37 protein-coding genes (1 of these 37 cut by a window edge) are annotated in these 42,927 nt (G+C 36.3%); 26 read left to right on the top strand and 11 right to left on the bottom strand.

From position 1 onward, the window contains the following. Window positions 1-1,257: 1,257 nt before the first annotated feature. Both AC07UM_RS13390 and AC07UM_RS13385 read right to left on the bottom strand, forming a co-directional pair. Entirely contained in the window at window positions 1,258-2,304 is a 1,047-nt protein-coding gene (locus tag AC07UM_RS13390) for a PA0069 family radical SAM protein (RefSeq protein WP_494683067.1), read from the bottom strand. Between the two features lie 123 nt (window positions 2,305-2,427). Then, window positions 2,428-2,622: a hypothetical protein gene (locus AC07UM_RS13385; protein WP_494683068.1), complete on the bottom strand. Its 195-nt coding sequence runs from the start codon at window positions 2,620-2,622 to the stop codon at window positions 2,428-2,430. A 175-nt stretch (window positions 2,623-2,797) separates the two neighbouring features. Between AC07UM_RS13385 and AC07UM_RS13380 the strand changes: the two genes are divergently transcribed. After that, the gene (locus AC07UM_RS13380; RefSeq protein WP_124533167.1) at window positions 2,798-3,148 is read left to right on the top strand and encodes a hypothetical protein; all 351 of its coding nucleotides are present in this window, start codon (window positions 2,798-2,800) and stop codon (window positions 3,146-3,148) included. A gap of 111 nt (window positions 3,149-3,259) precedes the next feature. Here the strand turns inward: AC07UM_RS13380 and AC07UM_RS13375 are convergent, their stop codons facing one another. Together AC07UM_RS13375 and AC07UM_RS13370 are read right to left on the bottom strand one after the other, a co-directional pair. Then, complete coding sequence (locus AC07UM_RS13375) at window positions 3,260-5,911, bottom strand: hypothetical protein (protein WP_494683069.1); 2,652 nt, start codon at window positions 5,909-5,911, stop codon at window positions 3,260-3,262. A gap of 24 nt (window positions 5,912-5,935) precedes the next feature. After that, a complete protein-coding gene (locus tag AC07UM_RS13370; RefSeq protein WP_494683070.1) occupies window positions 5,936-6,742 on the bottom strand; it encodes a DUF2797 domain-containing protein in 807 nt (268 codons plus the stop codon). A gap of 89 nt (window positions 6,743-6,831) precedes the next feature. Between AC07UM_RS13370 and AC07UM_RS13365 the strand changes: the two genes are divergently transcribed. The 10 genes from AC07UM_RS13365 to msrA all read left to right on the top strand — a co-directional run bounded on the left by AC07UM_RS13365 (window position 6,832) and on the right by msrA (window position 22,604). After that, a complete protein-coding gene (locus AC07UM_RS13365) occupies window positions 6,832-7,860 on the top strand; it encodes a GDP-mannose 4,6-dehydratase (protein WP_494683071.1) in 1,029 nt (342 codons plus the stop codon). A 136-nt stretch (window positions 7,861-7,996) separates the two neighbouring features. Continuing rightward, window positions 7,997-8,218, top strand: coding sequence for a DUF2795 domain-containing protein (locus AC07UM_RS13360; protein ID WP_002662059.1), 222 nt, complete (start codon window positions 7,997-7,999; stop codon window positions 8,216-8,218). Between the two features lie 125 nt (window positions 8,219-8,343). Then, window positions 8,344-11,418 (top strand): preprotein translocase subunit SecA, encoded by a 3,075-nt coding sequence (gene secA, locus AC07UM_RS13355; RefSeq protein WP_494683072.1) that lies wholly within the window; start codon window positions 8,344-8,346, stop codon window positions 11,416-11,418. A 150-nt stretch (window positions 11,419-11,568) separates the two neighbouring features. Beyond that, window positions 11,569-13,776 carry a TonB-dependent siderophore receptor gene (locus AC07UM_RS13350; RefSeq protein ID WP_494683073.1) on the top strand — a complete coding sequence of 736 codons (2,208 nt, stop codon included), beginning with the start codon at window positions 11,569-11,571 and terminating at the stop codon, window positions 13,774-13,776. 32 nt (window positions 13,777-13,808) lie between these two features. Further along, window positions 13,809-15,968, top strand: a complete 2,160-nt coding sequence (locus AC07UM_RS13345) for a TonB-dependent siderophore receptor (protein WP_494683074.1) — start codon at window positions 13,809-13,811, stop codon at window positions 15,966-15,968. 41 nt (window positions 15,969-16,009) lie between these two features. After that, the gene (locus tag AC07UM_RS13340; RefSeq protein WP_494683075.1) at window positions 16,010-17,209 is read left to right on the top strand and encodes a PepSY-associated TM helix domain-containing protein; all 1,200 of its coding nucleotides are present in this window, start codon (window positions 16,010-16,012) and stop codon (window positions 17,207-17,209) included. Further along, window positions 17,209-19,323: a TonB-dependent receptor gene (locus AC07UM_RS13335; RefSeq protein ID WP_494683076.1), complete on the top strand. Its 2,115-nt coding sequence runs from the start codon at window positions 17,209-17,211 to the stop codon at window positions 19,321-19,323. Before AC07UM_RS13340 ends, AC07UM_RS13335 begins: the two co-directional genes overlap by 1 nt. A gap of 51 nt (window positions 19,324-19,374) precedes the next feature. Further along, window positions 19,375-20,583: a PepSY-associated TM helix domain-containing protein gene (locus tag AC07UM_RS13330; protein ID WP_494683077.1), complete on the top strand. Its 1,209-nt coding sequence runs from the start codon at window positions 19,375-19,377 to the stop codon at window positions 20,581-20,583. Window positions 20,584-20,662: 79 nt separating this feature from the next. Beyond that, window positions 20,663-21,631 carry an ROK family protein gene (locus tag AC07UM_RS13325; protein WP_103231942.1) on the top strand — a complete coding sequence of 323 codons (969 nt, stop codon included), beginning with the start codon at window positions 20,663-20,665 and terminating at the stop codon, window positions 21,629-21,631. Window positions 21,632-22,049: 418 nt separating this feature from the next. Further along, window positions 22,050-22,604 carry a peptide-methionine (S)-S-oxide reductase MsrA gene (gene msrA / locus AC07UM_RS13320; protein ID WP_494683078.1) on the top strand — a complete coding sequence of 185 codons (555 nt, stop codon included), beginning with the start codon at window positions 22,050-22,052 and terminating at the stop codon, window positions 22,602-22,604. 151 nt (window positions 22,605-22,755) lie between these two features. On the opposite strand, the gene AC07UM_RS13315 is transcribed toward msrA, so the two are convergent. Next, window positions 22,756-24,516, bottom strand: a complete 1,761-nt coding sequence (locus tag AC07UM_RS13315; RefSeq protein WP_494683079.1) for a RagB/SusD family nutrient uptake outer membrane protein — start codon at window positions 24,514-24,516, stop codon at window positions 22,756-22,758. 18 nt (window positions 24,517-24,534) lie between these two features. Next, a complete protein-coding gene (locus tag AC07UM_RS13310) occupies window positions 24,535-27,579 on the bottom strand; it encodes a SusC/RagA family TonB-linked outer membrane protein (protein WP_494683080.1) in 3,045 nt (1,014 codons plus the stop codon). Between the two features lie 332 nt (window positions 27,580-27,911). Between AC07UM_RS13310 and AC07UM_RS13305 the strand changes: the two genes are divergently transcribed. Next, complete coding sequence (locus AC07UM_RS13305) at window positions 27,912-28,988, top strand: phosphatidylinositol-specific phospholipase C1-like protein (RefSeq protein WP_494683081.1); 1,077 nt, start codon at window positions 27,912-27,914, stop codon at window positions 28,986-28,988. A gap of 129 nt (window positions 28,989-29,117) precedes the next feature. Here the strand turns inward: AC07UM_RS13305 and AC07UM_RS13300 are convergent, their stop codons facing one another. Beyond that, window positions 29,118-30,905, bottom strand: a complete 1,788-nt coding sequence (locus AC07UM_RS13300; protein WP_494683082.1) for a metallophosphoesterase — start codon at window positions 30,903-30,905, stop codon at window positions 29,118-29,120. Between the two features lie 74 nt (window positions 30,906-30,979). Beyond that, on the bottom strand, window positions 30,980-31,831 hold the full coding sequence (locus AC07UM_RS13295; RefSeq protein ID WP_494683083.1) for a hypothetical protein: 852 nt from the start codon (window positions 31,829-31,831) through the stop codon (window positions 30,980-30,982). Window positions 31,832-32,214: 383 nt separating this feature from the next. Here AC07UM_RS13295 and AC07UM_RS13290 point away from each other — a divergent pair, with 383 nt between their 5' ends. The 14 genes from AC07UM_RS13290 to AC07UM_RS13225 all read left to right on the top strand — a co-directional run bounded on the left by AC07UM_RS13290 (window position 32,215) and on the right by AC07UM_RS13225 (window position 41,248). Further along, window positions 32,215-32,403 carry a hypothetical protein gene (locus AC07UM_RS13290; RefSeq protein ID WP_494683084.1) on the top strand — a complete coding sequence of 63 codons (189 nt, stop codon included), beginning with the start codon at window positions 32,215-32,217 and terminating at the stop codon, window positions 32,401-32,403. Between the two features lie 46 nt (window positions 32,404-32,449). Continuing rightward, the gene (locus AC07UM_RS13285; RefSeq protein ID WP_494683085.1) at window positions 32,450-34,096 is read left to right on the top strand and encodes a tetratricopeptide repeat-containing sensor histidine kinase; all 1,647 of its coding nucleotides are present in this window, start codon (window positions 32,450-32,452) and stop codon (window positions 34,094-34,096) included. 12 nt (window positions 34,097-34,108) lie between these two features. After that, complete coding sequence (locus tag AC07UM_RS13280) at window positions 34,109-34,774, top strand: response regulator (protein WP_494683086.1); 666 nt, start codon at window positions 34,109-34,111, stop codon at window positions 34,772-34,774. Between the two features lie 122 nt (window positions 34,775-34,896). Beyond that, window positions 34,897-35,160: a DUF4177 domain-containing protein gene (locus AC07UM_RS13275; RefSeq protein ID WP_494683087.1), complete on the top strand. Its 264-nt coding sequence runs from the start codon at window positions 34,897-34,899 to the stop codon at window positions 35,158-35,160. Next, a complete protein-coding gene (gene yidD / locus AC07UM_RS13270) occupies window positions 35,132-35,419 on the top strand; it encodes a membrane protein insertion efficiency factor YidD (RefSeq protein ID WP_494683088.1) in 288 nt (95 codons plus the stop codon). Before AC07UM_RS13275 ends, yidD begins: the two co-directional genes overlap by 29 nt. Window positions 35,420-35,424: 5 nt before the next feature. Next, window positions 35,425-35,763 (top strand): YegP family protein, encoded by a 339-nt coding sequence (locus tag AC07UM_RS13265; protein ID WP_494683089.1) that lies wholly within the window; start codon window positions 35,425-35,427, stop codon window positions 35,761-35,763. Window positions 35,764-35,767: 4 nt separating this feature from the next. Then, complete coding sequence (locus AC07UM_RS13260) at window positions 35,768-36,838, top strand: type I restriction endonuclease (RefSeq protein WP_494683090.1); 1,071 nt, start codon at window positions 35,768-35,770, stop codon at window positions 36,836-36,838. Between the two features lie 11 nt (window positions 36,839-36,849). Beyond that, window positions 36,850-37,359 carry an SH3 domain-containing protein gene (locus AC07UM_RS13255; RefSeq protein WP_494683091.1) on the top strand — a complete coding sequence of 170 codons (510 nt, stop codon included), beginning with the start codon at window positions 36,850-36,852 and terminating at the stop codon, window positions 37,357-37,359. Further along, window positions 37,359-37,802, top strand: coding sequence for a hypothetical protein (locus AC07UM_RS13250; protein WP_494683092.1), 444 nt, complete (start codon window positions 37,359-37,361; stop codon window positions 37,800-37,802). The genes AC07UM_RS13255 and AC07UM_RS13250 overlap by 1 nt, the downstream gene beginning before the upstream one ends. After that, window positions 37,789-38,187: a hypothetical protein gene (locus tag AC07UM_RS13245; RefSeq protein ID WP_494683093.1), complete on the top strand. Its 399-nt coding sequence runs from the start codon at window positions 37,789-37,791 to the stop codon at window positions 38,185-38,187. The genes AC07UM_RS13250 and AC07UM_RS13245 overlap by 14 nt, the downstream gene beginning before the upstream one ends. Further along, on the top strand, window positions 38,184-38,594 hold the full coding sequence (locus tag AC07UM_RS13240) for a DUF6804 family protein (protein ID WP_494683094.1): 411 nt from the start codon (window positions 38,184-38,186) through the stop codon (window positions 38,592-38,594). Before AC07UM_RS13245 ends, AC07UM_RS13240 begins: the two co-directional genes overlap by 4 nt. A gap of 5 nt (window positions 38,595-38,599) precedes the next feature. Continuing rightward, complete coding sequence (locus tag AC07UM_RS13235) at window positions 38,600-39,007, top strand: hypothetical protein (RefSeq protein WP_494683095.1); 408 nt, start codon at window positions 38,600-38,602, stop codon at window positions 39,005-39,007. A gap of 6 nt (window positions 39,008-39,013) precedes the next feature. Continuing rightward, window positions 39,014-40,354, top strand: coding sequence for a beta-carotene 15,15'-monooxygenase (locus AC07UM_RS13230; protein ID WP_494683096.1), 1,341 nt, complete (start codon window positions 39,014-39,016; stop codon window positions 40,352-40,354). Window positions 40,355-40,363: 9 nt separating this feature from the next. Continuing rightward, window positions 40,364-41,248 (top strand): hypothetical protein, encoded by an 885-nt coding sequence (locus AC07UM_RS13225; protein ID WP_494683097.1) that lies wholly within the window; start codon window positions 40,364-40,366, stop codon window positions 41,246-41,248. Between the two features lie 61 nt (window positions 41,249-41,309). Here AC07UM_RS13225 and AC07UM_RS13220 read toward each other — a convergent pair whose 3' ends face one another. The 3 genes from AC07UM_RS13220 to AC07UM_RS13210 form a co-directional block, all read right to left on the bottom strand. Then, window positions 41,310-41,759, bottom strand: a complete 450-nt coding sequence (locus AC07UM_RS13220; protein WP_152291172.1) for a GNAT family N-acetyltransferase — start codon at window positions 41,757-41,759, stop codon at window positions 41,310-41,312. Beyond that, window positions 41,752-42,375: a ribosome biogenesis GTP-binding protein YihA/YsxC gene (gene yihA, locus AC07UM_RS13215; RefSeq protein WP_089735572.1), complete on the bottom strand. Its 624-nt coding sequence runs from the start codon at window positions 42,373-42,375 to the stop codon at window positions 41,752-41,754. Before yihA ends, AC07UM_RS13220 begins: the two co-directional genes overlap by 8 nt. A 62-nt stretch (window positions 42,376-42,437) precedes the next feature. Then, on the bottom strand, window positions 42,438-42,927 hold the 3' portion of the coding sequence (locus tag AC07UM_RS13210; protein WP_494683098.1) for an alpha/beta fold hydrolase. 272 nt of this gene lie beyond the right edge of the window; only the last 490 of its 762 coding nucleotides appear in the window; its start codon lies off the right edge, out of view; the stop codon is at window positions 42,438-42,440.

Below are 42,927 nucleotides of genomic sequence, written 5' to 3'. Positions count from 1 at the left end.
AGGCCTCCCGCTAGCGTTCATCCTGAGCCAGGATCAAACTCTCCATTGTATGTTTGTCTGACTCACTCAAAGTTTTTAACGCTTTAGTTTTTCCTTACTTGGTTGTTATATTGTATGTCAATGATCTTTATATCTTTCGCTTTGTAACGAAGCACTCTCTTCTGTCAGTGGCGCTCCGTATTTGCGAGTGCAAAAGTAAAACTTTATTTCTAATTGACCAAATGTTTTTGAAGAAAATTTTAAAGTTTTTTAAGTAACCTTAATCCTTCTTCTCATCACCTAATCTTCCACTCCTGCGCTCCCTTAATTGGGACTGCAAAGATACAAACTCTTTTTAATTTCGCAACTCTTTTTGTGAAAAGTTTTAAAGTTTTTTTGTTCGTCTCTTTTTGAAGTTTCTTATTGTTTCTGCTTATCTAAAAGCTCTTCTGCGCTACTGAATGTCTTTCGTTTTTCAGTGGGGCAAAGATAGAAACTTAACCAACACCACGCAACTTTATTTAACATAAATTTTACCTTTTATTAATATTAACCCCTAAAACACTGGAAGGCAGGGAGAAAAATTTTAAACATTTGTTTGGAAGATCGGGAGGGAGTGTGGGTGGGGCCGAGGGTGGGAGGGTTAGAGCGGTTTTTGAGAGGGGTTCAGGATAGGAGTAATGTATAATGTATAATGAAAGGTACACCTATATATAATAGCAGAGGCTTTTTTAAAAACAAATAGTCTTTATTTAAGTTTCGGCTAAAGCCAATAAACTAGTTTTCTTTTTATTAAACGGGTTGAAACCCGTTTCTATTGAATTTTACAATCTTGATGAATATTTGGATAAGGGTATCATGATTATTCGTTGGTAGGATCATCAACCACAGTGAGCACGGATTTACACAGAGGATGATGGATATAATATATAAGAGAGAAAGCTGATGATACAGAATACTCCTATTCATAACCCAAAACCTGGAATTGTAACCAAAACGCGAAACACGAAAACCTAATTCACAACTCATCATTCATCATTCATAATTCATGATTCCCTCCCCTAGCCCTGATAGGAATGGTTACCCCACAGCTTGCGTTGGAGAGTGGGTGGGTTTGAGGGGTTGGAGAGCGCTGGGGCGAGGAGTAGGAATGGATAGCAGGAATAGCTCCTAAGAAATAGGATATACTATATATATCATGTAAGAGTAATAAAAATGGCTGGAAAAGATAAATCCACTTATACTATATTATATAGATAAGATTTTTAAGAAATCATATCAATCGAACAATCTCAATTGTTGATCGCGGGCTCCGGTAAAGTTAGCAGTAGATAGTTTTGGAAATTCTTTACCTTCGAAAAACTTCTTTCTGCCAATCTTAAATGTTGTGTGAATCATTTCTGCGATATTCCCCTCTCCTCTTTGTCTTTCAAAATATCTTTTATCTCCAAGCTTTCCTCCCCGCATAGAGCGGATGAGATTTAATACTTTCTGGGCTCTGTCTGGAAAATGAGTTTCTATCCAATTGACAAAAACGGGTTCAACGGTATCATTTAATCTTACGAGAGTGTATCCAAACCCGGAAGCACCTGCCTCAGAAATTGCTTTTAATATATTCAGAGGTTCATCACTATTGAGTCCGGGAATGATGGGAGCCACCATTACATGTACGGGAATCTTGTTTTCGGAAAGAATTTCTATGGCTTTTAATTTATTTTTTGCAGAGCTGGTCCTTGGCTCCATCTTTCGTCTCAGTTCTTCGTTGATTGTTGGAATACTTAAAGAGACTGAAACAAGATTCTGTTCCGCCATTGGTTTTAGAATATCAAGGTCTCTTAATACGAGCGCATTTTTTGTCAGAACATTGACAGGGTGTCTGTAATCAAGACAAACCTGCAGTATTTTTCTGGTGATTTCAAATTGTCTTTCGGCTGGCTGATAGCAGTCTGTATTTCCGGATAAAAGAATTGGAGCTGCTTTATAACCTCTTTTCTGGAAAAATTTCTCCAATAATTCGGGAGCATTTTTCTTGACCATGATTTTTCTTTCAAAATCTATCCCGGCACTATAGCCCCAGTATTCGTGGGTAGGTCTTGCAAAACAGTAAGAACATCCGTGCTCACATCCCTGGTAGGGGTTCATTGAATATTCCATGGGAAGATCCTCGCTTTTCACCTGATTTACAATGGTTTTGGGAAAAACCTCAGTAAAAGAAGTTTTTACGGTTTCGAAATCTTCATCTTCGGGTTCATAGGTATACCTGTCGAAACGGTTGATTACGTTTCGCTGAGCTCCCTGACCTTTTATGAAATTTTCGTTTTGCATTCCGGTGTAAAATTAGAATGGAATTTTCATAAAATAATGAGTTTTAACACTAAAGTTTTCCACAAAAAAAATCCAACACTTTCAAAAGCGTTGGATTTAAACATAATTAAATATATTTTTTTACTACTTCAGTGCATAAAATTCCACTCCGTGATGTTCATCTTCATTGTACTTTTCTTCAAAGTGTCTGTGATGATCCGAATAAGAATCACTATATTTTTTATCTTTTTTAGTTAATATCTTTTTAATACTTATTAAGCTTAATACTGCCAAAAGACCAACTCCCCCTGCCAGTAAAACTCCAATCTCTTTTTTCATATTTTCTTTGATTTATTATTGATACCATTGCAAAAAGTATACCTATTCTATTTTTCTAAATTATAAATTTTGTTAACATTAAAGTTTATTTTTAGGAAAATTATAATCTGCTATTTTTCTTATATTTAGAAATTGCAATGGTTTAATTATTGTACTTAACAAGAAAAATATTATTATGGAAAATCCAGAAAACATCGACAGAATGACGACCTTAAGTGAAGTCATGAAAACGCTTTCTGAAAGAGGAATACAGAGAGAATTCAGGATGAATGAAAATTGTGAAATGAAGTTTGAAAATTCTGACAAAATTTATCAGCCTACGGAATTGGTTATTTTGAAAACGTACCGCTTTGAAGGAGACAGCAATCCGGATGACAGTGCAGTTCTTTATGTCCTAAAAGACAATAATGGAAATCGTGGAATGATTATAGATTCTTACGGGGCAGACAGCAATTATCCAGGCGAAGCGTTTGATAAGTTCTTAAGGGATATTCCTATTTTAGAAAGTGACGAATTCAATTTTTAACTGAATCTATCTTATATTAAATTTTTAAACCATTAAGGTTGTTTTAATTAAAAAGAACAGTTGTATTTATATATTCAGCACTCAATAATTACATCTTAGTGGTTTAAAGAATTATTCTTCAGATTTCTCCTTTTTCTTGAATATATTGTTCAGGAAGCCCTTCTTTTCTTTTTTCTCTCCTTCCGGCGGGGAAGCTGCTTTTTTATTTTTGATTTCCTGTTTTATTTCTTTTACAGACTGCTTCATTTCTTTCACGGAAGAAACGGCCTCTTTCACTGTTTTTTCTGTTTTTTCCACATTTGCACCTATCAGTGTTTTCTTTAATCCTTGTTCAATTCCTTTCCAGAAGAGGTTAAAGAAAGACTTTGTCGGATCGCGTTCCACATTTTCTACCGCAACGGCTTCAGGGAAGCTTCCCGAGTTTGATTTTATAAAAATATTGGCTACGGCCGTTAGAAAACCTTTCTTTTCATGATTATTTTTATTCAGTACAGCAATCTTTAAGTCCTTATGTTTAAGATTAAAGGTTCCATGTAGCCCTGCTGGATTTCCTTTAAAATTAAAGAGCATCTCCTGAATAGTCCCCGCAGTAGCCGTTACATGAAGATAAGGCCTGATAAAAGGATTAATTCCGCTGGCCGGGAGATTGGAGGTTTTTCCTGAAATCGTAAAAGCATCATTCTGATCAGCAACATCAAAGTTCCAGTTTACAGATAGTGGTGACAGATCCATGAAGGAGCAATTGATTTTAATATCTACCCTGGTCGGCTTTCCTTTTATTTTAGCTGAGTTCAAATTTTTAACATTCATATTAAAATTACTGAATATCAGTTTTCCGGGACCCATACTTTCCGGAGTATCTTCTTCATAGACTAATTTTGAGTTTTTAAGATCAAGAGTATTAATTGTCATCGGAATTTTAATGGATCGCAGCATTTTTGAATACAAAGCCTTTACTTTTGGATCATCTTTCGGGATTTTACTTCTGAAAATATTAGCATCTGCTGACTGGATGGTGACATGGGAAGCATTCACCATTTTCTGATGAGAAAACAGATCCCAGTTGCCTTCAGCGGTTATTTGTCCGGCTTTCAAGTCATAGAGATCTCTCTCAACGGGTATCATTTTGATAAACTGCGCTCTCGAAACAAGAGGCTTCATCGCAAAGTTATTGATCTGAACTTTATTCTTATTCAATTTCAAAAGACCAAGGCTAAGATTATAGAATGGTGTTTTGTAAGCAAAATTCCGGGTGGTGAGATAATACTCTTTTATTGTAAAAGAAAGCCCCTGCTGGTTTGGCTTAGGTGATAGTTCAATAGCATTAAATGTTGCATTCAGATCATGAAAAGCCAAGGGTTGTTTTCTTTTTTCATAAATAAGGTTTGAATTTTTTAATGAGGCTTTTCTTATGATGATTGAATTGATAATATTGGGCTGAGGAGATTTGTTCTGTTTTTTTTCACCTGCCTTAACGGTTCCGTTTACATTTTCTACAAGAAGATCTTTAAGATCCAGATTCAGTTTTTTATCAACGAATTCCAGTTTATTGATATTAAAGGCAATATGATTCGCTTTTAAATCCATTGTTGTTTTTTCAATCGCAGGAGAATCCGGCGTTAGTACAACATCTCTTATTTCACCACTGGTAGGCTTCAGCGCAATACTTCTTACAGCGATATTCTGATGACTAGAATATACAATGTTGTTTCCGGCTAATGTAAAATCTTTATAACCGACAGGAATAATCTGGTCTGAGGTTTCTTTATTAAACATCAACTGATTGATATTTACATTAAAGTTTCCGACAGACAAAAGTGTATTGCCATCCGGTTTATTGACCAGAACTCTACCGTTATTCAGTTTTATATTTTTTAAATCAACTTCAAAATTTGATTTTTTTTCATTCTTTTTCGTCTTTACTCCTGTATTATGAACTGTAAAAACAGGATTTTGAAAATCTGCATTACTAAGAGAGACCTTATTTTTATTCAAAACCACATCTTTGAATTCCATTTTCGGAACTGAACATTCAAATAACTGAGCTTTTTTAGGATAAAATCGTTTAAACTGAGCGAAAGAAAGAAGCGGTATCAGTTTGAAATCCCCCACTGATACTTGTCCATCCGCAGTATTTATACTATTAATGGTAATAGCATAGGTTTCATCAGGGCGGAAAAAGAATCTCTGTCCTTTTATACTGTAACTGTCAAAAACAACAGGTAATTTATCTTCTATAGATTTTTCTGTCATCTGTAAGTTTTCGACGAACAGATCCAGTTGCTCTACAGATAAGAATTTCTGTTTGGTAGGTCTGAAAACAGCAATCTTTCCGTTACTGATCCTTATGTTTTCAAATAAAAACGGATTTCTTTTCTTTTCCGTTTTGCGAAGGACTGGTTTTGCCAGAATGATATTTAAATTGGGTTTTGCCAGCAATAAATCCGATGAGCTTATTCTTTTATTGAAAATAGCATCATAGATCCCAAAACGGCTTATTTTTAGGGTGTCAATAGTTCCCTGTAACCCAATAACATCTGTGTTTTGAGGATTTTTACTATTAACAGAAATTCCAGCAGCAAAGATATTTCCCGATCCTAAATCTACATCCAGAGTTTTGTAGGAAACCTTATAATCTGTATTCTTTTTTATATAATCGGGAAGCTGGGTTTTAAGCCATATATTCAGTCCGAAATTCGCGGCAAGAAGAATTCCAGCCAGGATTCCGAAGATTATCAATAGTCTTTTAACCCATTTTCTCATATTTTGTGATTTGATTCTTACATTTTATATTCGTCTGTTCTTTATATCAAGCTCAATAACATACCCTTCATGTCCTCTTACATTGATGAAGTTTCCGCCCTCAAACCCTAGATACTGTCCTTTGATCCCGGTAAGTTTTCCTGTAAATTCAGGTTTTTTATCCAAAGTAAATGAAGAGACCTTTTCCGGCTTTTCAAAAGGGTAATCGAACATCCATAACTCCTCTTCTTCTCTATAGAATTTGTGAAAATCTTCGGGAAAATATTCTTTTATTTTCTGTCGGAAATCAGCAAGATCCACTTCTCCTTCAAAATCATCCTGCAACATCTTTCTCCAATTGGTTTTATCTGCTAAATGTTCTTTCAAAGCAACTTCTATCATTCCTGCTTCATATCGGTTTTCTGTTCTTGCAATGGGTAATGCAAAAGTTGCACCCTGATCAATCCATCTCGTAGGAATCTGTGTATTTCTGGTAACTCCCACTTTTACGTCTCCTGTATACGCCAGATAAACCGTGTGCGGCTGAAGCTGAATTTGTTTTTCCACCTCCAGATCACGTTCTGCAACACCTAAATGTGCGGTAGAAAGTTCCGGACGGATAATCGTATCGCTGGCATAAGGACTTTCAAAAAAGCAGCTTTTGCAGAATCCCATTCTGTAAATAGGTTTATTTTTACCACAGTTTACACATTGAAATCCGGTATGTTTTATGCTTAACTCCTTTCCTAACAGCTCATTCATATGGATCAGATCCCCTGAAAGATTGAGATAGTATTGGATGGGTTTTGCATCGTAGCTTGTCATCTTTAAAATTTGCCCTTGAAACTGCATATTATATTTATATTACTTTTTTAAGTAAATTTAATGATTATATTTTTCAAAAAGTAAAATTTATATTTTTGTACTCATAAAAAATACAAATGGTTTATCTTGTAACAGGCGGTAGTGGGTTCATCGGATCTCATTTAATTGAACGATTATTAAGAAATGGACATTCTGTCATAAACATTGACAATTTTGATGATTTCTATAACTATCAGGTAAAAATTAAAAATACTTTAGAGTCAATTGACAAAATTTCGGATTTTGAATTCTCAGATAAAGAGAAGGATATCCAACATCTGATCTCCCTCTCTCATTCTGACCAATATTCCCTCTATTGGCAGGATATCCGGGATAAAAAAGGGCTTGAAAGTATCTTTAAAAATCATCACATCGACATGGTGATTCATTTGGCTGCGCTTGCAGGTGTACGCCCGTCTATTGAGCGTCCTTTGGAATATGAAGAAGTCAATGTACGCGGGACAATGAATCTTTGGGAACTGTGTAAAGATTTCAATATTAAAAAATTTATCTGCGCTTCCTCTTCAAGCGTGTATGGGAACAATGAAAAAACGCCGTTTGCAGAAACGGATAATGTAGACAACCCGATCTCTCCTTATGCTGCCACCAAGAAAAGCGGGGAGATTATAGGACATGTTTACCACAATCTATACCATATAGATATGATCCAGCTTAGGTTCTTCACGGTATATGGTCCCAGACAAAGACCAGATCTTGCTATACACAAGTTTGTGAAGCTTATTTCAGAGGATCAGGAAATTCCTTTCTATGGTGATGGGACTACGGCCAGAGACTACACGTATATAGATGATATTATTGACGGAATTATCAAGTCAGCCTCTTATTTAGAGCATCACTCCGGAGTATACGAAATCCTTAACCTGGGAGAAAACCAGGTGGTCACTCTATCGGAGATGGTTTCTACGATAGAAAAGGCATTACAAAAAACTGCCACGAAAAAAATTCTGCCAATGCAGCCCGGAGATGTCACAAAAACCAATGCCGATATTACAAAAGCAAAGGATTTAATAGGGTATGCACCGGCCACAGACCTCCAAAATGGCATAAAAAAATTTGTGGAATGGTTTTTGAGAAAACGACATTAAGTAAATTACTGACACAGCTTTCATTCAGTTTGTGACAGCCATTTATAGAAAAATATTATAAAAAGAATTGAAAATCAAGTATAAAAAAGTTTATTATACAACCTATTTTTATACTTTTGCAAAAAATTAGAAAATTATGTACTGGACATTAGAATTAGCTTCATATTTAAGTGACGCACCTTGGCCAATGACAAAAGCAGAGCTTATTGACTACGCGATCAGAACTGGTGCACCTATGGAAGTAGTTGAAAACCTTCAGGCAATCGAAGATGAAGGTGAAATTTATGAATCTATCGAAGAGGTATGGAGTGACTACCCTACTGACGAGGATTTCCTTTGGAACGAGGATGAATATTAATAAAGCGATAAGCTTTAGGCTGCGTGCTTAGAGCTTTTTTGCCCTTTTTATATATTAATTTACACGATAAGCGTGTCATTTAAAACGCTTAAAGCATCTTGCATTAAGCATAAAGCAAAAAATTTATGAGTTTTTTAAACAAAGTTCTTAAAGGGTTTTTGGGAGACAAAAAAGCGCAGGACCTAAAAGAAGTAAAAAAAGTTGTAACAAAAATCAAGGCTGCTGAACCCAACATCCAGCAATTGACGGATGATGGGCTGAGACAAAAAACGGCTGAGTTTAAAGAGAATATAAAATCTGCAACCAGCAAGATCACAGCTCAGATAGAACAGATTAAAGAGCAGATAAAAAATTCAACCAACGTTGACGAAAAAGAAGCCCTTTTCTCAAAAATTGAGTCTCTAAAGAAAGAATCATACGAAGTTGAAGAAAAAGTTCTGGTTCAGGTCCTTCCCGAAGCTTTTGCATTGATAAAAGAAACGGCAAGAAGATGGGCTCAGAATGGAGAAATCCGTGTAACGGCTAATGACTGGGACAGAGAACTGGCTGCTGCAGGGAAAGATTTCGTTCAGATCGAAGGAGACACAGCTGTTTGGAAAAACTCATGGGACGCTGCCGGAACTCCTGTAGTTTGGGATATGGTCCACTATGATGTTCAGTTTATCGGAGGGGTTATTCTTCACAGCGGAAAAATTGCCGAGATGGCAACCGGTGAAGGTAAAACTTTGGTAGGAACATTACCTATTTACTTAAATTCACTTCCGGAAAGAGGAGTACACGTTGTAACCGTGAATGACTACCTTGCAAAAAGAGACTCCGCCTGGATGGGTCCATTGTATCAGTTCCACGGAATGTCTATCGATTGTATCGATAACCACCAGCCGAACTCAGACGGAAGAAGAAAAGCATACAACTCAGATATTACGTATGGAACCAACAACGAATTTGGTTTTGATTACCTGAGAGATAATATGGTGACTTCACCTTCAGAATTGGTACAAAGAGAATTGAACTTTGCTATCGTGGATGAAGTTGACTCTGTATTGGTAGATGATGCAAGAACACCATTAATCATTTCTGGTCCGGTTCCTCAGGGAGACAGACAGGAGTTTGATGTTCTGAAGCCTTCTATCGACAGAATTGTTGAAGTACAAAAGAAAACAGTTTCTGCTATTTTTAATGAAGCGAAAAAATTAATCGCTGCAGGAAATACAAAAGAAGGAGGCTTCAAATTGCTTCAGGCATACAGAGGTCTTCCAAAGAACAGACAATTAATCAAATTCTTATCGGAAAGCGGAAACAGAGCATTGCTTCAGAAAGTTGAATCGCAGTATATGCAGGACAACAACCGTGATATGCCGATCGTAGATAAAGATCTTTACTTCGTCATCGAGGAGAAAAACAATCAGGTAGACCTTACAGACAAAGGTGTTGAATACATGTCTCAAGGAAACTCTGACTCTAACTTCTTCGTACTTCCGGATATCGGAACTGAGATTGCTGAAGTAGAAGCTAAAAACCTTTCCAAAGAAGAGGAGTTTGAAGCTAAAGAAAGACTTTTCTCTGATTTTGCTGAAAAATCTGAGCGTGTTCACACGATGAGCCAGCTATTGAAAGCGTATACATTATTTGAAAAAGATGATGAGTATGTAGTCATTGATGGTGAAGTAAAAATCGTTGACGAACAGACGGGTCGTATCATGGAAGGACGTCGTTATTCTGACGGTCTACACCAGGCGATCGAAGCGAAAGAGAATGTAAAAATTGAGGCTGCTACTCAAACTTTTGCAACAGTTACGCTTCAGAACTATTTCCGTATGTACAACAAACTTGCGGGGATGACGGGTACTGCTGAAACGGAAGCTGGAGAACTTTGGGAGATCTACAAATTAGACGTAGTGGTAATTCCTACCAACCGTGTTATTTTAAGAGATGATAAACAAGATTTAGTTTTCAAAACTAACAGAGAAAAATATAATGCCGTAATTGAAGAAATTGAAAAATTAACAGCAGCAAGAAGACCTGTCTTAGTAGGTACAACTTCTGTTGAAATCTCTCAATTATTATCAAAGGCACTTCAATTAAGAAAAATTCCGCACCAGGTATTGAACGCGAAACTTCACAAGAAAGAAGCAGAAATTGTTGCAGGAGCAGGACAGCCGGGAGTGGTAACAATTGCAACCAACATGGCAGGTCGTGGTACGGATATCAAGCTTTCTAAAGAAGTAAAAGAAGCCGGAGGTTTAGCGATTATCGGTACTGAAAGACACGATTCAAGACGTGTTGACAGACAGTTAAGAGGTAGAGCGGGACGTCAGGGAGATCCGGGAAGTTCTCAGTTCTATGTATCTCTTGAAGATAACTTAATGCGTTTGTTCGGTTCTGAAAGAATTGCTAAAATGATGGACAGAATGGGTCATAAAGATGGTGAAGTTATTCAGCATTCCATGATCAGTAAGTCTATCGAAAGAGCGCAGAAAAAAGTAGAAGAAAATAACTTCGGAACAAGAAAGAGACTTCTTGAATATGATGACGTTATGAACAAGCAACGTGACGTGATCTATAAGAGAAGAAAGAATGCTTTATTCGGAGATCACTTGAAATACGATATCACGAATATGATTTTCGATGTTTCTAACTCTATTGTTGCAAAAGGTAAAGCAAACGGAAGTTATAAAGATTTTGAATTTGAAATAATCAAACATTTCACAATGGCTTCTCCTGTTTCTGAAAGTGATTTCAGCAATAAACAAGTTCCGGAATTAACGGATATCTTATTCAAAGCTGCTCAGGAGGATTATAACATGAAGCTGAATTTATTGAAAGAAAAATCATTCCCTATTATTGAGAATGTCTATCAAAATCAAGGTTCAATGTTTAAAATGATTCAGGTTCCTTTTACAGACGGACACAAAACAATGACTATTGTAGCTGATCTTAAAGAAGCTTACGATACTAAATGTGAAAGTTTAGTGAACGACTTCGAAAAGAATATCACTTTATCAATCATCGATGAAAACTGGAAGCTTCACCTTCGTGAGATGGATGATCTTAGAAGATCTTCTCAGGGAGCTGTTTATGAGCAGAAAGATCCTCTTGTAATTTACAAACAAGAATCTTTCCACTTATTCAGCGAAATGATTGACAAATTGAACAAAGAAATTATTTCATTCTTATATAAAGGAGAAATTCCAGCGTAAGAAAAATTTAATAAAATCATACAAAAACCGCTCTGACAGTGATCAGAGCGGTTTTTTCTTATGTAACATATTATAATTTATGATAAATATCAACTTCATTATTTATTTAGAACAGTTAAAAATAATATATTTGCAGAAAATTTGACTTTCATGAAAAATGTACTGATCTGTGCTTCCGCACTGGGAACAATGCTGGTTTCTGCCCAAAAAAAAGATTCATTAACCACCAAAAGCATTGATGAAGTCATTATCAATACATATGTCAAGAAAGACAGTGAATACTCCAATAAGATGCCTTTGAAAGCAATAGAGGATCCACAAGTATATTCTTCTATTGACAAAGGAGTATTAGAAAATCAATTGTTATTTACCGTAGATGACGCTTTCAGAAACGTTGCGGGTGCACAAAAAATGTGGAGCGCTACCAACAGAGCCGGAGATGGAGGGATCTATCTTAACTTAAGAGGTTTCGTAGCCGGAAACTCTATCAGAAATGGTATGGTGGCTCCTATTACTACTTCTATGGATGCAATTAATGTGGAGAGAATTGAAGTATTAAAAGGACCTTCCGCTACATTATTTGGTAGTAACGTGACGTCTTACGGGGGTGTTATCAACAGAGTTACTAAAAAACCTTTCGAAACTTTTGCGGGTGCTGTTTCTTTGGCAGGGGGAAGTTATAATTACTACAGAGTTCAGGCAGATGTAAATGCTCCTCTTACGAAAGATAAAAAATTATTATTCAGATTAAATACAGCGTATACTAATCAGGGAACTTTCCAGAGAACCAATGCAAAGAACTCATTCTACGCATTTACTCCTTCCATTACTTATCGTCCTACCGACAATTTAGAGATCAATGCGGAGCTTGAAATGTTTGAAACCAATTCAACTCCTGAAACAGCATTCTTTTTCTATGTTCCGAGTGCTCAGCTTGGTGCGGACACTATGGACAAACTGGAAAAACTAGGTTATAACTATAAGCAATCTTACACAGGAGAAGGTCTTAAAACGATAGGTAAAGCAAGAAACTTCTTTGGACAGGTGAACTATAAGATCAATGATCACATCAAATCCTCTACGAATGTGAGCACTTCTTATTCTTACTCAGACGGATTCAACCCCTATTTCTATTTTGCGCCGAAAGGAATGGTAACAGGAATTCCAACTGATACAGAATTGGGAGTTGTAAGAGCTGACCAATCGACTAAAGACAGTAAAAGAACTTACTTCCAGGTTCAACAGAATTTCAACTTTGATTTCAACATCGGAAGTGTAAGAAACAGAACAGTAGCCGGTTTTGACTATATGAGGTTAAACGATAATCAATACTTTATGTTCACCAATTTTGACTGGGTTCCTTTCACGGGTACAGACTACTCTAATATGAATGGACAGACATTGGGAGCAATGTATGACAATCTGAGAAATCAACCAGATTTTGAAAAAAACAGCACCTATATAAGTTCTGGTAAAAAAGATACTTACAGTGGTTATATCTCCAATGTGATTACTCCGATAACCGGTCTTAATATTCTTACTTCGGTACGATACGAAAGTGTAAATTTTAAAGGAGGACAAACCGGACAAAAACTTACAGATTCATATAGCCAGGGAGCTTGGTCACCAAAATTTGGTGTCGTTTATCAAATACTTCCTGAGAAATTATCCGTATTCGGAAATTACCAGAATAGTTTTTCAGTCAATGGATATTATACTTCAGATAAAACAGGAAATGTAGCACTTTCAACACCCGAAAGAGCTAATCAGTTTGAAGGTGGTATCAAAACAAATCTTATCAAAGGAAGAATTACAACAACTTTAAGCTACTATAATATCCAGGTAAAAAACACTCTTCTTAATACTGGTGAGATGACAGGAACAGGACAGGCTGTGCAAAACCAGGCAGGTTTATTGAGAAGCCAGGGAGTTGAATTGGAAGCAAACGCTTACCTGATCAAAGGATTCTCCGTAATTGCCGGAGTAAGCTACAACGATATGAAATATACGGAAGCTGATGAAACGGTAATCGGAAGAAGACCTGCTACGGCATCATCTCCGTGGTTAGTTAACTTCAATGCTAGCTACCAGTTCCTTGACGGAAACTTAAAAGGTCTTGGATTCGGGGTTGGAGGAAACTATGCCAGCGATAACAAGATCGTCAACTCAACGACGATGGGAACATTCATCCTTCCAAAATACCTGGTCATGAATGCCAACGTATTTTATGATACCCGAAAATTCAGAGTAGGTGTAAAAGTAGACAATTTCACGAACGAAAAATACTGGAACGGATATACAACGGCCAATGCTCAGGCTCTTGCCAATGTATTAGGAAGTTTCACTTATAAATTTTAAACTGTTAGAATAATTTATTCCCCTTATAAACAATGAAAAGAATAACAATAGGAGCGGCATTATTAGCATCCATGTTAAGTTTTGCCCAGGAAAAAAAAGACACCATCAAATCCAACGATATTGAAGAAGTAGTTGTTAACGGAAGATATTATCAGAAATACAAACTCAACGAGGTTTCTGGTTCATTGAGAATCCAGACTCCTATTCTTGAGCTTCCACAGAACGTACAATCTATAAGCTCACAGGTTCTTGCCGATCAGCTTACACTGAATATGTCTGAGGGTATTGTTCGTAATGTAAGTGGTGCAAGAAAAGTAGAACACTGGGACAATGTATATTCCAATGTTTTCATGAGAGGGGCAAGTATTTCCACTTTCATGAACGGAATGAACGTTTCTTCAACATGGGGACCTATTAACCCTGATGCATCCATTATTGACAGGATAGAGTTCGTAAAAGGACCTGCTGGATTTATGGGTTCTATGGGAGATCCAGCTGGGTTTTATAACGTAGTAACCAAAAAACCAACAGGGAAATTTGCCAACAGCGTACGTTTCACTACCGGAAGCTATAACCTGTTCAGAGGTGAGGCGGATCTGGATGGAGTTCTTGTGAAAGACGGAGTTTTAGATTACCGTATCAATTTAATGGGAAGCTCTAACAATTCCTGGGTTGAAAATGATAAAACAAGCAAAATTATTGTTGCTCCGTCGATTACTTTCAGACCAACAAAAACCACTACGTTTACTGCACAGTACAACTATCAGTATTTAAAATTCAATCAGCCGGGCGCTTATCTGATGTCTAATGACGGATATGCTTCACTGAATGTACATACCAACTTTAATGATCCTAACTTCAAGAAAACTGAAGTAAAAGATCAGAGTTTATTCTTAAGTTTAGATCAGAAATTATTCAAAGACTGGGTTTGGAGTACGCAGTATGCTTATATGGATCTGAATTATGATGGAGGTTCATGGTGGGGAACTTTTGATCCTAACAATAAAAATGTTTTAAACAGAACAGTAAGCAACTGGCAGGCAAAAGGAAAAAATCATATTTTCCAGACGTATGTAAGAGGTACGCTTAATACCGGAAACATTGTACATAAAATTATTGCCGGATTCGATTACGGAGACAGAAAATACAATGCTGACTTTTCCTCTTTTGCAGGAGGACCGTTCCCAATTGATGTTTATAATGTTCAGTATGGTGTAGACCCTTCCAAGCTTCCTTCTTCTGACTTTTACACTTTAAACTCATCTGCTCCATTTTATGATGATGAAGGCGTAAAATATACATCCTATTATGCTCAGGATCAGATTGAAATGTTTAATAACAAGCTAAGGATAACATTAGCAGGAAGATACACAAGCGGTACCACTTATGCCGGATATCCATATTATTCACCGGGAAATGTTGTTCCAAGAAATAAAGCAGGAGAGTTCACACCAAGAGTGGGAATTAGCTATTCTATCCTGAGCGATTTCTCTGCGTATGGAATCTATGATAAAACTTTTGTTCCGCAATCTGCAGTAGGAATCAATAATACTCAGATCACAGATCCTTTCAGAGGACAGAATATTGAATTCGGATTGAAGAAAGACTGGTTCGGAGGAAAATGGAACTCTACTTTTGCCGTTTACGAAATCAGAAGACAAAATATTCTTGTGGCCGGAGCTAAAGAACAAAATGGAGGAAATCCTTTCCAGGTTGCTACAGGTGAACAAAGAGCAAGAGGATTTGAAACCGATATCAAAGGAGAAATCATCAAAGGGTTGAACATTGTTATCAACTATGCTTATACAGATGCAAAAACCATCAAAGACACAGATCCTACAAGAATTGGAATCCAGTCTCCGGGTAATGCAAAAAATGTACAAAATACCTGGGTAAGCTACAGGTTTGCAAATGGTCTTATGAAAGGGTTCGGAATTTCAGCTGGTTATCAGTATCAGGGAGGAAGACAATCCTGGTTTGGGGTAGGTGCGACAAAAGATCAAAGCCTTCCGGATTATTTTGATACCAATTTCGGGGTTTCCTATGTTGCTAAAAAATTCGATGTCAACCTAATCTTGAATAATGTCCTTAACAAAAAGCTTTACAGTGGATACAGAGGAGATGCCGGCGAATATGCATGGATCTACAATGCTCCACGTAACTGGAGATTATCAATAGGATATAAATTTTAAAAAAATCAAAAGTTAGCCCCTCATGGGGTTAACTTTTTGCTATGAGAAAAAAGCATCACCATAAAAAGAAAGCTTCTTCAAAAAAATGGTCCGCAAAACTGCATTTGTGGTTTGGTCTATCTGTTGGTATCATTGTATTTATAGTCTCTCTTTCGGGGACTTTATATGTTTTTAAGGACGAAATACACAATACCTTACGCAAAGAAGCCATTGAGCTCAAAAAAGAAGATATCGGGAAAAAGCCCCTCCCTATTACTTTGCTTCGTGAAAAAGTATCGCTGGAGCTTAATGAAAAGTATCCTATCAGTGCTGTAGAAATTCCTTTGGATAAAACCAAGTCCTATCAGTTTGAATACTATGAAAAAAGCAAAAAAGGGTGGAATTATTTTCAGCAGGTACGTATTAACAAGCTTATTTATGTGAATCAGTATACCGGAGAAATCCTTGCCATCTACAATGAAAAATATGATATCTTCAGTATTCTGAAATATCTCCACTGGGGACTTTTGCTGAATTCAGAATGGGGACCGTACACCGTAGGAATCCCAACCGTTCTTTTTATCATCATGCTGATTACAGGAATCATTTTATGGTGGCCTAAAAATAAAAGTGCAAGAAAAGGACGTTTCTGGTTCAATTGGGAAAATGTAAAAAACTGGAAGCGTAAAAATTATGACCTTCATAATATCCTTGGATTTTATGCGTCGTTTATCGCTCTATTATTATGTATTACAGGGCTTTATTTTGCTTATCCCTATGTAAAAAATACGTTCACATTTGCATTATCCGGCTCTTGGGAACTTCCAAAGGAGAAAGAAAGAAAATCCCCGGACTCTCTGATGGCGAAGAATGAAGCTGTTTTTGATCTGGCTGCAGCTCAGACAGAAAAATTATATGCAAAATCATCCAGCTTCAGAATCAATCTAAACGGGAAAAATAAAAAAGGAAAAGAACTGAAAAACCTTCCGGTAACTGTATACGGGCTTGACGGAAGATACAGTGAAAGGAACATCCTGACATTTGACAAATATTCAGGAAAACTACTCGCCAACAAACCTCATCACAAACTCAATACCGCCGAGAAATATTCTAACGCCAATTATGACATCCATACCGGATCTTATTTCGGAATCATTGGAAAAATCATCTGGTTTATTGCCGGCCTCACGTGTACATCACTCCCTGTAACCGGATTCCTGGTTTGGTGGGGGAAAAGAAAGAAAAAAGGAAAAAAAATATAATGAAAAAAGTGCTTTTATCAGCTGCCTGTTTAGGAACTACTACCGTTTTTGCCCAGGTAAAAGATACTCTACAAACTAAAAATGTAGACGAGGTTGTGATGACTGCCTCCAGAAAAAGGGAAAACATAAAAGAAGTTCCAAGCTCTATCACAGTGGTAGGAGAAAAACAGATTCAGTCTCAGCTGACTGTTAACTCAGATATTACAAGCATCCTGCAATATACGGTTCCCAGCTTAGGAACCAACTCAGGGCAGACATCCAACTCAGGACAGACGTTAAGAGGGCGCCAGGTTTTAGTTTTGATTGATGGAATTCCTCAGTCTACTCCACTTCGTAACGGGGCTAGAGATTTACGAACAATAGATCCTTCAGCTATCGAAAGAATTGAAGTGATCAAAGGAGCTTCTTCCATCTATGGAAACGGAGCAGACGGAGGGATCATCAATTATATTACGAAAAGAAGCAAAACAGATAAAAAGATCTCTGGGGTTTCTCAGATCGGATTGACGGGACAGCCTTATGGCGGTACTTTAGGAGTAAGAGCAAGCCAGCTTTTAACAGGAAAGATCAACAAATTTGATTATACCCTTTCATTAGCTTACGAAAGAACAGGATATACAAAAGATGGCGATGGAGTTTTGATAAGCCCTACCTATAGCATTGCCAAGATGGACAACTACAACGGTTTGTTGAAATTAGGCTATGACATCAATGAAAATCAAAGGATTGAAGCTTCTTATATTGGTTATTCTTCAAGATCAGACCTTAATGTAGGATTAAAAACAGGAAAATATGGTGTCACGCCCACTATTGGAGAAGGAATAGGAAAAGGTCAGGAAACCACGCCTCAGGGAACTCCGAAAAACCACAACATCAGAGTGAGCTATGATAATAAGAACCTGTTTGCGGGAACTTCTTTAAACATTAATCTTTATTATCAGGATTTCAAAACCGTTTACGGATACAGCGATACCTTTTTCAATGGCGGACAGTCTAATGTGATTTCAAAAAAAGCAGGGGCAAGATTGAATTTTGATACACAGCTTTGGAACTCAGCCAATTCTCAGGGAGAAATCATCTACGGAGCTGATATTCTAAATGATGAAACCGTACAAAAACTGGAAGACGGACGTTTCTGGACTCCTAATATGAATATGACCAACATTGCTCCTTTTGTATTGGCAAAAATTGACCTTTTCAAAAAATTAACCATCAAAGGAGGGTTTCGCTACGAAAATATCAAAGTTAATGTAGATGACTTCAATACCCTTTCCACGCTTAAAAGTGACGGAACTTTTACCAAAAGTATTCCGGTAGCCGGTGGAAAACTGAACTATAATGCTTTGGTAGGAAATATTGGTATTCGTTATAATATTGAGCCTTATATCAATATTTTTGCAAGCTTTTCACAGGCCTATTCTATCAATGAATTAGGAAGAATTTTAAGAACTTCAACTTCTGAGACGATTAAAAATCTGGAAACTAAGCCTATTATTGTCAACAATTATGAATTGGGAGCAACAGGACAGCTTTCCAACTGGCTTAATTATGAATTGACTTCTTATGTAAGTACTTCTAAACTGGGAGCATCATTCGTGCAAAGTCCGGACAGAGCATTGATGATTCAGAGATCTCCCGAAATTGTGTACGGAGTGGAAGGTTTCTTACACTTTACCCCTACAAAATGGATTCAGTTTGGAGGAAGCTACAGCTGGATGGAAGGAATCACTTCAGTAAAGGATGACGGTGATTATTCTGCAAAAATCAACAACAGCAGAATTTCTGCTCCTAAAGTTCTCGCTTATGTGCAGGCAAAGCCTATCCCGGCATTATCAGTTGGTTTAGACATGCTTCACTCTTTCCAGCAGAACAGATTCGAACCTAATGCTAAAACGGGGCAGTATGGCTACGGTGAAGGATATGTTCCTGAATATACTGTATTTAATTTCAAATCAAGTTATGAAGTCAACAACAACTGGAGACTGTCATTAGGTATTGAAAACCTTTTCAACAAAGTATATCAGCCCGCTATTTCATGGTGGACAGCAAGAGACAGTGACTTCACCAATGCTCTTGGATTGAGAGGAACATTCATGATTGAATACAAATTTTAATTAAACTAAATAAAAAGTAAAGCATATCTTTGCTTTACTTTTTACTGCTATATGAAGAAAAATCATCATAAAAAAAAGCCGGGATTCTTTAAAAAATGGTCTGCCAAACTGCACTTATGGTTCGGATTGGGAATAGGATTTCTGATCTTTATTATCTCTATTACCGGAGCATTGTATGTCTTTAAGGATGAGGTGGAAAATATTACCCGAAAAGATGTTATTTACCATCAGGAACAGAATATAGAGCAGAAACAGGTGCTTCCCATCAGGGTAATGGAAAAAGCTGTTGCAGAGCAGGTCAAAGAAAAATACCCCATCCATTGGGTAAACGTTCCTATCGACAAGAAAATGTCCTATATGTTTTTCTGGTACGAGCACAATACGGATGCCTGGAATTATTTTGATGAATTTCCTATCTATAAACAAGCCTATGTAAACCCTTACACCGGGAAAGTACTAAGGGTATATGATGAGAAAAACGGATTCTTCAACATTGTAAAAATGATCCACTGGAGCTACCTGTTGAAGCAGGACTGGGGAACTTATGTGGTGGGAATTCCTGTTATCATCTTTATTATTATGCTGATCTCCGGGATCATTCTATGGTGGCCCAAGAACAAAGCAGCAAGAAAACAGCGTTTTGCCTTCAAATGGAAAAACATTAAGAGCTGGAAACGAAAGAACTATGACCTTCACAATGTACTAGGATTTTATGCCTCTATATTTGCTTTGATCTTCTCTATCACAGGGCTATTCTATGCATTCTTTGTTGTTCAGGCCATGATCTATGTGATATTCTCCGGTGGAGAAACAAAGTATCCTGACTTCTCCCATATTAAAACAAAAGCCCCTATTGAGCTGAGAACGGAAGGAACACTGGATAAAATCATCAATACTGTACAAACAAAATATCCTGATTCTTATGGTTTTGCTATAGATTTAGGCCACCCACATATGGATGACCACGAACATCCTAACTTTGAGGTATACGTAAAACATCTTTCTTATTCTTATCATAAAAGCAGCAGCTTGATCTTTGATGAAAACTCAGGAGAACTTCTTCATACTCATGATCCAAAAGACAAAAATTTTGGGGAAAAAGTAGTAAGTGCCAATTATGATATCCACGTAGGAGCTATTTTAGGACTTCCTACCAAGATTATTGCTTTTATTGTAAGTATTATCTGTGCCTCTCTTCCGGTTACCGGATTTATGATCTGGTGGGGAAGAAAAAAGAAAAAACCAATAAAAACAGCTTAAAGTATTAAATAAAACCCAGTTAATAATCCATTAATACAATCTTTTTTATAATTTTAGCCCCTAGAATTTAATAATAGAAATGTCATTAATAGATTTATCAAAACAAGTTGCCCTTGGAGTTGACATCGGCGGAACCAATACCAAATTCGGAATCGTAAACCACCGTGGAGAAGTTCTGGATAAAGGAAATCTCAGAACTGATGCTTATGATAAAGTAGAAGATTTCATCGATGCTTTATATGAAAGTGTTCGTCCAATGATGGAAAAGTATGGTACTGAAGCACACTTTGACGGAATCGGAGTAGGAGCTCCCAATGCGAACTACTATAAAGGAACGATAGAACTGGCTCCCAACCTACCCTGGAAAGGAGTGATTCCATTTGCTGAGCTGATGACGGCAAAATTCAATCTGCCTTGTACCGTGACTAATGATGCCAATGCTGCAGCTTTGGGAGAAATGCTCTTCGGGGCAGCACGAGGGATGAAAGATTTTATCATGATTACCCTGGGAACAGGAGTGGGCAGCGGAATTATCGCAAACGGAAGCCTGATCTATGGACATGACGGGTTTGCCGGAGAACTGGGACATACGATTGTAAAACCAGGCGGTAGAAAACACTGGAGCACAGGTTCTGAAGGAAGTCTGGAAGCCTATGCCTCTGCAACCGGAATTACCATTACAGCCAAGAAAATGAGAGCCGAATTCCCGGAATCTATGCTGAACCAATATCCTGAAGACGAAATCAATTCTAAAACAGTATATGAATGTGCTATGAAAGAAGACCCAATTGCGATTGAAGTTTTCAGATACACAGGTCAGAAACTGGGAGAAGCAATAGCCAATTTTGTGATGTTCTCTTCCCCGCAAGCCATTCTTTTATTTGGCGGCGTGATCAAAGCAGGAGATTTTATTTTAAAGCCGGCTAAACTTCATATGGAAAGAAACCTTCTTCCGATCTTCAGAAATAAAGTACAACTGGTTTTCAGTGAACTTGACGAAGCAGATGCTGCCATTCTTGGAGCAAGCGCTTTGGTTTGGGAAAAATAACTGAATGTGATTTTAAATAATATAGAGCATCCTTTTTTAGGGTGCTTTTTTTTGCCCACAGATTACACAGATAATCAGGTTGAATTATTCTTGTGTTTATTTGTGAAAACATTAGTGTTATTTGTGTTTAAAATTAAAATAGAAGAATATAATTCAGCTTAGTTGAGATGCTTCGACTCCGCTCAGCATGATACGGCTCATACTAACTGTTTTAAAACACTTCGGAAATTCCTATATTCATTCATAAAACGGTTCATAATCGTGTTTAAAATCATTTGCAGCATCTATCATTGTAATTTGAGTTTAAGGACCTAAAATCATGTTCAAATGAAAAAGTTTTTCCTATTTTTGATTGTCTTTTTTATCAATCATATAGAATGAAAAAAAGAATTTTATAAATAAAATAATCAACCTTAGAATGGACAACAATAATTTAGAGCAAATTACTTTTGGTGGCGGATGCTTCTGGTGTGTGGAAAGCTGCTTTAACCTGCTGAAAGGAGTACAATCTGCAATCTCCGGATATTCGGGAGGGCATAAAGATAATCCTACTTATCAGGAAGTCTGCACAGGCGAAACAGGACATGCCGAAGTGGTACAGATCACTTATGATCCTGCTATTATTTCTTATGAACAATTGATGGATGTATTTTTCTTCCTTCACGATCCTACTCAGTTAAACAGACAGGGGAATGATATCGGAACTCAGTACCGTTCTGTTATTTACTATAAAGACGATGCTGAAAAAGCAAAAGCTGAAGAAGCGATCAAACTTTCTCAGGAATCAGGAAGATGGAGCGGAACTTATGTAACGGAATTAACACCATTCGACAAATTCTGGCCAGCAGAACAGTATCATCAGGGATATTACAATGACAACCCTACTCAGCCTTACTGCAGCGCTGTTGTGGGACCTAAAATCCAGAAGTTTAAGAAATACTATGGGGAATTGGGAATGCTGAACGCAGAATAAAATTCACCTATTTTTAAGTTTCGGCTAAAGCCGGATTGATTTTATGGGAATTGATGCGGATACAGACAAATCAATATAAAATAACAGAAGCGAAGAGATTTCCTCTTCGCTTCTTGTTTACACAAAAAATAATTGTTTGATATGAAGAAGACTAATATCCTGGGTTTTGTTTGAAATCTTTTGAGGCATCAATGGTAGCCTGAGGAATAGGAAAAATTCTTCTGAAAGACTGGGTCGCAGGCTTCGCTGTTCCCGGCAAATCAAATTTTTCGAATCTGATCATCGCCTTTCTTCTGTACATTTCCCAATACAATTCATACCCCGATTCTTTAAAAAGAGTGTTTGCATCCAAAGCAGCGATGGCAACTCCCGGAGCATTATTCTTTAAGGCATCATTGGTTCTGCTTGTCCTCAACGTATTGACATCTGCCAAAGCTGCTGATACGTTTCCGTTTCTGAAGAATGCTTCCGCTCTCATCATATAGATGGTTCCTAATCGGTATAATGGGACATCCATTCCACTTGTTCCGTTGTTTCCGTAACCAGGGTCAAATTCAAACTTAAAGTTTCTTACCCCTCTGTTGATCTGTGCCTGTGTAAATACAGCTTCTGAAGGATTATCAAAGCTAAGTTCCGGAGTAAAATCTGCGGCAAGGGTTGTGTTTTTCTCTGTGAACAATTTGTATACTTTGATTCTTCCATCCGATGTAAGGTCAAAGTTACCATTGGCAAGAATTTTAGGTCCGTATTGCTGACCCACCTGTAATCCTCTGTTGAAATGGAACCATAGTTTCCCCGTTCCTTCCACTTTACTTGTTGAGGGTACACTTACATCCGTTCCGTCATTTCTGAACCAGGTTCCATCTTCATATTGATAGGTTCTCTGGAAACGCGGGTCATCGTGATTCCCGTTCCATGAATAATAGAATTCCGGGGTGATACAAGATGCATTGGTTCCTCTGTTATCCGGTGAAGGTTTCTGAATCCTTTCCATAGACATATATGCAAGGTCATTGTCTGCATTTCTGTTTGAATTCTTCTTCTGAACAATGGTAAAGATCATTTCCTTACTTGTATCATTATTGATATCAAAATTGTGGAAGTAATTCGATTCTAAGCTAAAAAGCCCGCCATTAATCAGCATATCAGAATACTTGATTACCTTATCCATGTCATTCCCACCTCCACTTACAGCCTGTTCCTTAAAGTCGAAATTACCTCCCGTCTTGTTCTTTAATACAGCTCTGTTCAGATACATATCTGCCAGTAATGCATACGCAGCCTGCTTTGTAAATCTTCCTGCGTGGGTATTCTGGGTTTTAATATCAGCCAGGTTTGGAATAAGACCTTCCACTTCAGTGATTAAACCGTCAATTGTAGTATCTGCTTTTCGGATCTGGATAGGTGCATTTAAGTTATCCGGATCTCTATAAGGAGCCTGCCCGTATAGATCGATCGTAGTATACGTGTAAAAAGCTAACAAACCCTTTGCTTCTGCCAAAAATAAAGCCTTATTATTCCCGTTACTTTTGTTGATACTTCCTATCGCAAACAGAGATTTCGTAATCCCGGAGTTCAGCTGGTTCCATGTGGTTTTTACAACATCATTATTAGCATCCCAGGTGAATTCATGCATGGCCCTCCATTTACCACCGTCTCCCCAGTCACTTCCTCTTGTGGGTAATATGGCTTCATCAGTAGAATACTCCTGCAAAGCAAACACACTTCCATGGTCTACAAATGTTCCATCACCAAGCTGCCCATAAGCAGCAGCAAGAGAAGCTTCAGGATCTGCATTTTCAGTTCCCATTACCTCATCAATTACTTTTTCATCCAGATTTGTACATCCCATTAAAGACATTACTGCGATGGACAAAACGACTTTATTAATATTTAAAAATTTAGATTTCATGATTTCTTTTAACTTAAATTAAAATTTGATAGTAGCTCCCAAAATGAAAGTTTTTGCAGACGGATACGTCGTGTAATCAATTCCCAGGGACTGGTTCCCCTGCACTTGCTTATTCGTATCAACCAGTGGATCATATCCCGAGTAGCTGGTAATGGTAAATAGATTCTGTGCACTTACATACAGATTGATACTCTTCAAAAACTTCAATTGATTCATGTCAAAAGTATATCCTAATCTTACATTGCTTAAACGAATAAAGTCTGATTTCTCAAGATATAAAGAAGAAAGCTGCGGCTGATTGGCAAAGCTCGCTCCTGAATCATAATATTTCTTCAAAACGTTTCTGTCTGAAGCTAAATTGTTGATATTTAAATCCAAAGCTGTATTATTCACCAAATATCCTCCCGTTTGTCCAATCAAAGAGAATGCAAAATCAAACTTCTTGTATTTCATGTAAGAGTTGATCCCGAAAGTGAAATTAGGAATAGCACCCTCAAAGATCTTCCTGTCATTCGCATCAATCTTTCCGTCTCCATTCAGATCTTCATAAATATATTTTCCGTTGGCATCAATTCCTAAATAATTATACATGTAGAAAGATCCTGCCTCATACCCATTTCTGTAGATATTTGCGGTAACTCCTGAAAGTCCGGGTCCTGAAACCTCACCAGAATTAATTCCTGAAACCGGAAGATCTTTTACCACATTATTTACTGTAGCTCCATTGATATCAAGATTCCATGTGAAGTTTTCGTTTTTAATAATTTCCGAGCCTAAAGAGAATTCAAACCCTTTATTCACAATTTTTCCATCAGCATTCAGCCAAACGAAATCTGTGGGGCTTAACGGAGTGGAAGGGATATATAATATTGGATTTTTAGTTGTTTTGTTGTAGTATTCCAGTGAACCATATAGTTTATTTCTAAATAAACTGAAATCTAACCCAATATTGGTTTGCGCTACAATTTCCCATTTCAGATTAGGATTGGGCGTTCTCACCACCTGAACTCCATTGATGAGGTTTAAGTTATCGTATAAATAATATCCCGCATTTTGTGACAATAGATAACTTGCTTTTGTAATTTTATTGAGAACCTCCTGGTTTCCGGTTTCTCCCCAGCTTCCTCTTAGTTTCAACTCATTGATAAATGAAACATCTTTCAGAAAATTTTCTTTTGAAATGGTCCAACCTACAGCCACTGATGGGAAATATCCATATTTATTGTTATCTCCAAAACGTGTAGAACCATCAGCTCTTAAGGAAGCTGTTAAGAAATATTTTTTATCAAAATTATAATTTACTCTTCCAAAATAAGACTGCAATTCATTTTCCTGAGAGGTTCCTGGTTGCGGAATAAACACGTCTCCGGAATATCCAGGGTTAATTTCTGGTGAAATCCCCACTCCCTGATTCACAAAGTTTCTGACTCCAAGATAAGTAGCTGTAGCTTTAAACTTCTGATAAGAGAAACCTCCCAGTATGCTGAAGTTATGTCTGTTTAAGCTAAGATCATACGTTAAATAATGCTCCAAAAGAATATTATAAGAATCCAGATTTGCCTGAGAATAAATTCCTTTCGGGCTCCTGTCTGTAATATTCGGGAACATGGTTGTATTTCTTTCTGATAAGCTTCTGTCAACCCCTAAATTAAACTTATAATTCAATCCCGGTAAAATTCTCAATGTTGCTTCCGTATTCCCCAACACTCTGAAAGTATTCGTTTTATCTTCGTAAACGCTCAATAAATATAATGGGTTGTAGTGAGCGTTCATATTGAAATTCGTATAATTTCCGTTTTGATCATATACGGAACGCGTAGGATTCGCCATCAGAGCATGGATAATCAGCTGGCCATCAGACCCCGCATTTCCTCCGTTTGGAATTCCTGTTTCTCTGATATCACTTGCGGTAAGGTTGAGCTTCACCTTTAGTCTTTTATTATCAAAGAAAGACTCTTCTGCATTCAATCGCGCAGTTGTTCTTTTAAAGCTGCTGTTCAGCACGATACCGTCCTGGTCCATGTGAGAAAGGGAAGCAAAATAATTCCCCGTATCGGTCGCTTTTGAGAAGGAAACCGAATGATTGGACGACACTGCATTTCTATAGATTTCGTCCTGCCAATCTGTATTTCCGCCATGGTCATAAGATTTATCAATACCTGCCGCTCTGTACTCGTCCGCGGTCATTAGATCTAATTTTTTGATCACTGAAGAAAAACCTAAATACGTATCATACGTAAACATAGGCTCTCCCTTCTTTCCTCTTTTTGTCGTTACCAAAACTACCCCGTTTGAACCTCTTGCTCCATAGATAGCAGCCGCAGAAGCATCTTTCAAAACCGTGATGGATTCGATATCACTTGTATTCAAAAAGTTTAACGGGTTCTTTGCGGTTGTATTTCCCAGTCCTACATTCGGACTTTGTGCACTCACCGGATCATTATTCAAAGGAATACCATCTACAACGAATAATGGGGTACTTCCACTTCTGATGGAGCCAATACCTCTGATCGAAACATTCACTCCTGCTCCCGGTTCTCCACTCGACTGAACGATACGGACTCCCGCTATTTTCCCCTGCATCAGGTTATCAACAGAAATATTCATTCCTTCTTTGAAGTTTTCAGCCTTCAATTGGCTTACCGCTCCCGTTAAGTCTGATTTTTTTTGAGAACCATAGCCGACTAAAGTGACCTCTTCAATGGAGGTAGTCTCTTTTTTAGACTGTAATTTTACAGCAATTGAAGTACTTGAAATTTTCATCGTCTGAGTCCCATATCCTTCATAAGAAATGGATAGGGTCTGCCCGATGTTCGCGGAAATCGTAAAGTTCCCGGACGCATCGGTAGTAGCGGTTTCTCCGGTTTCTATAACGGTAACTTTCGCTCCTTCTATTGCAGAGCCAGCCTGATCCGTTATATTTCCGGAAATCGTTTCATTTACCTGTGAAAATACAGGATAGTTGGAGGTAAATCCTTTAGCATCAGCTTGGTTGGCCACCAAAAAAATTAATGCAACCGGAATTAGCTTTTTAAGCTTAAAAAAATTAATTTTGTGGTACATATCAATAAGTAAAGTAATTGCAAGACGTTACATTGCTTATTAAAAATCCGCTGTTGTTCCCGCAACAGTGGTTTTCTTTTCAGGCAACGGTTAGTTTTTATTTCGGCATACAAAGTAAAAGCATCTACCACAATTCTATTTTAACATAATATTATCTTAAAGTCAACAAAATATAAATATCTCATTTTGAGATATTAGAAATACATTAATTTACAGATGTTTATAGACATCTGTTTTTTCAATAATTACAATTTTTTAAAGAAGACTTAACATAATATATAAATCATTCGTCGGAAAGAGTCATTAATTTCGCAGTGATAAAATTCATCAAAATGAAAAAGGCTGTTTTCTTAGGCATCTATTTATCTTCCATCCATTTTCTTTGGTCACAGACGCAAAATATAAGCGAATCAAAAATCAATGAAATTCAGGTAATTGGTTCTCACAATTCTTATAAAAAAGCTATTCTTCCTGAAGTGTACGCTTATTTATCCCAGAAAGACAGTCTCAAAGCGTTGCCGAGAATTCAATATGAACACATTCCTATGCCCAAGCAATTGGACCTTGGATTGAGAAACCTGGAAATTGATGTATATGCTGATAGTAAAGGGGGGAAATACGCCCATCCAAAAATTCTGGATCTGGTAAAAACCACTGAGTCTTTTGATCCGGATGGTAAAATGAAGAAACCGGGTTACAAAATGATTCATATTACAGATATTGATTTTCAGACGTGGTATTATACATTGGAAGACTGCCTGAAAGACCTGAAAAAATGGTCTGACCTTCATCCTGACCATACCCCTGTTTTTATAACCCTTGAACCTAAAGACGGAAAAGCCAACCAGTTTGGAACAGAACCCGAGCATTATACTTCAAAGCTTTTTGATGATCTTGATAATGAACTGAAAAAATATCTTGGGAGGGACAAAATCATCGCTCCGGATGATATCCGCGGTTCTTATACCACCTTAAATGAAGCTGTTGTAAAGAAAAACTGGCCAAAAGTGAAAGAGGTAAAAGGCAAATTCCTTTTTGTACTGGATAACAACAGTGAGAACAGGGATTTGTACATCAAAGACCATCCTTCATTAAAAGGGAGAATGATTTTCACTAATTCTAATCCGGGAACACCTGAAGCCGCTGTTTTGTTGATGAATGAACCAAAGAAAGATGATGCGGTCATAAAAGATCTGGTACAAAAAGGCTATATCATCCGTACCAGGGCTGATGCAGATACTACGGAAGCACGCAGTGAAGATTATTCAAGGTTTGAAAAGGCCAAGCACAGCGGTGCACAGATTATTACGACCGATTATTATTATCCAAGCAAATTATTCAAATCCAGTTATAAGGTAAGCTTTGAGAACAACACCTATGAAAGAAAGAATCCTGTAACGGGAAAATAATATATTCATGATTAGATATTGAAAAGAAATGACCGTCAGATTGCTGATGGTCTTTCTTTTTTATCGCAAATTACCCTTCTGTTTTTAACAAATGGAAACATCTGTAAAAACCAGTGGTCAACAAAAACATTACAGTCTTCTTATTTTCTGTCTTTTCAAATCTATTTCAAAATGATCTGCCGGATCTCCGTTAGAAAGCAGTGAAAGTATTTTAAAAACAGATTTTAGCTGGATCACCAATGGGTTCTGCGACTGATTCTCCTGATATAATTGCTCCAATACCTGATACTGCTCCAATCGTTCCCTGGGAATATCTTTCCTTGCGAGTTCATCTGCAGACTGAAACTTATATAAATCCAATAACAGATCATCAACAGACCACTTTTTAAAAATTTCTGAGACAATCTTCTTCTCTTTCAGCCGATTTTTATTTTGAATAAGCAGCAGGAGATCTTCTCCATTCAGATTCTTAGTTTTTTCAATAAAATCTTTCGGCCAATCGTCTGGAATCATTCTCAGGCGAACCAATTCTTTTAAGTGAAAGAGCATGAAATCGTGATAGGATTTCGTTTTCAAAATATCTTTATTCCAACGCATTTTACCTGGATCACTTTGCAACGCTTTATATTCTTTTTCATACAAAGGAAATAATTCATCAAAGCGCGGAACCTCATTCAAAACTTCTGTCTGTACTTCCATAATGTCCGAAGATTGTATGGTCAGAATTTTATAGCTGGGCAAATATGCTGCCAGTGACGGAACCTGAACATTGATCAATACATGATCTCCTACCCTCCTCATTCCGGTATCATTAATGTGCATATGACCCGCAAAGTGAATCTGCAATCCTGCTTCTGCAAACACTTTTGCCACTTCATCCTGAGGAACCCGCTCCAACTGCCATTTTTTTTTACCTAATACGTTTTTAATTTCCTGGGTGGCTCCATCATTAAAATCGATCATAGGATAATGGGTAAAGGCAATCAATGTTTTATTACTTTTTTTCGCTTCATCAGCAAGCTTTTTTACCCACTCTATTACATGTTTTTTGTTAGTCAGTACATTATTATAACCAATGCTTGCTCCTTTGTAGTTGGATGTATTTTGGGGATTTTCATTGAGGTTTTTCGGGATATAGGTATTTCCGTCGATGGCAATCATCCACACATCTTTCACGGGTTCCACAACATAACTCAAATCCGGAACAGAAAATCCTTTTTCAACTTCATACATTCTTTGGGAGTAATCTGCCGATTGCAGCGCTTTTTCGTAAGAATAATTTTTAAACGAATCACGATAAAAAGGCGTACTCCAAAACAGATCTCCTTTTTTTGGATAGAAACCAAAATCTTTTAGTTCACTCAGAATTTCAAGGTATCCGGATTCTGCAATATCTTTTGTGATGACATTATCCTTTGATTTGCCGATATTTTCTTTGCTGTAAATTCCCAGTGGTCTTCCGTCCTGTCCAAGAAAATCATCTTTTCCGCCTTCATTTCTGAACGGTCCTACCGGATCATGGTTTCCTGTCGTCAAATAAAAATTAATTCCGTATTTCCGGTGATATTGTTCTAAAATGGTATGAAGTCCACGGAGGTTATAAGCTTGTCCGTCATCCGAAAAATCCCCGGGCATGGCTACAATTTTAATTCCTTTTGCAGCAATATCATCTAAGGCCTTAAGAAAAGCAAAATAATTTTCATTGAAAATTCTTGTAGAGTGCAATTGAGAATCCATCGTTCTCAGAATCGTGGATTTTCCTGTTTTAGGGTTCAGAATTCCTTTAAAATCATGATCCGAAAAACTTCCATACAAGTCCTGAAAATGCACATCGGAAAGAAAAGCGATCTGCACAGGTCTTTGCGCCTGAAAAAGGGCAAATATAAAAAATAATAGGGTGAATACTCCTTTGTTCATCTTAAAATAAGACGAAATTAAGCGAATCGCTGTGGATTTGTTTTAATTGAATTTTAAATAATTGTGAAGGAAGTTTATTCTGCTTGTATAGAGTCTGTGCTTTTACCTGCATATTTCTCGATCATTAATGGAGTAGATTTTCTCAGTTCTCTATTATTATCAGGATCAACACCATCAGCCGTAAAGAATTCAACATTTCCGTTGTATTTTGAATACCAGGTTCTTCCCATAGAATTTTCAATCGTCATCGTATCCTTTCTTGTTATCCTTTTAAAATACTTGAGGTTATATTCATCTCTGGCAACTACATTAAACTCAGGTCCGATATTATTACTGTCTGTCTCAATAAATTCTTGCCCATCCCAATACATATAATTTTTACTCGGGCTCATGAAAGACATAATGCCTAGTCTATTTTCATCTCTATTTTTAGTTGATGGATTTGAAAAAACAACACCGCCGGTAACCAAAAGTAAAACGAAGGTCATTTCCAAAATGCCTATCCCATTTTTTGTTAGAAAATCCTTTACCGGATAACCCGATTTATTAATATTCGTAATATTAATATTTACCTCTGGAGATTTTTGTGAGTTTACATGTTCATTACCATCTATACTTATTTTAACTTCTGTCAAGTTGGCATCTTCATCTTTCTTAATAAACGTATTAGAGAATTCAGCAAAGTTTTCATAACCAACATATTGACTAAATACATTAAGTTTAAATGGTTCGATACTTATCTCATCTTTAATTCCAGTAACAAAAGCATCATGGTATCTAACAAGCGTTCTTTCATCAATACGAAGTTTTAAAGATTCATTTAAATGTACACTTAGAAAAAGGGCAATCCCATTCTTTTTATTCTTTCCAGAATCTATTTCCCCCTGTCTAAATACCTCATTGATTAATAGTTTTACTTTGGACATAATTAGTTTTTAAAGGCAATTACAAAATAGGCGATTTTCTACCGTGTCGCATTACGGGATTCCGTAACGAATTCCTGTCCATTTCTTGTCTATCGATGTCCATATTTTGTCTAACACTCACTTTCCTTTCTTCCCCATCTTTGCCATAACAAAATCAGTGATAAACAAAACATTACAAAAACAAATTTACAAAACTGATTTTAAAATCACCAGATAAAACGGAGGAAAACTCCGGGTTGGGAAGCAGATGTTTCTCCTCCGTTTTTGAAGGTTTACTTCCCAAAAAATTTAGAAGCGCTTCAATTTTTTTAATCGTGTAATACTATCTGCGATCTGTTTCGCAGGGAAGAACACGAATGCTTTAACAATAAATTTTTTGAACCATGTTAGAAATTATATTAATGCTATTCGGTTTAGCATTCTCAAACAATAATGCCAATGCAACAACAGCCAATGATAATAACCCAACAACTGTAACTACACAATCTCAAGGAGAATCTACAGGTACAGGAGAAACTGGGGGAAGCGATACGGGAGGAGAAACAGGAACAACACTTCCTCCTAAAAAATAAAAAGTTTTGACCACTCTTTTAGAGTGGTTTTTTTTATTTTAGTAGAATGATACGAAATTTATTATTTTTCCTTTTTTCTTTCTGTCTCATTGCTTCATGCGGGGAAAGATCTGAAACAAATCCCAATATAACAAAAGCAGATAAGTTATATGAAGAAGGCGTTAATCTTCTTGAAAAAAATGATGTTAAAGCCTATTTAAAACTTCAGGAAGCCATTAGTTATTATAGTAAAGAAAATGATTTTTCTAATATTTCTAAAAGTTTGATTGTACAAGCAAGCGCTCAAAAAAATAGGGGTGATTTTTTGGGTGCAGAATCAACATTAGTAGAATCCTTAAAAATGATGAAGGAAAATGATGAAAGCCTTTATGCATTATATGACACAATGGGTAATTTGAAATTAAATCAAAATCAATATTCTCAAGCAATTGAATGGTATGATAAGGCTCTTTCCGTTAAGATCGAGTCAGGGCAAAACAGATTAAGTATATTAAATAATAAATCTGTTGCAGAATATAAATTAGGAAAATATAAACAAGCATTGGATATTTTACAAAAACTTGATTTATCAAATCTTTCAGATTTAAACTTGAAAAATAGGATCAAAGACAATATTGAATACATAAAATGGCTAGACAACAATAATGCTGACGCTCAAATTAATATTGAAAATATATTAAAACTCAAATTAGAAAATAAAGATTTTTGGGGTGCTAATTCAAGCTATTCTCATTTGGCAGAAATAAATAAGAAATCAAATCCAGAAAAATCGCTCTATTATGCAAAAAAAATGCTTGATATTGCCCAACTAAACAAAAGTCCTGAAGATAGACTAGAAGCTATTGAACGAATAATTTATGTTGATAAACCAGCAAATACAAATAAACATTTTCAAATATATAAAAGTTTATCCGACAGTATTCAGGCTAATCGTAATGATTACACAACCAAATTTGCTTTTATAAAATATGAAAACACAAAAGTTAAAGCACAAAAAGCAGAAAAAGAAGTTCAATTATTATGGCAATATTTTCTTTCAGGATTACTTGTTGCTCTACTAATTATTATTATCATTTTATATAAGAAAAGACAAAAAAAACTTCAACAAGAAAAAGAAATCGAAGTAAAAAACACTCAGCTCAAAATGTCTAAAAAGGTTCACGATGTAGTTGCCAATGGGATCTATCAGGTGATGACTAAAATTGAAAATCAGGAACATTTTGATAGGGATAAAGCATTGGACGAACTTGAATTTGTGTATGAAAAATCCAGAGACATTTCTTATGAAAAACCTGATGCTAAAGACGTTGTGGAGTTTGATGAAAAAATTTCCGGGCTTATTGGTTCTTTCAAAAATGAGGAGGTGAATACCTTTCTGGCCGGAAATGAGAAAAATATCTGGAACGGAGTGAATGATTCAGCGAAAGATAATGTCTATCAGGTGATCCGTGAGCTTTTGGTGAATATGAAAAAACACAGCCAGGCAAGTCTTGTTGCTTTTAAATTTGAAAGAAATAATAACCTGATCAAAATTCAGTACACAGACAATGGAGTAGGTATTCCCGGAGATCTTTCCTACAAAAATGGGTTGAGGAATACGGTTTCCCGTATTGAAAACATCGATGGAGAAATTACTTTTGACAACACAACAGAAAAAGGGTTGAAGATTTATATTTCATTCCCTGCATCGTAAAAAACAAAAAGAATGTTCAAAAAAATTTTAATAGCCGAAGACCACGAAAGCAGCAGTATTTCTGTACAGAAAACATTAGAGGATCTCAATATTTCCAATGCAGATTATGTGTATTATTGTGATGATGCCATAGCCAAAATTCAAAAATCTATCCGGGAAAATGATCTATATGATTTACTGATTACTGATCTTTCCTTTGAAGAGGATCACCGTGAACAAAAAATTAAAGATGGTAAGGAACTTATCAGTGCCGCCAAAGAACTGCATCCTTCACTGAAAGCCATTGTCTTTTCAGCAGAACACAAATCCGGGGTTATAGATTCTCTTTTCTCAGAATATGGAATCAATGGTTTTGTTCGTAAAGCCCGAAATGATTCCAAAGAACTGAAAAAAGCAATCGCTTCTGTATACGTCAATGAAAACTATCTTTCTCTTGATCTCAAACAGGAAGTAAAGAAGCTGAACAGCTATGAGTTTTCAACGTATGACATTACGCTGGTCTCTCTTTTGTCTCAGGGGGTTCTTCAGAAGAATATTCCTGTATATCTTCTGAACAATAATATCAAGCCCAACAGCCTGAGCAGTGTAGAGAAAAAACTCAATACCCTGAAAGAAGATCTTCAGGTCACCAGTAATGAGCAGCTTGTTGCTTTTTGTAAGGATTTAGGGATTATTTAAATCTCCAATACCCGCACTTTGATATACAAACCTTTCATTTTTGAAAGGTTTTTTTGTTTTACGGTTTCCCGTAAGGATTGGGAGGTAAAGGGTGATACTTTTGGAGTATAAATAAAACAATTATGGAATACAAAGTAATACCATTTGTTGCCACAGCCAATCAACAAAATATGAGTGCAAAAAACATTGCAGAACAATTAGACAATTTAATAAAAGCTCATTCCAATGACGGCTGGGAATATGTAAGACTGGAAAGCGTATCGACCTATATACAACCTATTGACGGATGCTTTGGTCTTGGTCATAAACCTGGCTATATGACTTCTTATCAAATGGCAGTTTTCAGTAAAAAAGAAAATGAAAAATCTATTAATTCTTCTTATTAAAATTTATTGGTGGGGCATTCCTCCGGCAAAAAGGAGGAAATGTATCTTCAGAACCAGCTGTTCTAAGTATGTGTATGAAAAAACAATACAGGATGGATTTATTTCAGGATTAAAAGCCTTCAGATATCGTTTTCAAAACTGCAGATCCGGTGCTCACCTTATAGAAAATCCTTCAGGAGAAATTCAAATCATTTTACCTAATCAACAAATTCTTAATGAAATAGAAATTTCAGAAAGATTTATTAAAAATAAAAAATAACCACCATGGGAAAATTCATAATCACTCAAAGAATCAACAAGGAGTATCAGTTTAATCTAAAAGCCGGAAATGGCGAAATTATTTTAACCAGCGAAGGGTATGTTCAGAAAGCATCTTGTCAAAAAGGAATAGAATCCGTAAAGATTAATTCACAGGATCTTTCAAGATACGATAAAAGAGTGGCGAAAAATGGAAAAGACTATTTCGTGTTAAAAGCCAGAAACGGAGAAATTATTGGAAACAGTCAAATGTACAGTTCAAAATCCGGGATGGAAAATGGTATTGCTTCCGTAAAATCAAATGCTCCAACAGCAGAAGTCATTGATGAAACTTTAAAAAATTAAAACTATGGATCTTAAAATAAAACTAGAACAGCTGCATCAAAAAGTAACAGGTTTAAAGGAGCAGATCGGCACGGAAGAAGCGACAAAGAATGCTTTTGTAATGCCTTTTATACAAATTTTAGGCTATGACATTTTCAATCCTACAGAAGTGGTTCCTGAGCATGTTTGTGATATCGGAACCAAGAAAGGAGAAAAAGTAGATTATGTGATCAAAAATAATGATGAGCCAATCTTCATCATCGAATGCAAGCATTGGAAAGAAAGTGCAGACGCTCACAATTCTCAACTTCACAGATATTACCATGTTTCTAAAACAAGATTTGGTGTTCTTACGAACGGTATTATTTATAATTTCTATACAGATCTTGAAAAGCCCAATATTATGGATGAGAAACCATTTTTCACGATCAATATGGAAGACTTAAAAGACAGTTCTATCAAAATCCTGGAGAGCTTTACTAAAAAGGATTACAACCTGGAAAGTATTCTGGATTCTGCTGAAGCATTAAAATATATTAAGGCGATAAGAAAGGAATTCGAAAAAGAAATAGAATCTCCTTCTGATGAATTGGTAAAGCTATTGGTAGGAAAATTCTTTGAGAAACCGATGACAGCCAACCGAATGCTTTCTTTTAAAGAGTATACCAAAAAAGCATTAACAACTTCTATTAATGAATCAATCAGTTTCCGGTTAAAATCTGCATTGAGCATTAATGAACAAATTGAAAAAAGGGAAGATGACATAAAAACATCACAGCCTATTGATGAAAATAACGACTCTAAAATCGTAACAACAGAGGAAGAGCTGGAAGGTTTTCAAATCGTAAAAGCGATTCTGAGAGAGAAAATTCCGTCTTCGAGAATTGCCTACAGAGACACCTTATCCTATTTCGGGATTTTGCTGGATGATAATAATAGAAAACCACTTTGCAGACTACATTTTAATACCGCTAATAAATATTTAGAAACATTCCATAACGGAAAAGAGGCCGGAGAAAAGGTTTTACTAAATACTCTGGATGAAATCTACAATTACAGGACTCAGCTTCATCAGACTTTGGAGAACTATTCATAAAAATTAATACCATGAAAAAACTAATCCCATTCCTCATAGTTACCTTTACTTTATTTCTTTTAAATTCTTGTTTTAAAGCCAATGACAGCGTAGGAGGACATGGTGGAAGATGTACCGGTTCTGCTTATTGTACGGCTTGTTCCAACTGTTCAGGATGCGGACACTGCAGTAGTGGTGGAACTTGTGGTGTTTGTCGTGGCGGATCTTCCGGCAGAAGTTCATCTTCGGGCAGCTCTACTAAAAGTAAATCTAAAAAGCACGAATCCTCAAAAGCTAAATCCACTAAACCGCCAAAAGTATTTATTGATGAGGTTAAGGTCAATATAAATTCCAACAACAGATACATTGCAGGAATTGAAGCTATAAATATTTACGAAAAACCTTCTCTTACATCTAAAGTAATAACAACAGTCTCTAAAAACACCAAACTGACCCAGCTTTCAAAGGAAGGCTCATGGTACAAAGTCCTGATTAAATCAAATGGAAAAAAAGGATATGTTTTTTATAAAGATGTAAAATAATGATCCGGGCTTTAAAAACAGCAGCACTCTTTCTTCCTGTCGTTGCAGGTGGATTTATTTACATCATCTTCAGAACAGAAAGACTTATAATGTTTCATTGGTTTGAATACTTAAGTCTTTCTCATCAAATTAATATTCTCAAAAATCTCAGAAATATCTGTTCTTTTCCTAGCTGGGTTATTTATAGTCTTCCGGATGGACTTTGGACATTTTCTTATGTGGCAGTTTCGTTGCAAATATGGAAGTTATCAATGACCTGCCAAAATGCTTTTTGGATCTTCAGTATTCCTATTGCTGCTGTTCTGTCAGAATTTCTTCAGCTATTTAAACTTATCCCCGGAACATTCGATCCCATTGATATTATATTTTATTTGCTTGGAGCAAGCATGCCTTATTATCTATCAAAAAATAATTTAACCACTAAAATATATGAAAAACGTTAAACACATCATTTCTGCAGGCCTATTCTTCCTTTTTGTATTCATCGCCTTTGGAAGTATGGATGATAAAAAAAGTAAAGATTCTTACAAAAATCTTAATTCACTTGAAACTCCTGATGTTCATCCTCAGGAAATAGCAGTACAACATACCGATCCAAAAAAGGAGGCTATTCTACTTAAATTAAAAGAAAAAGCAAAAAAAGACTGGCCTAATGATTATTCTACACAAGAATATTGGATTAATGAACAAATTGAAGCCTATGATTATATGGAAACGATAGAAGATAATTCCATAAAACAACGAGCTCAAAAAGATTGGCCTTTAGATTTCAGCACGCAGAAGTATTGGTATGAAGAGCAGATTGAAGCAAAACAAAGAATAGAATGAACCCCTTAAAAGTCTTTCTCACCTTCTGTGCGTTATGCTGTTTCATCGCTATTTTCAGACTTCCTATAGAATATTATACTTTCCTGAGAATTCTTGTTTCCATTGGAGCTTTGCTGGTTTTATACAATACCTTAAGCTTTAAACAGCATTACTTCAGTATAATTTTTCTGATCATTCTTATTCTTTTCAATCCCGTTTTCCCCATTTATCTATATAGAAAAGGCATATGGATGCCGCTTGACATTATAACGGGGATTTTATTTTTATTGATCAATTTCATAGAAAACAAAGAACAGAAAAAGGAAGAAGAAGTTACCGAAGAACCCTCACAACCATCAGCACCAATACATCAAAGAACTGTGTCAAGAGACAGAATCATTAATCCTAAAAAACCAAAAGAAGAGTAACCATCATGGAAAACAATCATATAACAGAAAATCTCAAAGCTCATTTTTTAAGATTGTATCAAATGGCAATCTGTGATGATGATTTCAGCGCATTAGAATTAAAAATGCTTTACAAATGTGCAGAAGAAAGAGGAATTTCATCAAAAAATTTAGACGAAATTCTTTTAAATCCTATCAATTTAAAATCATTGATTCCGAAAACTATTGAAGAAAAAGTTGATTATCTGTATGATCTCACAGTCATGATCTGGGCGGATGGAATTGTTTCCCCGAACGAATATTCTGCGATGCAAAAATACGTTTTGATGTTTGGTTTTTTGGAAGAAAACGTAACAGCAATTGTAGATTATCTCATTGAAGCCGTGAAAATCGGAAAAAATAAAAGTGAAATTTTATATGAATTAAAAAACTAACTGATCATGGATACCACCAGTATAAAAAATTTATTTAAACTAAAATCTGTTCCGATAGAACCTGAACAGGAAACATTTCCAAAAAACGAGGACAATCCGAATAATGAATCTCTCGAAGAAAACCGGAAAAGAACCTACCATGAATCCGGATACAGAGACAGTTCGCGAACCAGTGGAAACCACTCTACTCTATCCATCTGTCTTGATGCCGTTTACTCAAAATTTCAGAATGAGGAAAAAGAAATGGTTGAAAAACAGAAGAACCTAAAAGAATCTTACGTCAATGAACAGAAAAACAGGGAAACTGAGATCAAAGCTTTAACTGTCTCACAGGAAACCAAAGAAGAACAGGTAAAAAGTAAAAACACGGAAGTTGAAAATCATCAGCATGCTATTGAAGGCTTAAAAGCAGAAATCCTTGATCTTCCGAGAAATCCGGAAAAATACAATGTAAAAGCAGCAAAAGGAGCTTCAACAAAATTCTGGATCGGAGCTATTCTCTTGCTTCCTATAAGTTTGTATTTGTTGACGTTTTATATTTCAACTTCTTACTCCGCTTTTTTTAAAAGTTTTGATGCCAAAAGTACCGTTATTCAAAGTGTTTTGGATGCACAGGCCTTCAGCAAAGCATGGAACGAAGGAGTTATTGAAGGAGCATTTGTAACTTTGATTCCCTTTGTATTTCTCGGACTAGGTTATTTGATTCACATGTTTTGGGAGAATAAAACGAGAGCGAATTACATCAAGCTTGGATTACTATTTATTGTGACATTTATTTTCGATTCCATTTTAGCCTACGAAATCGAGTCAAAATTATATGAGCTTAATAAAATTTTTGATTCCCCGCCTTTTGATCTTAAAATAGCTTTTACTAAGATTCAGTTTTGGGGAATTATTTTCGCCGGATTCATTGTATATATTATCTGGGGATTGGTTTTCGATTTTGTAATGAAAGAACACAGAGAAAAGGATAAGATCAAAAACGAACAGGAAATCAGACAGAGAAAAGTTGAATTCTTTCAGGAAAAGATCAATGTTTTGAAGAAGGAAATTGAAGAAATTCTGGCCAATATCGGAAATACAAAAGAACTGATTATTAAAACACGGGGTAGAATTGAAGAGCTTCAGAATATTATTGATGGAGTCATTATTCCTACTAAAGATTACAAATTGTATGCTTCGGAATATGTTCAGGGCTGGATCACCTTTATCGGTGAAAAAATAGCCGTTTCAAGAACAGAAAAACAAACGATGATTGATGACTGTATTGCCACTTATAATACCAATTTGGAAACTGTGGGTGCTAATTCCGACAATCAGAATTTAGTGTATTTATCATCTTTATAACTGAAAATTATGAAAAAAATATTCTATTTATTATTCATTATTTCTTTGGCTTCCTGTTGTAAAGAACAACCGCCGAAATTACCTTGCACAAATTGCCCACCGGAAGTTGACTCAAACAATATCAATGTAAGTATTTTAATCGATTTATCCGACAGAATCGATACTATAGCTAATCCGAATCCTACCATGCAGTATTTCCAACGGGATACGGAATACATCAAAGCCATTGAAAAGGGATTTTTAAACCATATTAAATCCAAGAAAATCATTACGTATGATGATCAGATGCAGGTTTTCTTCAACCCGGAACCTTCTGATCCAAAAATAAACGACTTCACTAAGGAGCTGAAAGTTTCTTTCAACAAGGATATCCCAAAAAGTTATTTTGATTCCGTTGATAAAAAATACTCTGAATTACCTTTAAACATCTATCAGTCAGCAATAAAAGATGGAAAATATGTTGGCTCAGATATCTGGGAATTTTTTAAAAATAAAGTCAATGATTACTGTATAAAACAGGATAAAAGAAATATTCTGTTCATTTTGACAGACGGGTATATGTATCATCAAAACACCCAATTTGCAGAGGGAAACAAAACCTCTTATCTGACAACCAAACTCATAAAAGCCAATAATCTTACCACCTCTGATTTTAAAAATATCATTGAAAAAAAGGGCTACGGCTTTGTAAAAGCAAATGAAAACCTTAGTAATCTCGAGGTCATCGTTTTAGGAATCAATCCGGAAAAAGGAAATCCTTTTGAAGAAGCTGTTATTAAAGAGTATTGGGAAAATTGGTTTAAAGAAATGAAAATCAAAAAGTACCAGATCAAATCCGCCGACCTTCCCTCCAACCTGGAACCCATTATCTTAAAAGCAATCTCAGGAAAATAAAAAACACACTCCATATATTTAGCTATTAAAAAAGCGAGGAAATCTAATTCCTCGCTTTTATTTATTTTCTGATCATTTCCGTATGGGGAATATCATCTTCCAGATATTTCTTTCCGGTATCTACAAACCCGAATCCACTGTAAAATCTCAACAGATAGTCCTGCGCTGATATTTTGATTTCAGAAGTATGAAAACGGTTTTCTATGGTTTCTACGGCATATTGTATCAGCTGTTTTCCAAGGCTTTTTCCTCTTGCCTGCTCTGTGGTCAGAACCCTGCCGAAGGAAGTCTCGTCAAACTTTATTCCTTTATCAAAAACACGGCAGTAAGCGAGAACCTGCCCGTCTTCTTCCGCCCAGATATGAACTCCCTTCTGATCATAATTATCAAGATCAGGATAAGGGCAGTTCTGCTCAATAACAAAAACATCTATACGTGCTTTCAGTACAGCATATAATTCAGGTACCGTAAACTCGTCAAACGTTTTAATTTTCCAGACCATATTACTCATCGAAACTTATATTATTATTTGTTAAAAACTCATTGGTTTTTTGTATAAAATCAAGAATCTTGTCTCCCCCCTCTTTCTTTTCTGCTGAGGTAACATATAATTCCGGAAGATCTTCCCAGGTTTTATGAAGCTCGGTCTTATAATCCTCAACGTTTTTGATAACAACGTTCGGTTTTAGCTTATCTGCTTTTGTAAAGACAATTGAGAATGGGATTCCGCTTTCCCCACACCATTGGATAAATTCCAGGTCAATTTTCTGTGGAGTATGTCTTGAATCTACCAAAACAAAAAGGTTCACCAGATTTCTTCTGTTCAGAATATAATTGGTGATCAGTTTTTCAAAATCCTTTCGCTGAACTTTTGAAACCTTTGCATACCCATATCCTGGTAAATCGGTAAGGTACCAGTTTTCATTTACCAAAAAATGATTGATCAGCTGAGTTTTTCCCGGAGTCCCCGAAGTTTTAGCCAAATCTTTATGATTCATCATGGCATTGATCAGTGATGATTTTCCTACGTTTGACCTTCCGATAAAAGCATATTCGGGAATATTGGGTTCTGGGCATTCCTGCCATTTTCCACTACTCTTTACAAACTCTGCTGTTTTAATAATCATTTTTGAATGTATTTTAGAAAAATAAACCATTAAGAAAAGCTCTTAATGGTCATTTATATATTTTAAACTTTATCTTTTACCCAGTTGTATAGGATCTCATTGAATTCATCAGGTTTTTCCATCATCGCAGCGTGGCCGCAGTGATCAATCCAGAATAAATCCGAATTCGGAATAAACTTATTCATATCTTCTGCCACTTCCGGAGGAGTTACATTATCCTGCTTTCCCCAGATCAGACATGTAGGAGTCAGAATTTTCGGAAGATCATTCAGCATGTTGTGCTTAATAGCACTTCTTGCCAGCATTACTGTTTTTATTCCTTTCATCCTATCGTTGACTACTGCAAAAACTTCATCTACAAGATCTTCTGTCGCTACTTTTGGATCGTAGAAAACTTCTTCCGTTTTCTTTCTGATATAAGAGCGGTCATTCTTTCTAGGAAAACTGTCCCCGAAAGTTCTTTCGTATAATCCAGAACTTCCCGTAAGAACAAGATTTTTTACCAGATCAGGTCTTGCCAAAGTTAGAATAAGTCCTACATGCCCTCCCATT

It is taken from the genome of Chryseobacterium sp. GW821-FHT04C04, assembly GCF_059420365.1.
The sequence above is the reverse complement of the archived record's forward strand: the minus strand, read 5'-3'. Positions and strand labels throughout refer to the sequence as shown.

What these genes read in the sequence shown, in the direction of transcription:
- AC07UM_RS13390 (WP_494683067.1), bottom strand. Translation starts at nt 2,304, where the DNA reads ATGCAAAACGAAAATTTCATAAAAGGTCAGGGAGCTCAGCGAAACGTA.
- AC07UM_RS13385 (WP_494683068.1), bottom strand. Translation starts at nt 2,622, where the DNA reads ATGAAAAAAGAGATTGGAGTTTTACTGGCAGGGGGAGTTGGTCTTTTG.
- AC07UM_RS13380 (WP_124533167.1), top strand. Translation starts at nt 2,798, where the DNA reads ATGGAAAATCCAGAAAACATCGACAGAATGACGACCTTAAGTGAAGTC.
- AC07UM_RS13375 (WP_494683069.1), bottom strand. Translation starts at nt 5,911, where the DNA reads ATGAGAAAATGGGTTAAAAGACTATTGATAATCTTCGGAATCCTGGCT.
- AC07UM_RS13370 (WP_494683070.1), bottom strand. Translation starts at nt 6,742, where the DNA reads ATGCAGTTTCAAGGGCAAATTTTAAAGATGACAAGCTACGATGCAAAA.
- AC07UM_RS13365 (WP_494683071.1), top strand. Translation starts at nt 6,832, where the DNA reads ATGGTTTATCTTGTAACAGGCGGTAGTGGGTTCATCGGATCTCATTTA.
- AC07UM_RS13360 (WP_002662059.1), top strand. Translation starts at nt 7,997, where the DNA reads ATGTACTGGACATTAGAATTAGCTTCATATTTAAGTGACGCACCTTGG.
- secA (WP_494683072.1), top strand. Translation starts at nt 8,344, where the DNA reads ATGAGTTTTTTAAACAAAGTTCTTAAAGGGTTTTTGGGAGACAAAAAA.
- AC07UM_RS13350 (WP_494683073.1), top strand. Translation starts at nt 11,569, where the DNA reads ATGAAAAATGTACTGATCTGTGCTTCCGCACTGGGAACAATGCTGGTT.
- AC07UM_RS13345 (WP_494683074.1), top strand. Translation starts at nt 13,809, where the DNA reads ATGAAAAGAATAACAATAGGAGCGGCATTATTAGCATCCATGTTAAGT.
- AC07UM_RS13340 (WP_494683075.1), top strand. Translation starts at nt 16,010, where the DNA reads ATGAGAAAAAAGCATCACCATAAAAAGAAAGCTTCTTCAAAAAAATGG.
- AC07UM_RS13335 (WP_494683076.1), top strand. Translation starts at nt 17,209, where the DNA reads ATGAAAAAAGTGCTTTTATCAGCTGCCTGTTTAGGAACTACTACCGTT.
- AC07UM_RS13330 (WP_494683077.1), top strand. Translation starts at nt 19,375, where the DNA reads ATGAAGAAAAATCATCATAAAAAAAAGCCGGGATTCTTTAAAAAATGG.
- AC07UM_RS13325 (WP_103231942.1), top strand. Translation starts at nt 20,663, where the DNA reads ATGTCATTAATAGATTTATCAAAACAAGTTGCCCTTGGAGTTGACATC.
- msrA (WP_494683078.1), top strand. Translation starts at nt 22,050, where the DNA reads ATGGACAACAATAATTTAGAGCAAATTACTTTTGGTGGCGGATGCTTC.
- AC07UM_RS13315 (WP_494683079.1), bottom strand. Translation starts at nt 24,516, where the DNA reads ATGAAATCTAAATTTTTAAATATTAATAAAGTCGTTTTGTCCATCGCA.
- AC07UM_RS13310 (WP_494683080.1), bottom strand. Translation starts at nt 27,579, where the DNA reads ATGTACCACAAAATTAATTTTTTTAAGCTTAAAAAGCTAATTCCGGTT.
- AC07UM_RS13305 (WP_494683081.1), top strand. Translation starts at nt 27,912, where the DNA reads ATGAAAAAGGCTGTTTTCTTAGGCATCTATTTATCTTCCATCCATTTT.
- AC07UM_RS13300 (WP_494683082.1), bottom strand. Translation starts at nt 30,905, where the DNA reads ATGAACAAAGGAGTATTCACCCTATTATTTTTTATATTTGCCCTTTTT.
- AC07UM_RS13295 (WP_494683083.1), bottom strand. Translation starts at nt 31,831, where the DNA reads ATGTCCAAAGTAAAACTATTAATCAATGAGGTATTTAGACAGGGGGAA.
- AC07UM_RS13290 (WP_494683084.1), top strand. Translation starts at nt 32,215, where the DNA reads ATGTTAGAAATTATATTAATGCTATTCGGTTTAGCATTCTCAAACAAT.
- AC07UM_RS13285 (WP_494683085.1), top strand. Translation starts at nt 32,450, where the DNA reads ATGATACGAAATTTATTATTTTTCCTTTTTTCTTTCTGTCTCATTGCT.
- AC07UM_RS13280 (WP_494683086.1), top strand. Translation starts at nt 34,109, where the DNA reads ATGTTCAAAAAAATTTTAATAGCCGAAGACCACGAAAGCAGCAGTATT.
- AC07UM_RS13275 (WP_494683087.1), top strand. Translation starts at nt 34,897, where the DNA reads ATGGAATACAAAGTAATACCATTTGTTGCCACAGCCAATCAACAAAAT.
- yidD (WP_494683088.1), top strand. Translation starts at nt 35,132, where the DNA reads ATGAAAAATCTATTAATTCTTCTTATTAAAATTTATTGGTGGGGCATT.
- AC07UM_RS13265 (WP_494683089.1), top strand. Translation starts at nt 35,425, where the DNA reads ATGGGAAAATTCATAATCACTCAAAGAATCAACAAGGAGTATCAGTTT.
- AC07UM_RS13260 (WP_494683090.1), top strand. Translation starts at nt 35,768, where the DNA reads ATGGATCTTAAAATAAAACTAGAACAGCTGCATCAAAAAGTAACAGGT.
- AC07UM_RS13255 (WP_494683091.1), top strand. Translation starts at nt 36,850, where the DNA reads ATGAAAAAACTAATCCCATTCCTCATAGTTACCTTTACTTTATTTCTT.
- AC07UM_RS13250 (WP_494683092.1), top strand. Translation starts at nt 37,359, where the DNA reads ATGATCCGGGCTTTAAAAACAGCAGCACTCTTTCTTCCTGTCGTTGCA.
- AC07UM_RS13245 (WP_494683093.1), top strand. Translation starts at nt 37,789, where the DNA reads ATGAAAAACGTTAAACACATCATTTCTGCAGGCCTATTCTTCCTTTTT.
- AC07UM_RS13240 (WP_494683094.1), top strand. Translation starts at nt 38,184, where the DNA reads ATGAACCCCTTAAAAGTCTTTCTCACCTTCTGTGCGTTATGCTGTTTC.
- AC07UM_RS13235 (WP_494683095.1), top strand. Translation starts at nt 38,600, where the DNA reads ATGGAAAACAATCATATAACAGAAAATCTCAAAGCTCATTTTTTAAGA.
- AC07UM_RS13230 (WP_494683096.1), top strand. Translation starts at nt 39,014, where the DNA reads ATGGATACCACCAGTATAAAAAATTTATTTAAACTAAAATCTGTTCCG.
- AC07UM_RS13225 (WP_494683097.1), top strand. Translation starts at nt 40,364, where the DNA reads ATGAAAAAAATATTCTATTTATTATTCATTATTTCTTTGGCTTCCTGT.
- AC07UM_RS13220 (WP_152291172.1), bottom strand. Translation starts at nt 41,759, where the DNA reads ATGAGTAATATGGTCTGGAAAATTAAAACGTTTGACGAGTTTACGGTA.
- yihA (WP_089735572.1), bottom strand. Translation starts at nt 42,375, where the DNA reads ATGATTATTAAAACAGCAGAGTTTGTAAAGAGTAGTGGAAAATGGCAG.